At 37.8% G+C, this 57,671-nt stretch carries 49 protein-coding genes, 4 tRNA genes and 1 riboswitch (2 of these 54 cut by a window edge); of the genes, 21 read left to right on the forward strand and 32 right to left on the reverse strand.

All coding sequences use genetic code 11. The features are described from left to right. The 5 genes from ACTJJF_RS11515 to ACTJJF_RS11535 form a co-directional block, all read right to left on the reverse strand. Positions 1-1,540, reverse strand: partial view of an efflux RND transporter permease subunit gene (locus ACTJJF_RS11515; RefSeq protein WP_440699744.1) — the start only. Its footprint begins 1,559 nt before the window's first position; 1,540 of the gene's 3,099 nt are visible here — the first part of the coding sequence; it begins with the start codon at positions 1,538-1,540; its stop codon lies off the left edge, out of view. After that, the gene (locus ACTJJF_RS11520) at positions 1,540-2,655 is read right to left on the reverse strand and encodes an efflux RND transporter periplasmic adaptor subunit (RefSeq protein WP_440699745.1); all 1,116 of its coding nucleotides are present in this window, start codon (positions 2,653-2,655) and stop codon (positions 1,540-1,542) included. Before ACTJJF_RS11520 ends, ACTJJF_RS11515 begins: the two co-directional genes overlap by 1 nt. Before the next feature lie 3 nt (positions 2,656-2,658). Continuing rightward, on the reverse strand, positions 2,659-3,933 hold the full coding sequence (locus ACTJJF_RS11525; RefSeq protein WP_440699746.1) for a TolC family protein: 1,275 nt from the start codon (positions 3,931-3,933) through the stop codon (positions 2,659-2,661). A 295-nt stretch (positions 3,934-4,228) separates the two neighbouring features. Beyond that, positions 4,229-5,590, reverse strand: a complete 1,362-nt coding sequence (locus ACTJJF_RS11530; RefSeq protein WP_440699747.1) for an ATP-binding protein — start codon at positions 5,588-5,590, stop codon at positions 4,229-4,231. A 2-nt stretch (positions 5,591-5,592) separates the two neighbouring features. Then, entirely contained in the window at positions 5,593-6,267 is a 675-nt protein-coding gene (locus ACTJJF_RS11535) for a response regulator transcription factor (RefSeq protein ID WP_312300148.1), read from the reverse strand. Between the two features lie 198 nt (positions 6,268-6,465). Here ACTJJF_RS11535 and rmuC point away from each other — a divergent pair, with 198 nt between their 5' ends. The 5 genes from rmuC to ACTJJF_RS11560 all read left to right on the forward strand — a co-directional run bounded on the left by rmuC (position 6,466) and on the right by ACTJJF_RS11560 (position 10,934). Beyond that, positions 6,466-7,971, forward strand: a complete 1,506-nt coding sequence (rmuC, locus tag ACTJJF_RS11540) for a DNA recombination protein RmuC (protein WP_312300149.1) — start codon at positions 6,466-6,468, stop codon at positions 7,969-7,971. A gap of 4 nt (positions 7,972-7,975) precedes the next feature. Continuing rightward, positions 7,976-8,392, forward strand: a complete 417-nt coding sequence (locus ACTJJF_RS11545; protein WP_440699748.1) for a hypothetical protein — start codon at positions 7,976-7,978, stop codon at positions 8,390-8,392. Between the two features lie 32 nt (positions 8,393-8,424). After that, complete coding sequence (locus ACTJJF_RS11550) at positions 8,425-9,261, forward strand: LytTR family transcriptional regulator DNA-binding domain-containing protein (RefSeq protein WP_440699749.1); 837 nt, start codon at positions 8,425-8,427, stop codon at positions 9,259-9,261. Between the two features lie 93 nt (positions 9,262-9,354). Next, positions 9,355-10,146, forward strand: a complete 792-nt coding sequence (locus ACTJJF_RS11555) for a lysostaphin resistance A-like protein (RefSeq protein ID WP_440699750.1) — start codon at positions 9,355-9,357, stop codon at positions 10,144-10,146. A 20-nt stretch (positions 10,147-10,166) separates the two neighbouring features. Then, positions 10,167-10,934: a TrmH family RNA methyltransferase gene (locus ACTJJF_RS11560; protein ID WP_312300158.1), complete on the forward strand. Its 768-nt coding sequence runs from the start codon at positions 10,167-10,169 to the stop codon at positions 10,932-10,934. A 125-nt stretch (positions 10,935-11,059) separates the two neighbouring features. Here the strand turns inward: ACTJJF_RS11560 and ACTJJF_RS11565 are convergent, their stop codons facing one another. Then, complete coding sequence (locus tag ACTJJF_RS11565) at positions 11,060-11,401, reverse strand: hypothetical protein (RefSeq protein ID WP_276160322.1); 342 nt, start codon at positions 11,399-11,401, stop codon at positions 11,060-11,062. Between the two features lie 183 nt (positions 11,402-11,584). Between ACTJJF_RS11565 and ACTJJF_RS11570 the strand changes: the two genes are divergently transcribed. Both ACTJJF_RS11570 and ACTJJF_RS11575 read left to right on the forward strand, forming a co-directional pair. Further along, on the forward strand, positions 11,585-12,766 hold the full coding sequence (locus ACTJJF_RS11570; protein ID WP_312300161.1) for a hypothetical protein: 1,182 nt from the start codon (positions 11,585-11,587) through the stop codon (positions 12,764-12,766). Continuing rightward, entirely contained in the window at positions 12,750-13,328 is a 579-nt protein-coding gene (locus ACTJJF_RS11575) for a hypothetical protein (protein ID WP_312300164.1), read from the forward strand. Before ACTJJF_RS11570 ends, ACTJJF_RS11575 begins: the two co-directional genes overlap by 17 nt. On the opposite strand, the gene ACTJJF_RS11580 is transcribed toward ACTJJF_RS11575, so the two are convergent. After that, positions 13,277-13,852: a 5-formyltetrahydrofolate cyclo-ligase gene (locus ACTJJF_RS11580; protein WP_440699751.1), complete on the reverse strand. Its 576-nt coding sequence runs from the start codon at positions 13,850-13,852 to the stop codon at positions 13,277-13,279. The two genes, ACTJJF_RS11575 and ACTJJF_RS11580, sit on opposite strands and share 52 nt — an antisense overlap. A 53-nt stretch (positions 13,853-13,905) precedes the next feature. Continuing rightward, entirely contained in the window at positions 13,906-15,258 is a 1,353-nt protein-coding gene (trhO, locus tag ACTJJF_RS11585) for an oxygen-dependent tRNA uridine(34) hydroxylase TrhO (protein ID WP_440699752.1), read from the reverse strand. A gap of 374 nt (positions 15,259-15,632) precedes the next feature. On the opposite strand from trhO, the gene ACTJJF_RS11590 reads away from it, so the two are divergent. Then, the gene (locus tag ACTJJF_RS11590) at positions 15,633-17,162 is read left to right on the forward strand and encodes a trypsin-like peptidase domain-containing protein (RefSeq protein ID WP_312300171.1); all 1,530 of its coding nucleotides are present in this window, start codon (positions 15,633-15,635) and stop codon (positions 17,160-17,162) included. A gap of 72 nt (positions 17,163-17,234) precedes the next feature. On the opposite strand, the gene ACTJJF_RS11595 is transcribed toward ACTJJF_RS11590, so the two are convergent. The 3 genes from ACTJJF_RS11595 to ACTJJF_RS11605 all read right to left on the reverse strand — a co-directional run bounded on the left by ACTJJF_RS11595 (position 17,235) and on the right by ACTJJF_RS11605 (position 20,775). Next, positions 17,235-17,690 carry a hypothetical protein gene (locus tag ACTJJF_RS11595; protein ID WP_440699753.1) on the reverse strand — a complete coding sequence of 152 codons (456 nt, stop codon included), beginning with the start codon at positions 17,688-17,690 and terminating at the stop codon, positions 17,235-17,237. Then, complete coding sequence (locus ACTJJF_RS11600) at positions 17,690-18,070, reverse strand: RidA family protein (protein ID WP_065400276.1); 381 nt, start codon at positions 18,068-18,070, stop codon at positions 17,690-17,692. The genes ACTJJF_RS11595 and ACTJJF_RS11600 overlap by 1 nt, the downstream gene beginning before the upstream one ends. Before the next feature lie 119 nt (positions 18,071-18,189). Continuing rightward, a complete protein-coding gene (locus tag ACTJJF_RS11605; protein ID WP_440699754.1) occupies positions 18,190-20,775 on the reverse strand; it encodes a putative LPS assembly protein LptD in 2,586 nt (861 codons plus the stop codon). Positions 20,776-20,828: 53 nt separating this feature from the next. On the opposite strand from ACTJJF_RS11605, the gene ACTJJF_RS11610 reads away from it, so the two are divergent. Then, positions 20,829-22,115 (forward strand): N-acetylmuramoyl-L-alanine amidase family protein, encoded by a 1,287-nt coding sequence (locus ACTJJF_RS11610; protein WP_440699755.1) that lies wholly within the window; start codon positions 20,829-20,831, stop codon positions 22,113-22,115. Positions 22,116-22,174: 59 nt separating this feature from the next. Then, positions 22,175-22,246, forward strand: a tRNA-Glu gene (locus tag ACTJJF_RS11615). A 295-nt stretch (positions 22,247-22,541) separates the two neighbouring features. Here ACTJJF_RS11615 and ACTJJF_RS11620 read toward each other — a convergent pair. After that, on the reverse strand, positions 22,542-22,889 hold the full coding sequence (locus ACTJJF_RS11620) for a hypothetical protein (RefSeq protein WP_440699756.1): 348 nt from the start codon (positions 22,887-22,889) through the stop codon (positions 22,542-22,544). A 19-nt stretch (positions 22,890-22,908) separates the two neighbouring features. Then, a complete protein-coding gene (locus ACTJJF_RS11625; RefSeq protein WP_440699757.1) occupies positions 22,909-25,083 on the reverse strand; it encodes an EndoU domain-containing protein in 2,175 nt (724 codons plus the stop codon). Positions 25,084-25,559: 476 nt separating this feature from the next. On the opposite strand from ACTJJF_RS11625, the gene ACTJJF_RS11630 reads away from it, so the two are divergent. The 8 genes from ACTJJF_RS11630 to ACTJJF_RS11665 all read left to right on the forward strand — a co-directional run bounded on the left by ACTJJF_RS11630 (position 25,560) and on the right by ACTJJF_RS11665 (position 30,518). Next, entirely contained in the window at positions 25,560-25,880 is a 321-nt protein-coding gene (locus tag ACTJJF_RS11630) for a hypothetical protein (RefSeq protein WP_047380487.1), read from the forward strand. Between the two features lie 66 nt (positions 25,881-25,946). Then, entirely contained in the window at positions 25,947-26,201 is a 255-nt protein-coding gene (gene rpsT, locus ACTJJF_RS11635; RefSeq protein ID WP_002983073.1) for a 30S ribosomal protein S20, read from the forward strand. 10 nt (positions 26,202-26,211) lie between these two features. Beyond that, positions 26,212-26,283: transfer RNA gene (locus tag ACTJJF_RS11640), tRNA-Glu, on the forward strand. A gap of 82 nt (positions 26,284-26,365) precedes the next feature. After that, positions 26,366-26,437 (forward strand) — tRNA-Glu (locus ACTJJF_RS11645). A gap of 64 nt (positions 26,438-26,501) precedes the next feature. After that, a tRNA-Glu gene (locus ACTJJF_RS11650) sits at positions 26,502-26,576 on the forward strand. Between the two features lie 503 nt (positions 26,577-27,079). Continuing rightward, positions 27,080-27,853: a T9SS type A sorting domain-containing protein gene (locus ACTJJF_RS11655; RefSeq protein WP_440699758.1), complete on the forward strand. Its 774-nt coding sequence runs from the start codon at positions 27,080-27,082 to the stop codon at positions 27,851-27,853. Between the two features lie 212 nt (positions 27,854-28,065). After that, positions 28,066-28,854 carry a T9SS type A sorting domain-containing protein gene (locus ACTJJF_RS11660; RefSeq protein ID WP_312300192.1) on the forward strand — a complete coding sequence of 263 codons (789 nt, stop codon included), beginning with the start codon at positions 28,066-28,068 and terminating at the stop codon, positions 28,852-28,854. Between the two features lie 89 nt (positions 28,855-28,943). Continuing rightward, the gene (locus tag ACTJJF_RS11665; RefSeq protein ID WP_440699759.1) at positions 28,944-30,518 is read left to right on the forward strand and encodes a T9SS type A sorting domain-containing protein; all 1,575 of its coding nucleotides are present in this window, start codon (positions 28,944-28,946) and stop codon (positions 30,516-30,518) included. Positions 30,519-30,638: 120 nt separating this feature from the next. On the opposite strand, the gene ACTJJF_RS11670 is transcribed toward ACTJJF_RS11665, so the two are convergent. The 19 genes from ACTJJF_RS11670 to ACTJJF_RS11760 form a co-directional block, all read right to left on the reverse strand. Then, positions 30,639-32,897 carry a DUF5074 domain-containing protein gene (locus tag ACTJJF_RS11670; RefSeq protein WP_440699760.1) on the reverse strand — a complete coding sequence of 753 codons (2,259 nt, stop codon included), beginning with the start codon at positions 32,895-32,897 and terminating at the stop codon, positions 30,639-30,641. Positions 32,898-32,933: 36 nt separating this feature from the next. Continuing rightward, positions 32,934-34,127: a cell surface protein gene (locus ACTJJF_RS11675; RefSeq protein ID WP_440699761.1), complete on the reverse strand. Its 1,194-nt coding sequence runs from the start codon at positions 34,125-34,127 to the stop codon at positions 32,934-32,936. A gap of 14 nt (positions 34,128-34,141) precedes the next feature. Further along, a complete protein-coding gene (locus ACTJJF_RS11680; RefSeq protein ID WP_440699762.1) occupies positions 34,142-35,275 on the reverse strand; it encodes a YncE family protein in 1,134 nt (377 codons plus the stop codon). Next, on the reverse strand, positions 35,272-37,308 hold the full coding sequence (locus tag ACTJJF_RS11685) for a TonB-dependent receptor plug domain-containing protein (protein ID WP_440699763.1): 2,037 nt from the start codon (positions 37,306-37,308) through the stop codon (positions 35,272-35,274). Before ACTJJF_RS11685 ends, ACTJJF_RS11680 begins: the two co-directional genes overlap by 4 nt. A gap of 110 nt (positions 37,309-37,418) precedes the next feature. Further along, positions 37,419-37,603, reverse strand: a riboswitch (cobalamin riboswitch). Positions 37,604-37,909: 306 nt separating this feature from the next. Further along, a complete protein-coding gene (locus ACTJJF_RS11690; RefSeq protein WP_440699764.1) occupies positions 37,910-38,854 on the reverse strand; it encodes a transporter in 945 nt (314 codons plus the stop codon). A 12-nt stretch (positions 38,855-38,866) separates the two neighbouring features. Then, positions 38,867-39,916: a cytochrome-c peroxidase gene (locus tag ACTJJF_RS11695; protein ID WP_312300206.1), complete on the reverse strand. Its 1,050-nt coding sequence runs from the start codon at positions 39,914-39,916 to the stop codon at positions 38,867-38,869. Beyond that, positions 39,909-40,739 carry an MbnP family protein gene (locus ACTJJF_RS11700; RefSeq protein WP_440699765.1) on the reverse strand — a complete coding sequence of 277 codons (831 nt, stop codon included), beginning with the start codon at positions 40,737-40,739 and terminating at the stop codon, positions 39,909-39,911. Before ACTJJF_RS11700 ends, ACTJJF_RS11695 begins: the two co-directional genes overlap by 8 nt. 246 nt (positions 40,740-40,985) lie before the next feature. Further along, positions 40,986-41,354 carry a hypothetical protein gene (locus tag ACTJJF_RS11705; protein WP_440699766.1) on the reverse strand — a complete coding sequence of 123 codons (369 nt, stop codon included), beginning with the start codon at positions 41,352-41,354 and terminating at the stop codon, positions 40,986-40,988. 4 nt (positions 41,355-41,358) lie between these two features. After that, positions 41,359-42,033 (reverse strand): superoxide dismutase, encoded by a 675-nt coding sequence (locus ACTJJF_RS11710; protein WP_312300212.1) that lies wholly within the window; start codon positions 42,031-42,033, stop codon positions 41,359-41,361. 102 nt (positions 42,034-42,135) lie between these two features. Beyond that, complete coding sequence (locus ACTJJF_RS11715) at positions 42,136-42,813, reverse strand: SCO family protein (protein ID WP_440699767.1); 678 nt, start codon at positions 42,811-42,813, stop codon at positions 42,136-42,138. Continuing rightward, the gene (locus tag ACTJJF_RS11720; protein ID WP_440699768.1) at positions 42,800-43,075 is read right to left on the reverse strand and encodes a YHS domain-containing protein; all 276 of its coding nucleotides are present in this window, start codon (positions 43,073-43,075) and stop codon (positions 42,800-42,802) included. The genes ACTJJF_RS11715 and ACTJJF_RS11720 overlap by 14 nt, the downstream gene beginning before the upstream one ends. Before the next feature lie 259 nt (positions 43,076-43,334). Further along, positions 43,335-43,697 (reverse strand): hypothetical protein, encoded by a 363-nt coding sequence (locus ACTJJF_RS11725; protein ID WP_440699769.1) that lies wholly within the window; start codon positions 43,695-43,697, stop codon positions 43,335-43,337. Positions 43,698-44,284: 587 nt separating this feature from the next. Next, positions 44,285-46,267 (reverse strand): heavy metal translocating P-type ATPase, encoded by a 1,983-nt coding sequence (locus tag ACTJJF_RS11730; RefSeq protein WP_440699770.1) that lies wholly within the window; start codon positions 46,265-46,267, stop codon positions 44,285-44,287. Positions 46,268-46,311: 44 nt separating this feature from the next. Beyond that, on the reverse strand, positions 46,312-46,731 hold the full coding sequence (locus ACTJJF_RS11735) for a Fur family transcriptional regulator (protein WP_050020659.1): 420 nt from the start codon (positions 46,729-46,731) through the stop codon (positions 46,312-46,314). Between the two features lie 18 nt (positions 46,732-46,749). Then, the gene (locus ACTJJF_RS11740) at positions 46,750-47,652 is read right to left on the reverse strand and encodes a cation diffusion facilitator family transporter (protein WP_440699771.1); all 903 of its coding nucleotides are present in this window, start codon (positions 47,650-47,652) and stop codon (positions 46,750-46,752) included. Positions 47,653-47,670: 18 nt separating this feature from the next. Continuing rightward, positions 47,671-48,552, reverse strand: coding sequence for a bestrophin family protein (locus tag ACTJJF_RS11745; RefSeq protein WP_440699772.1), 882 nt, complete (start codon positions 48,550-48,552; stop codon positions 47,671-47,673). Between the two features lie 177 nt (positions 48,553-48,729). Beyond that, positions 48,730-49,959 (reverse strand): efflux RND transporter periplasmic adaptor subunit, encoded by a 1,230-nt coding sequence (locus tag ACTJJF_RS11750; RefSeq protein WP_440699773.1) that lies wholly within the window; start codon positions 49,957-49,959, stop codon positions 48,730-48,732. A 73-nt stretch (positions 49,960-50,032) separates the two neighbouring features. After that, positions 50,033-54,394 carry a CusA/CzcA family heavy metal efflux RND transporter gene (locus ACTJJF_RS11755; protein WP_440699774.1) on the reverse strand — a complete coding sequence of 1,454 codons (4,362 nt, stop codon included), beginning with the start codon at positions 54,392-54,394 and terminating at the stop codon, positions 50,033-50,035. A 139-nt stretch (positions 54,395-54,533) separates the two neighbouring features. After that, complete coding sequence (locus ACTJJF_RS11760) at positions 54,534-54,857, reverse strand: DUF6660 family protein (RefSeq protein ID WP_312300232.1); 324 nt, start codon at positions 54,855-54,857, stop codon at positions 54,534-54,536. 393 nt (positions 54,858-55,250) lie between these two features. On the opposite strand from ACTJJF_RS11760, the gene ACTJJF_RS11765 reads away from it, so the two are divergent. The 3 genes in view from ACTJJF_RS11765 to ACTJJF_RS11775 are tightly spaced (at most 6 nt apart) and all read left to right on the forward strand, a layout consistent with a single transcriptional unit that may run on beyond the window. Then, complete coding sequence (locus ACTJJF_RS11765) at positions 55,251-56,216, forward strand: cell wall anchor protein (protein WP_440699775.1); 966 nt, start codon at positions 55,251-55,253, stop codon at positions 56,214-56,216. 6 nt (positions 56,217-56,222) lie between these two features. After that, entirely contained in the window at positions 56,223-57,296 is a 1,074-nt protein-coding gene (locus ACTJJF_RS11770; protein WP_440699776.1) for a hypothetical protein, read from the forward strand. Between the two features lie 6 nt (positions 57,297-57,302). Continuing rightward, positions 57,303-57,671, forward strand: partial view of a hypothetical protein gene (locus tag ACTJJF_RS11775; RefSeq protein ID WP_312300236.1) — the 5' portion only. 105 nt of this gene lie beyond the right edge of the window; only the first 369 of its 474 coding nucleotides appear in the window; the start codon lies at positions 57,303-57,305; its stop codon lies beyond the right edge, outside the window.

The raw sequence follows: 57,671 nt of genomic DNA on the forward strand, positions 1-57,671 counted from the left end.
TTGAAATAAAATTTTCTTTTTCTTCTATATTTTTAGTGAGTAAAAGCTTACACATTGCCGGAACATAGGTAAGGCTCAGAATCAAAGATCCCAATAACGCATATCCTAAAGTGAACGCCAGCGGAGAAAACATCTTCCCTTCAACTTTCTGGAACGAGAAGATCGGCATCAAAGCAACGATAAGAATCAATAAGGCAAAGAAAATATAGCTGGCAACACTTCCGGCACTTTTTTTAATGATTCCCAGTTTTGATATTTTATTAAATCTCCGCAGCCCAATCTTTTTGGCTTTATGTTCGAGAGCGACAAATACGTGTTCTACAATTACCAGTGTTCCTTCCAGCAATAAACCGAAGTCCAGTGCTCCCATCGAAATCAAATTAGCAGGTAATCCTTGAATTTTCAACATAATAATTGCAAAAAGGAAAGCCAGAGGAATCACTGATGCTACAATGAAAGTGGTTCTCCAGTTGTAAAGGAAAATAAATACAATGATGGAAACCAGAATGACTCCTTCAATAAGGTTTTTGGAAACGGTATGAACCGTTGTGTTCACCAGTTCTGTACGGTCAATGATGGGAACAATCTGAACATCTCCCGGCAATTCTCCTCCATTCAGCTGTTCAATCCTGTCTTTCAGCCTTGCAATCACCTCACTCGGGTTTTCACCGCGAAGCATGATTACAATTCCTTCTACCACGTCATTTTCCTTATTATACCCAACCTGTCCCAATCTTGGTTTGGCAGAGACTTTTACTTCAGCCACATGTTTTACCAGAATAGGGGTAGAACCTTTTACTTCAATCTGAATATTCTCAATATCTTCTTTTTTCTCTAAAAGACCGATCCCCCGCACTACATAAGCCTGATCACCTTTTGCCACTACATCGCCACCAACATTGATATTACTCTTCGAAACCGCTTCATACACATCCAGGGGGGAAAGGTCGTAATTGTGTAATTCTGTAGGGTTAATTTTTATTTCATATGTTTTTTCTTCACCTCCAAAGCTTACCACATCTGCTACTCCGGGAACTGCCAGAAGTTCTCTTTCAACTACCCAATCCTGGATAGCCGTCACTTCTTTAATAGGTAATTTACTTTTAATAATGTATCGGTAGATTTCACCGGTAGCCCCGGACGGTGGTTCTATACTGTATTCTGCCCCATTCGGAAGCGTCACATTTCCCAGTTTATTGGAAGCATACTGCTGTGCATAAAAATCATCAACATGATCATCAAAAATTACCGTAACCACAGATAACCCGAATAAGGAAATAGATCTTACCGATGTTTTATTCGGGATGGCATTCATTTCCTTGGAGATCGGAAGGGTCACAAATTTTTCAATTTCTTCAGCACTTCTCCCCGGCCATTGGGTAATGACCCTTACCCTGGTATTGGTAACATCCGGAAAGGCTTCAATGGGGGTATGGATATAGGAATAGATTCCTCCGGCCAGCAAAAGGAAAGTTCCCAGAAGAACGATCAATGAATTTTTCAGAGAGAAGGAAACTATATTCTGTACAAATTTTCGCATTACTTTCTGGAGTTATTTAATTGATTCTTCAGATTTTCATAGATCAGCAGGCCGTTGGAAGCAATTACATTTTCACCTTGTCTCAGATTTCCTTCAACATAAATATACCGGCTGTTGGATGCAATTTCCGTTACCGGTCTTATTTCCAGCTCACAGTCTTTTTTATAGACGACTACATAGCTCTGATTATTGTCAAAGATCAAAGCTTTGGCGGGAATAGCCAGCGCACTTTTATTCTGGGAATTAACAGGTAAAACAACATCTGCTGACATTCCCGGCCTAAGCTTCATTCCATTATTATCCATAATAATTTTGGCTTTAAGCACTCTTTCGTTCTCATTAAATACCTGTGAAATGGTATTGATCTTTCCTGCAAAACTGTCGTCCGGATACGCCAGGGTCTTTACCACAACAGGCTGGTCTACATACACGTGTCTCATGTTGGTAGCATATACATTGGCCATCACCCATACTTTATCCAGATTGGAAATGGTAAAAAGCTGATCTCCTCCTGCCGTAACAGGCATTCCTTTGGAAATATTCTTTGAAATAACATAGCCATCCGCAGGTGCTTTGATCTGAATGGTATTACCTCCCGCCGAGTACAACTGCATATTTTTCTGCGTTTTGGAAATATTCGACTGTAAGATGGACACTTCCGCCCTTGCTTCCTGAAGGTCTTTCTGAGAAGCGATATCATCTTTATACATTGCTTCTACAGAAGACAGCTTTCTTTTAGCTACCGCCAGCTGGGTGTGCAAAGTCTGGGTATCATCCTGCATTTCGTTGACAGCCGTACTTTTTACACTGGCCAACGTCTGCCCTTTTTTCACATAATCTCCTAAAGAGAAATAAGTATCTATGACCACTCCATCCACAAGACTTACAAAGGGTACGGTTTTATCTGAATTACTTTCCACTTCGCCGGTAAGTGTAATGCTCTCCTCTATGGGAAGCATCTCTGCCGGTACCAGTTTGAGATCTTTCTTAAGTTCTTTGCTGATGCAATACGTTTTATCTGTTTCTTTATTTTCTTTTTTTCCGGCACAAGCTGTAAGGGCTACCAGAGCAGACAGATAAATTGCGGCAATGTATCGGGTAGTATTTTTGTTCATATTTTATAAATCTTGCCCTACAACATACTGCAGGTTTTCATAGTATTGATTAAGTTCTTTTTTGGTATCCAGAATAATCATCTTATTGCCAATATAGGTATCGAGGAAATCCATATACTCAAGCATGCTGATATTTCTTAACCTGAAATTTTTCTCGTGGCTGACCAGAAGTCCGTCTAATGTAGATTCGTAATTTTCATCTATTTCTGTGGAAACCTCTTGTGTTCTGATATAGTTTCTGAAAACCGAAACAATTTCATTTTCAGATTTCAGCATATTTTTCCGGGTTTCAATTTTAGTTTTTTCGATCTCAAGCTTAGCTTCCTGGATATTTCCTTTATTACGGTCGAAAATGGGAAGATCGAATGATACTCCAAGACCGATGAAATCCTTCATAATATTTCCGCCACGGTCGTATCCTATGGAAACAGCTACGTCAGGAATCTTCATTGCATTCTGGATCTCAAGATTTTTAGCGGCGTGCTTTTCTTTATTTTTTAAAATCAGGATATCCGGACGGTTTTCTTTTGCTTTTTCCATCCATTGTGTCAATTCTACCTCTGACAGCTGTTTTTCAGGCATTACAAATGAGTCCGAAATAATAAGATAAGATTGAGAAGGAATCATCAGCAAGGCCTTCAGCTCTACCTGCTGTTCTTCAATTTCCTGTTTTAATGAAACCAGCTTTTTCTTAAATTCAATTTCCTGGGCTTTTAAACGAACATATTCTGCCTTACTGATATTCCCGAGGTTTAATTGATTGTTATAGGATTTTGTCAGTTTCTCAATGGAAGAAATCTGTCCCTGATAGATTTTCTGCTGTTCCTGATTATACAGGATCTCAGTCATTGTATTTCGTAAAGTTTTTTTAAGTTCTCTGAGTACTTCCTGCAATTCATATTTCTCTCCTTCCACTTCTATTTTTTGCAGTTCAATATTCTTTCTTCTTTTACCGGCAGTCTGAATCACCTGTTCTATCTCTGCTGAAATCTGGGTATTCTTCCCCCAGTTCCCGATAAGTGCAGGCTGTTCTTCAATATCATAGGTTCTCCACAGGTTGACCTCACTGATACTCAATTTGGGATTGGGCCAGTATTTTGCCTGAACAGCACGGGCCTCTGCCTGAGAAATTTCAAGCTTCTGGGCAATCATATCCAGATTCCTGGTAAGAAAAACTGCTTCAGCCTCCTGCCTGCTGATTTTCAGTGTATCGGAAATCTGTGCAGATAAGAAGCTAAAGCAATGAATATAAAATAGTGTAAAAAAAATCTTTTTCAAGGTCTCTTATTTAAGACCACAAAACTATTTGTCTAATATTAGAGGGAATTGTAAAGAAAATTAAAATTCGGTTAGTTCAACATTAGAGTTTGATTAGAACTTTTTAATTGCTATGTTTTGGCTAAAGCCTAAGGATTTTGATTGTACTTGTAAGCGGGTTAAAACCCGCTTATATTAAATATTTTTACTCTCTTGCAGATAACGGACTTCATTATTATGAATATGCTTTTAATAAGATTTTAAATTAATCTAAGATCATGAATCTGCTCAATCAACAAAATCTGAGAGAGAAAAATCAGGAATGGGCAGGAAATTCAAGAAGAACACTGGTCCCAACATTCACAACCGAATCTATTTTCATCACAATATGATGATGATCAAAAATACTTTTTGAAAGGGATAAGCCAATTCCACTGCCTTTCACAGTATCTACATTTTTTCCCCTGTAAAAAGTCTCAGATATCTTCATAAGATCATCAGCCGGAACTCCTCTTCCTTCATCCCTGACCTCAATATATAACTGATTGCCCTTTTCTGATAATGTAATCACAACAGGTTTATCAAAAGAATATTTGATCGCATTTTCTACAATATTGTACAATGCAAGATATAACAACGTTTCATTTCCGGGAATCTCCAGTAAAGAAGATTTTGTAACCTGAAGCTGTATTTTAATAGATGAGTTCTTTTCTTTTGCCCTGGATTCCAGTTTTTCATAAATTTTCCAGATCAGCTCGTCTATTCTTACCTGCTTATGGGAGGTTTCAAGCTTGGTCATTCCCGACATCAGTAGAAGATTATTAAGGATATTTTCAATCTCATAGACGTTATCCAGGGATTCTTTTGCCACCTTCCGGTACTCTTCAGGAGTTCGGTCTTTTTGGGCAAAAACTTCGAGGTTTCCGGAAATAGCAGCCAATGGTGTTTTAAATTCGTGGGAAACATAATTGATGAAATTCTGCTGTAAGAGGACATTTTCAGAAATCCTTCCCAGCAGCTTATTGTAAGATTTGATCAGCTCATCAATTTCATCATTGGTATTGGTTGAAGTAATCGCAGTAGAAATATTATTGTATTCCGCTTTATTAATTCTTTCCACCACATTGGAGACAGGCTTGTATACAACTTTTGAAAGGTACCTACTCAGAAAATAAATCGCCAGCAGTCCCATCACCAGTACAGAAAGCATAATAATGGCAAGTCTCAGGATCTGTGACTGAAAAGAATCATTCGGAGATTTTACAAAAACGACAAAATCACCCTGATTGTCAGGATAGAAAATCCCATAATAAAACTGGTTGTCAGACATAAACTGTATGCCTTTATTATTTCTTACAGCCTGTAAGTGAGCAGGTTTTATATTCTTATCCTTCAGGTTATGTCCGAAGGTCACCTCATTGTTCCGGTTATAAACGGCAACCCTGTTATTTTGAATAAGATGATTATATTCTTTTTTGATCTGTGCGTGTCTGTCTTTCGGGAGCTCATCTTTTTCAAGGTAATAAATAGCAGAGATAAGGGCCGTATTTCTCAGTTTTTCAAAGTAGAAAATCTTGGTACTGTCATAATAGGCAAAAAATATCACCGCCGATGTGATGATAGAAACAATGCCGAATGATAGGCTCGAAATAAGGGTAAACCTGTTTCTGAGAGTCATTGTCAGTCTTTAATTAAATACCCTGTTCCTTTTACTGTATGAATAAACTTATGTTCAGTTTCATCTATTTTATTGCGGACATAGGAAATATAAACATCCACCACATTGGTGCTGTTATCAAAATCAATTCCCCAGACCTTATGTAAAATCTGTGTTCTGCTCAATACCTTATTCTTATTCTCCATCAGGAATGTGAAAAGTTTGTATTCTGTAGGAGAAAATTCAATCTCTTTGTCATTTTGAGTCACTTTATGAAGATCGGTATCAACAGTAATATTTCCGCATGACAGGTAATGATCTTCTTTTTGGTAGCTCAGTTTATTCCTCCTGGTCAAAGCTTTAATCCTTGAGATCAGCTCTTCAAAGTGAAAAGGTTTTGATAAATAATCATCGGCTCCGAGATCCAGCATTTTAATTTTATCATCAGGACTGTTTAAAGCGCTTAAAACCAGTATCGGCGTATAATTTCCTTTGAAACGGATAATCTGGGTAAGCTGCATTCCATCCAGTCCCGGAAGCATAATATCCATCAGAATAATATCAAAATCATAGGTATGAATAAGTTCCCGTGCCTTTTCTCCAGAATCAGCCAGCGTCATATTGTATCCGGCTTCGGAAAGCCCTTTTATCAGGAAGTTGCTGATTCTCTGATCATCTTCTACCAACAAAATATTCATATACTTCGGAAATTTCCTATAAATATAGGGATTCTAATTAAGAAAGGAAGTCTCAGCGGGGAGCAGCATGTTTTAAAAAAGACCACTGGAATTTCACATTCTTCATTCTGACACTTTTTATTGATCAGCCTGATTGTATGTTTCTAACCATTGTACGGGCATATTTTTTCACATGGCTTTTTTTCATAATTTTGAAAGATGGAGATGATATATTTAATTATTGGATTTATTGCCGGCGGGATACTGGGAGCAATTATTTTATATTTTGCACTGAAATCCTCAATGGTTTCAAGAAGTTCTTTTGATGAGCTCAATACCCTGTTTATCAGAAACAAATCTGATCTTGAAAATTCCAATCTGAAAATTCAGGAACTCCATCAGCAGATCAGCCAGGAGAAAGAACAGAATATGCTACAGCAGGACTTGCTGAACGATCTGAAAAGCGAATTCTCAAAAATCTCTGCTGAACATTCTTCTCTTACCCTCCAGTTTCAGGAATTAAAACAGATCAATCTGAAGCAGACTTCCCAGATAGACACCCATATCATTGAGAAACAGGATCTTTTTGCCAAAAATTCAGAATTGTCGGCAAAGAACGAGAGCCTTCAGCAGTCTTTAAACAACCAGAAAGAGGAGATCATTAAAATACAGGAAGAATCAAAACTTCAGTTTGAAAATCTGGCTAATAAAATTCTCGAGGAAAAAACAGAAAAGTTTACCGCTTTAAATCAAAATAATTTAAAAACCATCCTCGACCCGTTCCAGGAAAAAATAGCGGACTTAAAAAATAAAGTCAATGAAGCCTATGAAAAAGAGAATAAAGAACGTTTTTCTCTGGCTGAAAAAGTAAAAGAACTTGCCGAGCTCAACCAACAGATCTCCGATGATGCTAAAAAACTGACCCGGGCATTAAAAGGCGAAAGCAAAACCCAGGGAAACTGGGGAGAAATGATCCTTGAAAGCATCCTTGAAAAATCAGGACTTGTAAAAGGAAGAGAATATTTTCTGGAACATGAACTGCGTGATGAGGACAACAATGCTCTATTTTCTGAATTTTCCGGTAAAAAAATGCGTCCGGATGCTGTGGTAAAATATCCGGATGAAAGAAATGTCATCATCGATTCCAAAGTATCCCTGACAGCCTTCACAGATCTTGTTGACGAAAACGATCCTGATGTATATGCCATAAAACTGAGCCAGCATCTTGGATCCATCAAAAACCACATCACCCAGCTGAGCCAGAAGGCTTATGACGATTATGGTAAATCTTTGGATTTTGTCATGATGTTCATTCCAAGCGAGCCGGCTTATATTGCTGCTATGCAGGCAGACCAGAATCTCTGGAACTATGCTTATGAGAGAAGAATCCTATTGCTGAATCCCAGCAACCTGATTACTTCACTTAAACTGATTGCCGACCTGTGGAAAAGAGAATATCAGAACAGAAATTCAATGGAAATAGCAGAGCGGGGAGCCAAGCTCTATGATAAGTTTGTAGGCTTTGTTGAAAATCTTGAAAAAGTGGGGAGAAACCTTGATCAGGCTAAAAATGTATTTAATGACGCTTACAAGCAGCTCCATACCGGAAATGACAACCTGGTGATCCAGACTCAAAAATTAAAATCTTTGGGGATAAAAAACAAAAAAGACCTTCCGCCAAGCCTTATAGACAACAGTAATTTAATTGAACCATCAGAAAATTAAACCTATGAAAAAAACATACACTATTGTTATTATAAGCATTCTCATTTTCTTTATCTCGTTACCTTTTGAGGCTGTTTATACCAAAGACCATAATGTAACCGGATTATTCTGTTTTCTTTTAGGATGGGCAGAAATGCAGGGCGGCGGCATCGCATGGATGGCCAATCCTCTTCTTGTTACAGCCGCTTTTCTTCTTTTGATGAAAAAACCGAAAGTTTCAGCTGTAATCAGTTTTCTGGCACTGGCGCTCACTTTCTGTTTTTTATCTGTAGGAGAAATAACGGTGGATGAAGCAGGACACCAATACCCTATCACAGGCTATGGCCCCGCTTATTATCTATGGATAGCGAGCTGCGTTTCACTCTTCGTCGGAAGTATTATTCTTTTAAAATCCCCGGAACAATCTTCTGTTTCCCGGTAAACTGAGAGTCGTATCCTGTAAAAAAAGAGCCTATGTTTTCTTTTGCATTATACCCTTATCCGAAGTCCGAATCTTTCAGAGAAATTTTCATCTCTTCACTGGGGGCAGGAATTTCTGTCTATTTGTTTCTGATCATTTTCCAGCCCTTTGGTACGGAAAATTTTCAACATCCCTATAAGTTTTTATTACTTTTTCCCTATTGCATTATTTTTGGAACTGCATTTTTTATTACCAGTCTTATGACTTTCCGTTTCAGCAACTGGAATATGGGTTCAGAGCTTTTAAAAATAATTTCCATCCTATTCCTGAGCTCTGTTGTGTCTTATTTTTACAATTCATTATTCTTAAGTCATATAGCCCTGGATCTTGGCAATTATTTCTATATGTTCCTGTATTGTCTTGCGGTAGGGGTTCCAGTTTCTGCCATATACATTTTATCACGGTATATCTATTTAAAGAACATCCATGAAAAAACAGCGCAGAATATTTCCCAGCACCTCACGGCTTCCATGCCCAAGCTACAGGAGAACCTGTTAAAAATAACGGCACAGAATACAGAGCTTACCATCAAAGAGCATGATTTTTTATGTGTCCGCTCCATGGAAAATTATTGTACATTCTATTTTTTAGAGAATAGCAGCTTAAAAAAGGTACTGATAAGGATAAGTTTATCCAATGCTTTACATCAAATTGAAACAGGTTCTGTCAAAAAATGTCACCGCTCTTATATTGTGAATCTTGGAAAGGTAACAAATCTCAAAGGAAATGCCCAGGGATACAGATTGATTCTTCCGGAGATTGACTTTGAAATTCCTGTTTCCAGAAGTTTTATTGCTTCAATTATTCCCCAGCTCCAACAGCAGAATTGATATTTTTTGTCATTCGTCACTATTCTTTGTCATTCATCACATTCATTTGAAAGCATTGGTTTAAAGCTACATTTTTGCTCAAAATTAACAGACATGAGTAAAAACATCCGCTTCTTTTTCATCTTTATCTTAGGTTTTACAATCTATTATTTCCTCGATTTCTTTTATTTTAAAACGATCCAGACTTTTTCAAAAAGCATCTTTCACAGCAAAGCCATAGCCCATGTGGCTGCTTATACAATAACATTAATCCCATTGATCGTTACTTTAAAAGTTCTATTCCCCAAAAGAAATATTCCGGATCTGTTTTCATTAAACAAACCCATGATCCAGGGATTCACTTTGGCCCTTACCGGTACTCTTCCTATGCTTATCGGCTATCTGATCCATTTTAAAATAATTCCTACAATACATTTTGAGCCCCTGTTTATCAACACCCTTTCATCAGCCTTTTTTGAAGAAATTATTTTCCGGGCTTTTCTTATTGGAATATTATACAGATTTACCAGACTTGGCTTTTTATCATCGGTATTATCAGGATCTTTACTTTTTGCACAGGTACATCTATATCAAAGCCAGGATCTTGTAGAGCTTACTGAAATATTCGCCATTACATTTCTGGGATCCATATTTTTTGCATGGGCCTATATTGAATCAAAATATAACTTATGGACTGCCATATTCCTTCATTTCTTTATGAACCTGTACTGGGAAATCTTTAATGTATCAGAAAATGTTTCCGGAAATTTCTATGGAAATCTCTATAAATTTCTATCGATTGCCGTTCTGACTGTAGTTATCATCTATTGTAAAAGAAAGAATAAATCCCCGTTTGAGATCACGGGTAAAAGCCTTTTTATCAAAATCAAAGAAATTCAATCATAAATTTTGCATAATTTTGCGGAATGTTGATAGAAAGTTTCCAAAACGATAAGATAAAAAATGTCACTAAGCTTCTTACTGACAACCGTTTCCGTAAAAAATCAAAAGTTTTTGTAGTTGAAGGACAGCAGGAAAATGAAAGGGCCATTCAGTACAATTTCGAGCCTGTGGAGTTCTTTGTCTGTGAAAACATCTTTAAAGGAACGCTTCCTGAAGGAAAAATCCATTATGTAAGTGAAAAAGTATATGAAAAGATTGCTTACAGAGGAAGTTCTGAAGGAATCATTGGAGTGTACACGGCAAAAGAAACACCCCTTTCTTCATTTATTCCGAAAGATAACTCTACGGTCATCATTGTTGAAGGCGTTGAAAAACCCGGAAATCTTGGAGCTATTTTAAGAAGCTGCGAAGCTTTCGGGGTGGATGCTCTTATAGTGGCAGACGGAAAAACAGACTTTTACAATCCTAATGTCATCAGATCCAGTGTAGGCTGCCTTTTCGGAATGGAAGTCTATCAGGCTGAGAATACAGAAACCCTTGAATTTCTTCAGAAAAATAAATTCAACATTTATACAACCCTGATGGATGAAAGTGCTGAAGATCTTTATAAAAGAGATTTCACACAACGTTCAGCAGTATTATTCGGGACTGAACATTCAGGTTTAAGTGATTTTTGGATCGGCAAAGGGAAAAACACACTGATTCCGATGGCCGGTAGTATTGATTCTCTGAATCTGAGTAATGCGGTAGCTATTACATGCTATGAATCACTGAGGCAAAAGAAAGGATAAAGGCTAAAAACAGATTGCTTCTATCTTCGGTTCGCAATGACATTAGAAGAGAGTTGGCTATAAAGCACAAAAAAAACCGTTTCACTGGGTGAAACGGTTCTTTTATTGTTAAGCTTATGCTAAAATTATTTCTTAGCAGCGTCTTTTGCAGCATCTTTAGCAGCATCAGCAGCACCTTTAGCAGCATCAGCAGCACCTTTAGCAGCGTCAGCAGCACCAGCAGCAGCATCTTTAGCAACTTCAGCACCAGCAGCAGTTGTAGCAGCAGCAGCATCTTTAGTAGCACCTACAGCAGCAGTTGCAGCAGAATCAACAACTTTAGCAGCAGAATCAGTAACTACAGCAGCAGAATCAGCTACTTGAGCAGCAGCAGAATCAGTAGCTCCTTCAGTAGAAGTAGCTTCAGTTTTTTTACAAGCAACTAGAGAGATTGCAGCGATAGCAGCTACGAATAATGACTTTTTCATAATAAATTAAATTTAATTTTGTTAATATTGTTTTATAAAATTTTCTTCTGTTCTGTTATTTGAACAAGACAAAGGTAGAGCAGTTAGAAAATTTGTTTATGAAAAATAATTGTAATACCTTTGTAAAATAGTTTTACAAAAAAACATAACTGATAATCAACAATTTAATTATTTTTTGAAAAATTGACAGATTTAGATCTATTACACTTTGAACAGCTAAAAAAGGATGTTCAGAGTCAATACTTAAAAGAATATACCCCTTCACAGGATGATATTTCCAAGTGGAAGGGTATAGATATCATATATTTCCAGGAAGACCTTCGCAAAAAAGCGAAAGGAAACATCAGTGAAAAGTCTTTTTACACCTATTTTAAAAATTCACCCGTCACCAAATTACCAAGAATAGATATGCTCAATTTATTGAGTATTTATGCAGGTTATGACTCGTGGTACGAATTTAAGAAACAGCATCTTTTTGCCGGAGAATTGCTCCAGGAAAATGAAGACCTTGAGGAAGAAGAAATCAGTGAACTGGAAAAAACAGTTTCTTCAGTGCCCGATCTACCAAAAACTGAAATCCGGCCTGGAAAAGTTGAAATTCAACCAGTTGAAAACACTGATTTACAAAAAACAAATACTGAAAATCAAACAGTTAAGGTAAATCAAAATATTCAAAGAGATGTTGAAATTTTGGCTACACCATCCAGGAAAAATTTCTTCAAAAAGAATGCATGGGCACTTGTTACTTCGGTTTTGATTGCCATTACCGGAATTTTAGGATTTAAAGATGTACTTTTTTCAAAAACCTACAAGTATTGTTTTATAGACAAGGACCGAGGAGTTTCTGTGATCAACACCTTAGAAATAATGGTGATCAAAGAAAACGAATCACCTTTGATGTATAAAATAAAACCTGGAGAATGTTTTTATTATTCTACGAAAGATAAAAACCTGAAAATGCGGATCAACGCTCCTTTTTATGAACCTCTGGAAGTCAACAGGAACCTTGAAAATGCCCCTGAAGAAGAGAAAATAGAACTGAAACCGGATGATTATAAAATGGCAGCCTATTATTTCTCTATCAAAGACATCAAAGGCGGCAATAATGAAGAACAGGTAGCCCTGATCAAACAAAAAAGAAATCAGCTGGAAAATCTGATCAGCAATAATGCAGTCATCTATCAGGTGTATGACAATAACACCTATGGTATTGAAAGCCTTAATAAACAAAAATATATTACGCTTGTAACCACTCCTACTACATCATTAAAAAATCTGAATGTAATAGAAATGAAAAAGGACACGAAGGGCAAAATCATTTCCATTAAATTTAAAATTACCTCCACAGATGAAAAGAATAAATAACTTTTTAATTTTCACCATTCTTCTGGTTTTATTAGCTGCCTGTAATAAAAAAACAGAAGTAAGCGATCTTGACAAACTGCGAAACAGCAATAATGAGAAAAGCTATCCTGCTGTACAAATGGACAGCATGCAGGCCATCAATTCGATTACCAAACAGAAGGTTCAGGAACTTCTTGATCTTTCCACCCTATATCTTTCCGGAAACAGAAATACGGAAATAGACACTGTCATTTACTCACAAATGGAAAGTTATTTCCATAAGCCTGATTCTTTGACATTTAAAAGACTTATCAAGGAACTGGACAGTCTGAAAGTGAGATCTGTAAAGGTAAACAGCCTGAACGTCTATAAAGAATTCTATAAAAAGGATACGCTGGACTACGCCAAATTCAATGTGGAATACTTTGACAATAAGAATAAGTCTTTGGGAAGCTTCGAAAAGAATGCCCAGTATATCCTGCTGTCTACATCAAAGCTCAAAAAAGAATTTAAATTTTACTTCCTTGATTTTTATTCTAAGCCGCTAAAAAAAGACAGCACTTCCGTAGGAGTAACCAAATAGTCTAAAGGAATATCATTTTCCCAGACATCATCAATATATTCATCGGGGTCAAAATAATTGACTCCGATTTTTTTGGTATCAGGTGAGATACTTTGAAAAAGAGCGTCATAAAAACCTTTTCCGTAACCTACCCTATTTCCTTTCCTGTCACAGTACAATAAAGGAGTAATCACATAATGGAAATAGATTTCCCCGGAATCTTCGTTGGAAGCAGGTTCTGAAATCCCCCAGCTGTTGGTTTCAAACACAGTATCTTGAAAAATTTCAATATTGATAAGTTTGTCCGCTACGATCTTAGGTACATATACCCGGATATGCTGTGCTAAAAAATATCGGATGAAGATTTGCGTATCAACCTCATTAAACTTGTCGATCGGGATGAAAACATGCATCTTCTGCCCTGCTTCAGGTTTAAAATAAGAAACGAAATGTTGAAAAATCTTTTCAGATAACAAGAAAGCCTCATCATGAGACAAGGCTTTTCTTTTTTGCATATATTTTTTTCTAAGCTCAGCTTTTAGCATAATGACTAAATTATTTAAAGGCAGCTTTTATTATTTTAAAACTTCCTTACAGCTTATATAATTTTATATAATTTGTCAGACAGACGAACTCTGAACGGCAGTTCAAAAGTGATCTGATCTCCTGCTTTTGCCGTTTCACATGGGCCTCCGTTTGCATAGATTTCTGTAATTGTAACCTCCTGCTCACCGGTTGTAGGGCCAGAAATCAAAACTTTATCTCCTACTGCAAGCTCACCATTCTCAATCAGGAATTGTGCAATTTTTGATTTTGAATAATAATGCTCAGCCTTTCCCAGTAATACTTTCTTAACCGCTATTTTCTGTCGGATATTTTTTGTTTCAGCTTTTGCCAAAGGTGCTTTAGGGAGATCACCTGAGTTTTTAAACTTCAATGCATCAGATTTTCCTTTTCTGAATACTTTATTTCCCACCTGAAGACCTTTTCTCAGTTTCACCTGTTCATCCCAAGGTAAATGAATGGTTTCAAGACATTCTGTAGAGCATGTATTTTCCATGGCAGCTTTACACTCATCACACTGGATGAATAAAAGATGACAGGCGTCATTGGCACAATTGGTATGATTATCACACGGCTTTCCACACTGGTGGCATTGTGCAATAATGTCATCCGTAATCCTTTCCCCTAATCTGTGGTCAAATACGAAATTTTTACCTATGAATTTGCTTTCTATTCCTTCTTCTTTGATCTGGCGGGTATATTCAATGATTCCGCCTTCCAATTGGAAAACATTTTTGAACCCCTGATGTTTAAAATACGCACTGGCTTTCTCACAACGGATTCCCCCCGTACAATACATCAAAAGGTTTTTATCTTCTTTAAAATCCTGAAGCTGTTCGTTGATAATCGGTAAGCTTTCTCTGAAGTTTTCCACATCAGGAGTAATAGCTCCTTCAAAGTGTCCTACTTCACTTTCATAATGATTTCTGAAGTCAACAACGATGGTATTCGGGTCTTCAAGCATATTGTTGAATTCCTGTGCTCCTAAATGAATTCCTTTATTGGTTACATCAAAAGTTTCGTCATTCAGACCATCAGCTACAATTTTGTTTCTGACTTTAATGGTCAGTTTTAAAAAGGAATGATTATCCTGCTCCACCGCTACATTCAAACGGATTCCTTTCATAAAGTCATACACTTCAAGCGTATTCCGGAATGCCTCAAACTGATCTGCCGGAACACTCATCTGAGCATTAATTCCTTCGTGAGCCACATAAATACGGCCAAGAGCATCAAGAGCATTCCAGGCTATAAATAAGTCGTCACGAAATTTTTTGGGATCTTCAATTTTGGCATACGCATAGAAAGACAATGTAAGGCGTTCCTTACCAGCTTCATCAATAAGTAGAGCTCTTTCTTCTGCGCTTAAGGTGTTATACAGTTGCATGCTATAAACGTTTTAAGTGAGAAAAATATTTTTGCAAAGATAAGAATTTTAAATTAAGTATATTTATTGGCCTTAATGATAAAGGAATGAACGAGCGGAAATGAAGAGTGCAGAATTCGTAAATTGATGATTAAAATGAACAATATTTATAGATTTGGCAGACTGTATTATCTAGCGTAAATTCTTTAATATTTTTTTAAGTTTTGTTAACTGTGACATTAACAATTATGACATAATGTATAAAATGACATAATAGCAGTTAAATTTTAGTTAAAATTGAAACATAGCATACTAATTGCTTACTTATTTAACATTAAATTTGTTTACTCAAAAACATAAAAAAGAAATTAATTAATAAACAAGAAAGATATACAATGAAGAGTACTTTAAAAAAACTATTACCATTTGCAGTAGTTGGAGTTGTCTCAGGAGCTACTACCGTTGGAGCTATACAATATTTCGGACACGGCTCCAATAATGGAGATCAGTCTTATTTCACAACATCAGCACCTACAGCATCATTTGTAGGAATGAATACAGGAGCGGTAGGCGATGATTTTGTAAAGGCAGCCAAAACGACCGTTCCGGCTGTAGTGACCATCAAAAATTACCAAAGCAGAACATCCAGCAGAGCTTCAGAGCAGGATCTGTTTGACTTTTTCTTCGGAGATCCTTTCGGAGGAAGAGGCCAGCAGAGACAGAAGCAGCAACAGGCTCCGGATAATATGCCTTCAGGAATGGGTTCAGGGGTAATCATCTCTCCGGATGGTTATATTATCTCCAACAATCACGTTGTGGCAGGTGCCAATAAGCTTGAGGTTGTATTGAGCAACAAAAAATCATATATCGCTACTTTGGTGGGAACCGATCCTAACACGGATATTTCTTTACTGAAAATTGAGGAAAAAGGTCTTCCTTACCTGAATTTTGCGAACTCAGACAATATTGAAGTTGGGCAATGGGTACTGGCGGTAGGAAACCCGCTTGGGCTTAATTCTACCGTAACGGCAGGTATTGTGTCTGCAAAAGGAAGAGGAATCGGCATTCTGGGAAGTCAGGGTAAAGCAGCCAATCCTATTGAAAGCTTTATTCAGACTGATGCTGCGATCAACCCGGGTAACTCTGGAGGAGCATTGGTAAATACAAACGGTGATCTTATCGGGATCAACTCTGCCATTCAGTCTACTACAGGATACTATCAGGGATATGGGTTTGCTGTTCCGGCTAACCTGGCAAGAAAAATTGTTGAAGACATCAAGAAATTCGGAATTGTACAGCGAGGTTTCTTAGGTGTTCAGTCATTAGATCTTTCCAATGATCAGCTGGTGGCAGGATACAACAGACAATTTAAAACCAACCTTAAAGTAGGTTCCGGAATCTATATTACAGGATTCGGTGAGAAAAGTGGTGCTGAAGATGCAGGTCTGAAAAAAGGAGACATCATCACCAAAGTTGACAATTATGCAGTGACTGATTTCGCTGATCTGTCTATGTCTATCGGAAGCAAACGCCCCGGAGACAAAGTTGCTGTAACTTATTTAAGAGACGGCAAAGAAAATACAACTACCGTAACGCTGAAAGACCAGAAAGGAGGAACTTCTACAAAAACCAAAGCTGATCTTACCGTAACTGAAAAGATCGGATCAGAATTTGAGCCTCTTACCGAGCGATTCAAAACAGAATACGGACTGAACAGCGGTGTAGTTGCCAAAAATGTTTCTGAGGGCAGCGAAATGGCTAAAATCGGAATTGTAGACAATTATATCATTATTGAAATTAACGGAAAACCGGTCAACTCACAGAAAGATGTAGAAAAGATCCTGGATAAGTATCAGGGAAATGTACAGGTGAAATTTGTAGATGACTACGGAAGAATTTATACAAAAGGATTTAAGATGCCTTAATCAGGAGCTGAACAACAGTTGGCCTGTCAATAAAAAAACGCTGCAGATATCTGCAGCGTTTTTTTATTCTTTTTATTTAGGTCTGTTCATTTTTTCAGCGATCATTTTCTTCTTGTTTCTTTCGTAGATCACTTCTACGATCTTACCTCCGATCCACGAAAACGGGAAGAAAGTAAGGAAGATGGAAATCTTATAAAATGTAGGATGATAAGGAAAAATAATAACATCCAACATCGCAATGAAAAGCATGATAAAGCCAATCAGAATAGCATAGGCTACTTTGGCATATTTAACGATAATGGCTGTTGCCACCCCTCCTATTGTTGTTCCCAATCCGGAAATAAACAACAGGAAACCGAAAAATGCCTTATCATCTTTCATACTGAAAAGAAACCTTTGCCAATGCTCAAAAGGAGCAAAAGCTTCAAAAGTTACCCATTGCGGAAAAGCCCTTATACCAAGAGTAATGATAAGCCCGGCTATCCCAAGGCCTACAAGCACCGCAACTGTATTTCTTATAAAATTCATTAATCCTGATGTGCGATCATAGAGATTTCGATATCCACATTTTTAGGTAAGCAAGACACCTGTACCGTTTCACGTGCAGGATAGCTTTCCGCATCTAAATAAGACGCATAAATATCATTCATTACAGCAAAATCATCCATACTTTTAAGAAAGATCGTAGCCTTTACAACGTTTTTAAAAGTCATTCCGGCTTCTGTAAGAATTGCTTCAAGGTTTTTCATTACCTGGTGTGTTTCTTTTTCAATTCCTTCTACCAGTTTACCAGTTGCAGGATCTACAGGAATCTGTCCGGAGATATACAATACTCCGTTTGCCATATTAGCTTGTGAATAAGGCCCGATTGCTGCAGGAGCGTTCACTGTGTTGATTACTTGTTTCATAGCGGATATTTATTTTTTTTGATCTTATACAATCACCATCTACTTTCTAAACGGTAATTTAGTTAGAATTTATTTTGGTTGCAAATATAAAATTTATATTCTCAAATGCCAATCTGATATTAGAAAGGTGCATTCGGCTGTGTAAAGCTTCTGTCTTTGTATTTCAATGCATCACTTAAGATATTGGCTTTGATTCCGATAAAGAAGTCATATACCTTATACTGCCCGAAGGGAACCCAGTTGAAATTGATGGTAAAACTTCGCTGATCTCTTGCAAAACCGATTCTTGTATAAGCCAGCTGCTTGGTGACAAGGTCATAGTGTGTACTTCCATTGATATTCCAGAAAGGGGTAAGCTTGATACTTCCGTCAAGACCTACGGATGCAATTTTATTTCCAAATCTGTTCAGTCCTTTTGAGTAGGCATAATTGGCATTAATATTCAAAGTCCAGGCCTGATCAAAATGGGCATAATTATCATCGTCGAAATAATAGTTCTCATTCCGGACTTCTCCTTTTTTGGAATACTTTTTAGCATATTCTGTTTTCTCGCCAAAAATTTCGCTGCTCAGAGGATAAGACATCTGTACGTTGAATCCCTGTACGCTGAAAGCTCCGAATTTTTCTGTTCTGATTCCTGTGTCCTGTCCCGGAATAAATTCAATTTTATAAGGATCAAGAGAAAGACTGGTATTGACCGTCAATTTACCGTTAAGGAATGAGGACTGCCCGTTGATGGTAATAATAGACCATGGGTGATCTTTAGCTGCAAAGTTATAGTTCCCTGAAAGGTTTAAAGATTCGAAGATTTTAACCTTTTTTACGCCTGTAGAATCACTTTTAGATCTAACCTTCATTTCTACGTTGTTTCCGATATTGAAACCTAAAGCTCCTACCATTCCGCTTTGCGGACTTCCTACAATTCCTTTTTCAAAAATGGAGTAAGGAGTAAGAGCTCCGTTCGCATTATAATAGTTTTTATAATATCCGAAATTAGGACTTGAGAAATCCGGAGAATAGGTAAATCCGATACTCGGAGTCACCATATGTCTGATTGCTTCAATAGCAGATCCTTTTTTAAAATCCATCTGTCCGTAAAGGGTAGTCTGGATACTTGCCGTAGTAGAGAATGTAGAATATCCGGCAAACTTTTTATTGATTTCATCTACTGTAACTGCTTTTACAGGATCATAATATCTGTTCAGCGTTTTGGTAGTAAGTGCATTATCGATATTGGCACTTAAACTGAAAGTGAAATATTTCGCCAATGTGGTATTGGTTGCAATGGCTATATTATTTTTAAGGCCGGTCTGCATTTTATCCCACATTTCTTTTTTAAACAGCTCATTTTCCTGAGTATTGACAAAATTGGTCAGGTTGAACCCTGTATTCACGGTAATATTTTCAAGAAGTCCTGATCTCACCCCTGTTTTTGATTTGAACAGGTAAAACTGATTCACGGCTACGTTCATCTGCGGAAGACGAAGGTCTGCCAATCCGGTGGCAAAGTTCTGAGAATAAGAGGCTGTTCCGGTGATCGTGACCGGAAGTTTCAGGAATCTCTTGGTAAGTGTTACTGTTGAGTTCTGCTGGGTATTCAATACATTCTGATTGAAAATATAATTGTTGTTCAGCGGATTATTGTAAAATTTCGTACTTACAATGTCTACGGAAGCACTGAACGTAAGGAATGGATTTGCTTTTGCATCCTGTGAATGCGTCCAGTTGATTCTGTATGTACTGTTTCTTGTATAATCTTCCAATCCTTTGATTCCTCTCACCATGGTTCCGATATCTGCATTGAAGCTTCCCGAATAACGGTATTTCTTCTGATAATTCATCTGCGGACGCAGGTTCCAGCTTCCTTTGGTGTAAATATCAGCCAGGACTTTGAGATCAAAATGTTCCCCGATCGGCTGATAATATCCAATTCCGTTCAGGAAGAAACCTACATCTTCCCTTTCCCCGAAACTTGGAATAAGGATACCGGCTGCTCTTTTATCTGAAAACGGTAAGATGGCAAATGGAAGATAAAGAGGTGTAGGCACCTGTTCTATAAACATCTGAATGGGCCCGGTAACGATCTGGGATTTGGTTTTGGTTTTAAGAAGCTTGATGTTGTAAGCTCTCATAAAGTAATCCGCAGCCGTATCTTTTTTCTTGATAAAATAATCGTCTGTAGTATAATCTGCTTTTACCATTGCAAAAACAGAGTCGTTATATTTTTTTGTTTTCTGGGCAATGATCACCCCTTCACTTTCTTCAGTTCTTGCATTGAAGGCAATAGCCTGTTTAGTCTTTGTATTATAACTGAATTCGTTGGTTTCGTATTTTTTCCCTGCCTGGGTTGTAATTACAGGCTCAATGATCTTTCCTAAAGAATCCTGTTTCCCTCTGGCGTAGATCAGGTTTTTATTGTCATCAATGGAGATATAATCTGCATCAATCTGCATATCCTGATATTTTACCTGGGCATTTTTATTCAGGAATGTCATCTTTTTAGGGATGTCTCTGCGCTGGTCATCCGCTTTTGTACGGAGAACATCATCCAGCGTTTCTTTTTTTACAACTATGGTATCCTTTTTGGAAATAGTATCATTAACCGCATTTTTAGGCAATTTTTCAGGAATTTTCTGTGCTAAAAAATTGTTAAAAATTAGGATAATTAAAATTTGTAATATATTTTTGAGGACGGTTTTGGCCAATTTTATTCTATATAATTAAGGCCCAAAATTAATATAATTTTTATAACTGTAAGATGCACAAACAAAATTTTAAAATAATTTTATCATTTCTCCTTATCCTTATCGGCAACTTTATTTTCTCTCAGAAGAAGTTTACCCTTGTTTTGGATGCAGGACACGGAGGAAGTGATCACGGGGCCAACAGGACCTATTCAGACATAGGAAGAATAGCAGAAAAAGATATTACGCTTGCCATTACCTTAAAGGTGGGAGCTATGCTGGAAAAAAACAGAGATTTTAAGGTGATATACACCCGTAAAATTGATGAATACCCTTCCCTGTCTGACAGAACCAACCTGGCCAACAGAAGTAAAGCAGACCTGTTCATCTCTATTCACTGTAATTCTTCAGCAAGACCTACAGCCTACGGAACGGAAACTTATGTACAAGGCCCCAACCAGAACAATGAGAACCTTGAGGTGGCCAAAAGAGAAAATGACGTGATTTTTCTGGATGAAAAAGATAAGCAGATCTTCGGATCTTATAATCCGGACTCCCCGGAATCTTTAATTGCACTGAAACTTCAGCAGAGCAAATACCTGGAATCAAGTCTTCTTTTGGGAGGATTGGTTGAGGATAACTTCGTAAATAAAGATAAAAGATTCTCCAGAGGAGTTTTCCAGAAGAACCTTCACGTTCTCCGTATGAATGCCATGCCTTCTGTGCTTATAGAAACAGGATTCATCAACCATCCGGAAGAAAGCCACTATATTGCTTCCGAAAAAGGTCAGAATGAAATTGCAGAAAGTATCTACAATGCCATTATTGATTATAAGAAAGCCATTGATAGAAAGACCGGAGGATCTATCGCTATCAAAAAGCAGGAACCGGAGAAACCGGCAGAAGTTCCACTGAAAAATGATTTCAGAATTCTACTGATGAGTTCTCCTACGAAATATAACGAAAATGATCCTGCCCTTAAAGGATTGAGCTATATTCTAACCATCAAAGAGAACGGACAGTATAAATATTACTATGCGGTCACCAATATGGCTTCTATAAAAGACATCAATCTTAAAACAGCCAAAGATGCCGGATTCAGAAATGCCTTTGCCGTAGGTTTCATGCCTAACCAGCGAATCAGCATGGGATATTATACCATAGAAGTTTATGCAGGTGATAAACTGAACGGAAATTCTTACATCGTTCAGAATCTGAAAGACGTGGAAAGGAATAAAGAGAATGGAGTGTTTTACTATACTTATGGAAAAGTGTATACTTTAGAAGATGCTGTAAAACTTCAAAAAGAACTTGAAGGTAAGGGAATCAAAAACACAGTAATACAGAAAATATATAAATAATTTAAAAAAATAATTTTGAAGTTTAAAAGTTAATTTCTACTTTTGCAACCTCAAAATTTGGCCTATTCGTCTAGTGGTCAGGACTCAAGATTTTCATTCTTGCAACAGGGGTTCGATTCCCCTATAGGCTACTAAACTACATGACTCAATCCCTGATCAATACAAGGTTCAGGGATTTTTTTATCCCAAAAGTCAACGAAATTTCCACGAAAATTTAAAAGAACTCTCATACACCTTTTGTACAAGGCGAATTTCGAAAATCTTTTTTGTTCGTTAAAATTTTTCTTTCCTTTCTTTAACTTTTGTTTTTTACAACTTGACAGTTTCAATATTTATAAATTTTGGAAACCAAAAAGAGACTGTCTTTGATTAAGACAGTCTCTTTATGTTAAGAGTAAACTAAAAATTACTTGTTATTACTCAAATTTATAAATTATTTTCTTCAACAAATTTTTTAAAATCCTGCAAAAATTTAATGAACTCATCATGATTCAAATCTAAATCCTGTTTTTTAGACTTTTCTCCTGCTCTTTGCTTCATTAGATCTACAAAGAAAACCCCATATTTATTGCTTCGGAAGAAAACATCCTCATTTTGCCAGTCAAAGGATTCATCAGAATCTTTGTTTTTGCTTTGTTCCACGCCATCAATTAAACTTTGAATTTTTTGTGGTGTCCAATTCCAACTACCAAAGTGGTTTATAGTACTTTCTTCACTCTGAATAGAGTGTAAGATAGTGTCTCCCCACATATCTTTTTTAAATGTATATTTCATTTTGTATAATATTTTTATTTTACAGCAGTGGATATGCATTCATAATATTTCCTGCATCATCAACCTCAATTAATATGTCAAACCTACCTGAAGAGTCTTTGAACTTATATTGTTTAAATTTTTTGCCCAATGAGGCTGGATTTATTCCTTGTCCTTTAACTACAGTATTTTCATATACATATGCTATTTCCTCTTGTATTCTTTTAAGATCCCAATTTTTGGGAAACATGGATGATTCAGCATTTTTCACCAAATAACCATCTTTGTATTTAATACTGATTTTAGCCTTAAAAGGAACATCATCTGCCAATTGTGCCATAGAATAAATTCCTTCAGGGTCTATTATTTTCTCTACGTCTATTGCTCCGTTGAAGATTCCCGATCCTCTGTGCCCTCCTTGGGAAACTAAAATTTCATCTGTATATTTAAAACCCGAAGGCAGGTTTTTTATAAAAAGTTCAGTATTAAACTCTCCTTCAAGATGATTGAAAAAACCTTTGTCAAATTTACTGAGCCATCTTCCAAAAGCCAATTTACGCAAACCCTCCACATCATCTGTTAATTCATAGAATTTTTTCTTCAAATAATGAACTAAATTCCCACTTTTTACTGCTTCTACTAACTCTAAAAATTCCTTTTTTAGCCATTTCCACAGATCTGCCAATGAATTACCAATTTTCTCACCTATGTTTTTAGAAAAATTTATCGCTTTTCCTAATTTTGCTGATTTTTGAGATACTCTACTAATTTTACCTGCTGCCTGTGCTATCTTCTCAGAGATTTTTCCAGCAAGAGATGCGCCTCCTGTAAAATAGGCGATGATAGCATCAAAAATAAGCTCAAAAGCAATAGCGCCTACAAAATATGCCCAAAAATAGTCATTAAGTTCTGAAAATTTCTTTTTTAGCATATCAGTAAATTGTGAAATTTCTTTCCAAATTTTACCTTCGCTAAAAATATTTTTAATTCCACTAAGAAACTCTTTTGAGTTTACAGCAAATAAATCTACAAAATCTTCTATGAATTCTAATTTCTCTTGATGTTTTGCCAACTCTAACGGACTCATTTTTTCCATCTCCAAAAACGGAATTTTTTCCGTAACCATTGCTAACAGCATAATAACGGTTTGTGCTAAAGAAATTAAGCCGTTGAGAAGACCGCATAAAAAAGCGTTAATTTTTGCAACTTCTCGATCGACTTTCTCCACGATAACAGCACCAATACCTGAAAAAACCTCCAATATTTCATTAAAAAAAACTTTGAGCTTGTTATAGACGTTTTTTATACTTTCAGGGATATTATCTTCAATGAAATTTTTTAAATAGAAAACAACAGCTAAGAAAATATCATCCGTAATAGTAGGTGTTGCCTTTACTACGGTTGTGACTATTGCCAAAGAAACCTCTTCAAAATAGTTGGCAAACTCTTTAAATCTGCTAAATCCTGCTGCTGCGATTTCAGAAGCGTTTTGCATGGTTTTATATTCTTGGGAAGCAATGGGAACAGGAATAATCGGCTTATATTTCACTTCCTGTTTTGAAAAACCACTTGTTCCTATTTTGTTTTGATAAGTGCTGTACATCGGGTTTACATAATATTTGATGTAATCGTAATTTTCCTCTGTAAACTTCCATTTATCAATTGTTTCTATGCCTCCTCTCATCCAGTCTGCCAACTGATTGTTTAATAAGAATACCTTTTTATAGACTTCATTTAGTTTACTTTGTTCAGCAATTTCCAGATAGATTGCACCCTTTAAAAGAGTTTCGTTTATCTTTGTATCATCCGCAAGCTCTCTAATAAGATTGTCAAACCCATTTACTGTTATTGATTCTGTTGGAGTTACATAAGTGGTATTTTGATTATTATTATAGATTCTGTTAAAGAAGTCTTTGGCATATTTTCCCATTTTTACCCGACAGGCAGTACCAAAAAAATTGCTTTTTTCAGGATTGTCTTCTTCATAGAGTACTTTAAATTGTTTCTCTTCTACCCCTTCTTTTTCGTATCTATCAAACACTTCAACACCACTCTTACATAGTATAAAAGTATATTTTATGCGATCTGTTTCTTTAGTTTCGGGGATTTTATCAAAATCTTCGGGAGGAACAACGAATGTTTCAAAAAATACACTGTTTTTTCCGTAAGGACTGTCAAGATTCCTACTCAGAACGTAATCTAATCTTTGTATCATATCATTTGAATTTATTATGAGCCAAATGTAGATACAGGTAGCGACAGAACGTGACGTTTACAATTTAATTTGTTTCAATTTGGTTTTCCCAACTTCAAACCGATCAACCTGATTGATTTATCTAAATAATCAGAATCTAGTTATTTTTTTTGGGAACAGGAAATTAGAGGATAATTGCCAGCACTAAAATGTATAAAAAAATTAAGACCTCTCAAGGTTCATGATGACTCAAAAATGACAAATAGCTATATATTAATTATAGCATCCTGAAAATATGGCAATTACTCCCTATTATGATAAAAATCGACTTATTTTTGTTGTAAAAATCTATTCCCATTACATTATATATGACAAAAGCATTATATTTGCAAAAAATTTTTAGCCATAATTGGTTACCCGAATATGGCAACACTGATGAAAAACATTATTGATAAATCATTGTTTGTAGTTTACTACAGGCTACCAAATTTTATATCATGCCGGATTTAAAGATACAAGAAGCGAAATTGCTTTTTAAGAAAATCCACTCTAACCCAAAAAGTTATGATTTACAAATCAATGAAGACGGGATTACAGGCAGAGATGATAAAATCAGTTTCCGACTTTACAGGACTGGAGAAAGGGTTGCTTTTGAAGTAACAATTGACGGACTTACTTTCACCAATACCACTGGAGAATGGAACAATGCACTGATCATGCTGGGAAATACGATCAAAAAATTAGAAAAAGAACAAGAAAATTTAAAAATAGAACAGGCAATAAATAAACTCAGAAAGTACCTATCAGAAGAAAATTAAATTTTTTAAAAATAAATTTGGTAGTTTAAAAAAAAGTTTATAGTTTTGCACTCACATTTGAACGATATGGCAAATCATAAATCAGCACTAAAGAGAATCAGACAAAACGAAACTAGAAGACTTCGTAACAGATATTATCACAAGACTGCTAGAACAGCATTGAAAGCTCTAAGAAATGAAGAGAACAAAGCTGCTGCTACAGAACAACTGCCGAAGGTTATCGCTTTATTGGATAAATTAGCTAAGAAAAATATTATCCACAAGAACAAAGCTGCTAACTTGAAAAGCAAATTGACAAAACACGTTAATAAATTAGCGTAAAAGCATAGCGGGCCCGTTCGTCTATCGGTTAGGACCTCAGATTTTCATTCTGGTAAGAGGGGTTCGATTCCCCTACGGGCTACTTATATCTTAAAAAGCCACTGTATACAATCAGTGGTTTTTTAAAGACAAAGTAGAAAAGCTATACTTAAAACAATCTAACCGGCCCGTTCGTCTATCGGTTAGGACCTCAGATTTTCATTCTGGTAAGAGGGGTTCGATTCCCCTACGGGCTACAAACTAAGAGTTGTACTTATAAAAACAAAAGCTAACACATTGCTTCGGTAATGGAAGATAGAGGGCCCGTTCGTCTATCGGTTAGGACCTCAGATTTTCATTCTGGTAAGAGGGGTTCGATTCCCCTACGGGCTACCAAAAAGGACTTTTTCGAAAGTCCTTTTTTCGTTTATAATCATTCCATCAATTTTACAAAAATAGCAGAAAGGGAGAGCTACAGTCAAAAAACGGGGAAATATCTGAACAATGTACATTCAATAAACTCAGAAACAATATTATCCTTAATCAAACAGTATCTTTTAACTGCGGAATAATACGGTTTTTACAACTCCTTATACTTCAGACCAAACATTCAAGCTCCAAATCAGGGATCAATCCTAAAAGTAGTAGGCTAGGCAAAAGTTGAGTATGGATTCAGTCGTCACTTCCTGGAATAAAACCTGAAAGAACATCAATTTTCCACCTTATCAATATTATATACATCAATTAAATAATATTAAAAAATTTCAACTGATAATCAGCTCAATATTGCATAAATATTAATAAAATAAAAATATTCACCAAAAATGGAAATATTATTTTTTACTTTTATCTTTAATCCTTAAATTTGAGTAAAACTATTCATTCAAATATATAATAACATGAAATTAAATTTACTTTTGGGAAATCAACGCTCATTTAAAGCGCTGTTTATTGCTTTGTTTCTGGTATCGACAAGCACTTTATCATTCGCTCAAAACAGAATCTATTCACATGCTCAAAGTTCGGGCGTATTTGGAGTAGCATGTTTAGGTTGCCGTGTAGACAATCCACTCAATGCAATCGGGAACAATGAGGATGATTACTCAACAATGGTATTGGGAACTGCATTGTTGGGAGGTATCCAGCAAACCTTAATCTTTCCGGATCTTAGATCAGATACGAGACTGGTAGTAGGTATCGGGACAGACAATATTCCTTTATCCGTACAATTATTAAGTGGAGTAACGCTTGAAACCATGAATGGCGGGGCTTCCAATGAAGACCGCAGAACAATTGACGTAAGTCTTCTTAAGCTGGGAGCAACTCCAAACAGGGGTACAGTGGAATTCAAACCTGAAAAACCATATGACGGAATAAGAATAGGCTTAACAGGCGGAGTACTGAGTCTTGGAGGAGGATTCAGAATTTATTACGCTTATCAGGATCCATTAGTCAACATCGCAGCTCACAGTCAGGCCGGCCAGATTACTATTGATGCTAATATTCCGCTGGAAGGTGCTGAAGTAGCTCTTACCAATCTTTCCGGAAAAGAAGTATACCGTACAAAGCTGGGATCAAAAACATTTGACACCAGACAGCAGGAAGGTATTTACTTCATGACTATTCAGACAAAAGAAGGAAAAACATACTCTAAAAAAATTATTGTTAAATAAATGATATTCCATAGCCGGCAGATTGAAAGTCTGCCGGCTTTTTTTATATAGTTATTTATAAAATCAAAAAACAAAACAGCTATTAAGTAAAAATCAACAAATACATATTATATAATACAAATATTTAAATATCACCAAAAATTGAAATAAAGTAACTAACATAATTATTTTATGTTTAATTTTACAAAAACTAAATTTTAAAATTTTACCCTATGAAAAACAATTTATTAGTGAGACAGCGTGCAATCAAAGCAGCTTTATCTGCCTCTTTCCTGTTCCTGATGAGTGCTATGTCTTCAGCACAGATTACCAAAATTTATGCAAATAACCAAATCAGCCAGGTGTACGGAATCTGTATCGGCTGTGGTGTATTGAATCCTCTGAATGCGATAGGAAGTAACGAAAATGACTATTCTACGCTACAGGTTTCAATAGGATTACTGGCAAGAACGGAACAGACACTGATTTTTCCTGCCAGCAATATCAATAATAACACGAATAAGCTTGTGATTGGAATCGGTTCAAACGGTACTCCACTGACTGCCCAGGTTCTGGGAGGGGTGTCAATTGAAACATTCAATGGGGATGTTTCCAATAATGACTATACCAACCTCAACAATAGCATTCTTAAGCTTAATGCGGGAGATCCAAGCAAAGGTGAGATTGAACTTACAATGAATATTCCATTTGACCGTATTAAAATCAATGCCAACGCAGGATTACTGAGCCTGGGTGGTGAGCTTAGGGTTTATTACGGATATCAGTACAAAGATCCTTTTATCAACTTTACAGCACATCATGAGGGCGGACAAATCACTCTTGATAAAAATATTCCCGCAGAAGGTTCGGAAGTTACTTTAACCAATACTTCAGGAAAAGAGGTATACCGTACCAAACTTAAATCAAATACATTTGAGACGAGACAGCCGGATGGTGTTTACATAATGAATCTTCATACGAAAGAAGGTAAAACCTACTCCAGAAAAATTATTATTAAATAAATGAGAGACCTGAACCGGCAGACTTTGAAGTCTGCCGATTTTATTTAGTACTTATCCCTAAAAGAACAACTGACCTCAAATTTCAAAATATGAAAACAAATCTACTACAAGCCCAATGTCTGATAAAGCAATCTCTTTCAATCTTAGTACTGCTCCTAATGAATATGTGGCCTTCCGCACAGAATAAAAAATATGCAGGCAGTGAGACCCATCAGATCTCAGGGGTCTGTTTAGGATGCAGTGTTGAAAATCCTCAGCATGCGGCCGGAAATAATGAGAATGATTATTCAACCCTAAAGATGGGCATCGGAGTTCTCGGCAAGATTGAACAAACTTTAATTTTCCCACAATCTGTTAGCAAAAAACTGATCATTGGTATCGGCTCAGACCATATTCCTTTATCTGTTTCTTTGCTGAATGGAGTGACTGTTGAAACGATGAACGGAGCTACTTCCAATAATGATTCCAGGATCATAGACGGCAATATTCTTAAAATCGGTACCCAAACTAACAAAGCAACGATTGAATTCAGTCCTGCAAAGGTTTATGACCGTATCAAAATAACCATGAATGGCGGATTGCTTAATTTGAGCGGCGGGCTCAGAATCTATTATGCCTATTATGAGGATCAGTGCACGATCCCTTTTATGCCTATCCATCATTATTCATTCAATGGAAATACATTGGATATGCCCGGCGGAAATATTAATCTGGTTCGTGAGGGTTCTCATGAAGAAACATATTCAGATGATACGATCTGCGGCCAGGGGCTTAGGTATTCTTCTCCGGATTCAACCTATGTATTCAAGGGAAATTATTTTTTAGATGTTCCATCGCCGAGGAACCCCAGAACAGTTTGTTTCTGGGCACGTATTGAGCAGGGAGGCTCTATGGACCTGACATTATATGGAGAGAAAATAAAAATCACTCCGGACAGTATTATCATTAGACCCGTTAACGAGAATCACAATTTTGATAAAAGATATTTCGGAAGGATGTTCAGGAAAAATCCTGCTACTGCAGGGCAATTCAATTTCTATGTTATTAATTTTAACAATGATCCTACTCCTCCTTACAAAACACAAAGCAGTTTTTATAAACCGAATAATGAAACTTTCCCTCCTTACTACCCTGTAGATCTTAAAGTTTCTGTTAATAGCCAACCGTTACCCGGACCATTTAATTTGTTCCCAGCCGGAAATTTTCAGAATGATTATCCTACAACCATCTACACCACTCATTGGGCACCCTATTACACACAGGGAGCAGATCTCACCAACAATAAATTTATCATTTCATTCAAAGCTTCGCAGATTGACGAATTCTTAATTTTTGACAGAAAGCTTTATCCTGAGGAGCTGTTAAATGCTTACTCACCGGCTCCTGTCAATAATTTTAAAGCCCAAAAAACGCTTACAAATATAAATGAAGTATTCACCGTTTTACCTAATCCCACAGCCGGACAGATTACTCTTGACGGAAATATATCTATGAATGGTTCTGAGATCTCTATCAGAAATGCATCAGGTATAGAGGTTTATCGCTCTCCTTTCAGGTATAAAACATTTGATCTACCGGCTTATTTACCGCATGGAATTTATATACTGACGCTAAAGACAAAAGATAAAAAAATTCATACCCGTAAAATTATCCTTACGAGATAGTATCTCTTACTATTCTATAAAAACCGCCTTTATTGAAAGAGTCCGTTTTATATATTCTGAAAAAGCCCCGGCCAATAAATTGGCCGGGGCTAAATGAAAGAAAATAAGTGGTGTTTGTAATTATTTTTTTATCAGTTTTTCCTGATATACAGCTTTATCTGTTACCGCTTTCAGGATATATACTCCTTTTGGAAGCATACTCATATTAACCTGTCCGTTATTCAGCGGTGCATTGACTGTTCTGCCTGAAGCATCATAAAGAGAAATATTCTGTATTTTTTCCTGTGTTTTGATATAAAGTATGTCAGTAACCGGGTTCGGATAAATACTGAATTCAAGTTTTTTAACCTCAGCAGTAGCTAAAGTAGATGCCGTACTGTTCACGGTAAGCATTTTTTCCAAAAGTTTACCATTTGAATTAAAACTTAGTACAATATCAGACGTTCCTGAGGCTAGTGGTGACAGAACCAGTTCATCATTCGTATTAATCGTAGCAGAAACTACTGCAGGATTGCTGTTTGATTTGATAGATTTTACGACTGATACTTCCATATTATCTGCATCTGAAACTATGGATTTTAAATCAATGGTTGTAGTCCCTCCGGCTGTAACCTGCGAAGGCAGAGTATTGCTTACAACAGGAACTGAATTGTTGGTAAACACTGCTATGGAAGGGAACCAATAATAATCATCCAGAACTTTGGTATTGATAAGGGTTCCGGCCATATTATAGGTATGGATCCAGTTTTTCTGAAAGTGAGCACCGTATCCGCTTTCCGTCGTATTCAAAACAAGTTCTCCGGTAACAGGGTTTACACGAAGTGCCGCACCGTAAGGAATTTGCTTAAATTGACCTGTCTGACCCGGAATAGCAGCAAAGTTTTCGTTAAATGTTTTAGCTGTAACGTCAAATCTTACAATCTGGGCTCCTGAAGCCCATGCGCTTATTGAATTGATCCAGTATAAAGCATTTTCTTTGTTACTTGCTGTAAATCTGCCTGCATTCCATGCTCCCCAATCTCCGATATATTTGGTCGTAGGAATATTATAATCCTGCGTTGCAAAAGTAGTGGGATTGATATTGACCAGCTTCTGTTCCTGAATTCCCCAAATACTTCCATCTTTAGCCTGAACAACAGAATAGAAACCTCCGGCAATAGTGCTCACCACAGTATCTGTATTAGGATTAATCACCAAAATTCCTGCATTTTGTTTTACAGCAAATACATATTGTGAGGTACGGATCATGTTTCCTATCTGCCCGTTGCCTCCTGTTCCGGCAATCAGAGTACCTACCTGCATATTGTCGATATTAAAGAGTACGATTCCGGTAGAAGTACCGATATATCCTTTATGTTCATTTACTCCTACAAATGATCTTCCGTCACCTCCTCCAATATTGTTGAATCCTGCAATTTTCTGCATGGTCTGTGCATTAGCTACAACCAATCTTCCACCGGGAGTATATTGGGTATCTCCCCCATCAGCAGCCTGTTTGGATACAAAATAGAATTTATCTCCGTAGATCGTTCCATATTGTGTAGTTGCTCCGAAAGCCTGGTTATTGTTTACATTGCTGTATACACGGTAGTTGATCTGCCCATTATTGTCGATGAAGTTTACAGAACCGTTGGTATGCCCGAACCACTCTTCATTCACCAGAAAATATCCGTTGGTAAAGTTAGTGGAAGAAACATATGGGGAAACCGGAGTAAGTGTTGATGAAACCGGAGTTTCATTGAATCCTACGTTAAAGTTCCATACATCCCATGAGCCATTTTCCAAAGCACGAGAAGAGGCTCCTACGTTAGAATATCCAAAATCTGCATCGGCAGGATTTTTCACCCAGTAAGACCAGTATCCGTTAACAGTCCATCCGGATTGCCAGTGATCATTCGCAGCATCCATAATCGTATAGCTGTCAAAATCATATGCTGTTGTATTCACAAAACCATTCACCGGATATAAAGGATAAATGGTATTACCGCTTTTGATCAGTGCATTGGTATTTTGCCCGTTCAGGTCAAACCCTATTCCTCCAACTGCTGATCCGAATTGTGTTCCCTGATAAAGCAGTGTAAATAATCTATGATCTGCTTTGGCAATAGCTTTCAGCATATCTTCTCCTGTAGCATTCCCATCCCATTTGAATCCCCAGACTAGAGCGTCAGGATTTTTACTGTCATTCCATTGTACTACAAAAGCAGCCTGATTTGATCCGGAACCTACCCAATACTGAATATCAGAAAAACTGATCGTAGTGGTATTAAGCTTGCTGATCCCGGAAATATCATTTCGGGGTACACCCTGAACTTTTATCTGTGCATTTGATAAACATGCAAACAGAAAAAGCATCATAAAAACGTAAAACTTTTTCATTTTCTATTGAATTAAATAAATTGTATTGTTGAATAATTATTTGAGATGTAAATCATACGCTCCCGCCACTTCTGTGGAAACCTCACCCAGCCAGCCGGCTTCCTGGTTTACCCCAGTGTATATTTTCATAAAATCGACACCCGGAAGTTTCACATACCTTCCACTGCTGTCCACAGCCCAGGAAATATCGATATTGGAAGCTTCATCATTATTCGGTGCATTATCTGCATATCCGAATTCATAGGATTTTCCTACCCAGTAGGATCCGTCACCATTCTGATCATAAAAATTGTTTGCCAGCCTGGTCCCTGAAAAGCCGTAAGAAGGATCTGCAAACCATAAAGGATAATAGCTTTGTGCGTGAAATGTATTTTTTGTTTTAAAGCCCTTATTCCCGAGGTTGTCGTTCCATTTTATATACTCCACATCGGCCTGCCAGAATTCACTTCCGGGTACCGGAGGTTTGTTTTCATCGGGCTTATAATAGGTAATGCTGTAATTTTTTACGGTTGTATTTTTGAAATATTCACTGCCTGCAATTTCGTACCATTCGTCATTATCGGGTTTACCGTTTTTGTTTCTGTCGTAGGCCACCATAATGATTCCCGGTTCACAGGATCCTGAACGCAGATCACTGGCATCATTTCCAAAGAATGCATTTCCAAGAATTTTAAAGTCTCTTCCATTCAGATTCGGAATAGTATGATCAAATCCGAAAACAACATATCCGCCATATCCTCCCAAACTGATCATGGTAGAATTTCCCCCTACCAAAGACTCGTTAGCTTTCTGAAGTATATTGGCAGCCGTATTTCCGGGAGTATATTCAGGGATCTCATTCATAAACTGTCCTACAGCAGGTCGAAATTCCAATACTTTGGCAATATATTTACTGTATGGTACTTTTTCTTTGGTAACGATTATTTTAGAATGGTAAACCTGTTCGTTTCCTTTATTATTGATTTTTAAAGTCAGAGGATAGGCGTTTGCCTTCGGGCTGATAAACTCAAGGGCTGAACTCTGGGAGATAACAGAATCATTGATACTCCATGTGACCGATCCCGAAGCATTGGTAGGAATAGTCAGAACTTTTAACCGCTCAATGGAATAAGAATCATCGAGACCGCTAAATGTAAACTCATCCTCATCATTATGTTTACAGGCTATCACTCCTACAAGGAAACATGATAAAAACCCGATTTTTAAATAAGTAAAGGTATTTCTTCTCATTTCTTAAATTTTGATTATTTGTATAAAAAAGCGAAGTGGGCAGGAATATTTCCTCCTTCTGTCTTCCATTTGAAATGTCCGTTTTTATCAAAGCAGTATACAAAGCCCATAGACACGTAATTTCTGGCATCTGTTATATAGATATCTTCTGTGATTGGGTTGACTGCAATTCCGTAAGGTGTTTTAATTAGATTCTCGTATTCCTGGTCAAAAATGTGGTTGGCGATAATCTCTTCGGTTTTTACATCTATGATCCCGAAGGTTTTTTTATAGCTGTGGGTATTGTAATTGAATTCATTTCCGTAGAAATAAAGTTTATCGTTCACAATGGTCATTTCACTTACTGCGATGTGAAAGTCTTTCTTCACCATACCTGTTGTGGCATCTACCAGATATAAACTGGAAGGAACCGTATAGTAATCACCTCTTGAGCTTACATACAAATCCCCGTAATTGTCTTTTTTAATGTGATGAAGATTAATGGCTACATCTATCTTCCGGATTTCCGTAAAACTGTTTAGATCTATTACAGAAACGGTATTATCATAATTGGGAGCTTTATAGCCCCCGGAATTGGCAACAAATAATTGATTTCCTACAATTTCCATATCTTCAGGCTGATATCCCACGACAACTTCACGTTGAATGGAAAGAGAGGTGGTATCTATTTCCACTACTTTTCCTTTTGGTGCTTTAGGATTGATCGCTACAGGTCCTGCATAGCTGCTGGCATAGGCTTTTCCATCTTTGAAGGCTAAATATCTGCAGTTCTGCAATGGAATGGAAGTAATCCGCTTAGCCGTTCTGGCATCCAATACTTCAATTTTATTGGAAACATTGACTACAATATACAGTTTACTGCCGTAGACTTTGATATCATTTCCCACATCCCCCAGCTCTTTCACTACATTGGGGTTGATTTCCGCATAGATATTCCGGTAATAGGTTCCTTTGGTATAATCGAAAAAATCGAGGGTGCATTTATTACTTCCCATATTCCCCTCATTCAGCATGTAGAATCCTTTTATCACTGTATTTTCCGAAGGAAGTCCTTCTACCACTTCCTGACGGACAATAATGTCATCGGTACGGCACGAAGTAAGAAAAGCCAATACAAGAAATAAAAAATAAAAGTTTAGTTTTCTCATAGGGTGAAGTTTAGAATAAGTTTAAAATTTCTTCCAGGCATCGGATAGTTGATCACTACATCATAGTATTGATTGAAGATATTATTCATCTCAAGGCTTACTTTAAACTGATGATTCGCCCAGCTGAATTTTTTCTGAACAGAAAGATCATGCGTATACCAGGGCTGTACATAATTGTACTGAATGTTATCCTGGTTCACATCATACCGCTTCCCCACATAGATGGCACTGTAATTGAAACTCCAGTCTTTATAGTCTGCCATAAGGCTGAATGCCCCGTTATGCCATGGTGTATAAGGAATCTGATTGCGATAGAATGTATCTTCCGGGTCACTCATATCTCTCGCACTTTGATATGTATAGGAAAGCAAGGGTCTCAATCTTACTTTTCCGAGCTGCATTTCAGTCTGCACATTCACATCTGTTCCTATAATTTCAACCAGTCCCAGATTCATCATCAGCCAACGGAACATACTTCCGTTTGGTGCCGCTACAATTTTATCCTGTACTTTATTGTAGTAACCATCTGCTTTAACATAAAAGAATTTAAAGAAACTGTTGCTGTTAAAATTCTTTCTATAAGTAAATCCTACATCATACTGATTAGTAAATTCCGGCTTCAGGTACGTATTTCCGATATTGGTATAATAGAGATCATTAAAGGTAGGCAGTCTGAAGATTTTCTTGTAAAAAGCCCTGAGGGTAAGCTCAGGAATGATCTCAGGCTGATAGCTCATAAATACAGCCGGCGTCCATTCTCTTCTGTCTCCCGGTCTTTTGTTCTTTTCTACTTCTTCGAAAGTGAATGTTCCCAAAAGGCTTCCCAGAATTTTAAACCTGTTCCACTGATATGTGGTTGCCAAAGCCACTAATGTAGTATAACGGGTAGGATAAGAGAAATTGTCCAGATTGGCATCCAGGTTATTGTACTGGAAATCTCCGTTCAGGCTGACGTCCCAATTCGGGGTGATAGAATAGATATTGGAAGAAGAAAGATATACTTCCCTTTGAATATAGACATTATCTGTATAAATGATAGATTGCGAACGAACGGTATCCATGAAATGGGTATAATCATAAGCAAATTTTGCTTTCAGCTGGGTTTCAAATTTAGGGAAGAGCTTTTTTCTCAGATGGGCCTGTACGAAATAATTTTCATCTGAAAGTCTTGCTCCCCTGCCCCCAAAGCGGCCATTAACAATAGGCGCAGGCATTCCCCGGTCTGAAATATATCCGTACCCCCTTACATTCCAGCTTCCGTTATTGAATATTCCGTTGACGGATGTTTCAAAACGTTTTGCTTTAATATCCGAATCCTGTCTTCTGGCAATGGTATCATAAGCCTGCTGCCCGTCCGGGTATTTTTTGGCGTAACGAAATCTGTAAATTCCGTCACTCTGCATAAATTCTCCGCTGAAGCTTGAGGAAACTCTGTCTGAAATTTTCTGTTCCAACCGGAATGAAGGGTTGAAAAGATCTATGGAAGCACTTTTTGCTCTTATGACCAGATTCATTTTCCTGTTTCCTTTAAACACAGGTGTTTTAGGCTGGAGATAGATGGATCCTGATGAACCGAAATCTTTTGCAGGTTGAAAGATTTCACTTTTCTGCCCGTTATACAGCGATATTTCTTCCAGGTCATCCAGTGAATATCTTCCCAGGTCAACAAGTCCATTTTGTGCATTTCCCAGTTGGATGCCATCGTAGAAAACGCCTACATGCTGGCTTCCCATACTGCGGATATTAATTGTTTTTAAACCTCCGATACCTCCATAGTCTTTGATCTGGACTCCTGAAAAATACCGCAGAGCATCTGCTACAGAGTGACTATTAAGCCTTTCAAGCTCTTCTCCCTGTATGATTTGTGCAGGAATAATTTCTTTGAAATTCTTTTTGTAAAGGCTGATAACCTTAATGGTCTCTGTTTCTAAGCTGTCTTTTTTCTTTGTTTGGGAAAACAAAAAGTGAGAGGTCAACACCAAAGCGGTGAAAACAATTTTATGAAATTGAGATGTAATCAGTTTTGCCACCATTAGCTCATTCAGGGTAATGATGACGCTAATGGATATAAGAACGCAACGACAAAGCACAGCTGCCACTGCACAGAATCATTGTTGTTCTAAGCTTTATTCCACGAAAGCGTCAAACGTTTAATTTTCTGGCAGGTCTTCTGACTTACTCCATTTTTGAAATCCTTCCCATTAAAAAACAGTGGATATATTCTTCAAAAACTTTGGTGCGGAGCTTACAGCAGCGGGTCTGTCCCGGATTTTCACCGGATTCCCTTTTAAGAGCTTTTTACGGCTCACCAAACTTCGGCAAAGATAGAAAATTATTGCTATATCTTGTTATCAACAAAATGATTTACAATATTATATATCCGGAGGCTTTAAAAATACTTTTAAATAAAGAAATAATTTTAGGTCAACAGAATAAAAATGACAGCTGGCACCACTTATTACATTCAATGTAAGCTCCTAATATTTTATCAAAATCAGAAAGAAGGCTATTCCAATAATGAAATAGCCTCTCTTTATTAACCAAGAATGTACAAATTCTTTTATTCTTTATTTGGGACAGAAAAACATTTCATAAAAAATATCTGTATCTATAAAATGTTTATTACATGATCCGTCATATTCCAATATTCAGGAATATACTGAACCTTGATTTTGCTTCAATATCACCACCGGCAAGATGGGTATACACCGGAAGCATCACTTCACTTCCCAGGCTGAACCTTTTATAGGAGGCTTCAAATCCCAGTTTTCCATATAATGCACTTCCGGCAGTATTGGGCAAACCCTCACCAAATTGTTTATTCTGTGCATACACTTCACCCTGAATTCCGGTTTTAGCAGAAAATATGGTTTTTTCATTTGCCGAGATCTGATAAAATCCGGTCGCTGCATAATTCCATTGGTTTCCGAAGCGGTAATGTTTTTTGTTTTCAGTTTTAATGGTATAATCTGTATTGATCAATACGGCTATTTTATTTTTTTGAAATTTATAGTTCAAAGCAGCCTGATAATCCCAGCTTCCGGTTCCCAGTTGAAAGCTCGGATTGACACCGGATATCCCTTTTTCATCAAATTTACCCAAGGGGACTTTCACTCCAAGACCTCCGCTCAATTGGTGAAAGTTATCACCCGACTTCATCAGCCTGTAAATTCCCATCAGATTAAGATCACCGATTCCATTGATTCTGATATCGCCCTGCATGGTCTTTTTTTCGTGAAAGTGAAATGGCAGACTGGCATATACACTTAACTTTTCTGTCACAGGAATTTTACCCCAGATCTGAAGTGTATTGAAATACTGATCCTGAGTGAGGTCTTTTATAAATAAATTCTCTTTGGCCTTATAATGCTGTGCAAAATATTTGATTCCTATAAATTGTGGATTCAGCAAAGATTCAAAACCGGATGATCCGTTTCCTGCAGCACAGCCACAGGCATCACAATCATCATAAAAACTGATCCCGTTATAGCCTTCAGGAGCAACATAAACACTGTCTCCGGTATTTGCCTGATTCAGATTGAATAAGACCAGGCCTATTATCAATATTATCTTCTTCATGTTTTCTCTCATTTATTCTGCAAATTTTGGATTGGATATAAAACTTTTATCGGACAGTGTTTTCAGGAAAGCTATGATCTGCTGTTTTTCCTGGCTATTCATCGCAATTCCCGTACGTCCGTTTGGTTTCAGCTGCGGATCAAGGTTCGGATTATCTTCCACATGGTCCGAATAGAAATTGAGGACTGCTTCCAGGGTATAAAATCTTCCGTCATGCATATAAGGCTTTGTATATTCTATATTCCTCAGGCTTGGAACCCGGAATTTCATCCAATCGGCCTGATCAAGGGTGACCCGGTAGCGGCCTGCATCTTTAAACTCAGTATTGTAATACATTCCCGTATTTCTGAAGCTTTCATCTGTAAACAGCTCTCCACTATGGCAGGATGCGCATTTCTGATTAAACAATGCCATACCCTGGGATTCTTCCGAGGTAAACTGCTCCCTTCCCTGTCTGTACCTGTCATATTTTGAATCTGCAGAAACCAGTGTGGCCATAAACTGTGAGAGTGCTTTTAAAATCCTTTCTCCTGTAATGGTTTCATCTCCATAAGCTTCCCTGAAAAGCTTTTTATATTTCTGATCATTTTTGAGCTTTGAGATGGCTTCAGGTATGGAGCTGTCCATTTCATTTTCGTCTGTAATAGGGCTGATTGCCTGTTCGTTCAGATTATGGATCACCCCGTCCCACATGTATTTTTTCAAAAAAGCCATATTCTGTATAGGGGGTGCATTCCTGATCCCGATCCTGTCATCCACACCATGGCTTACCGTATGGCCATGATGGGTAAAAGCATTTTCCTGAATATGACAGAACCCACATGAAATAGTATTGTTTCTGGAAAGCCTCCCTTCATAGAATAATTTTCTTCCTAACTCTACCCCGTTTTTGGTCACAGGATTTGAAGACTGGTCAAAAGACATTTCCGGAAAGTAAGAGGGAAACTGTAAACGGTAAGCTTCATCTTTCTCCAGCGGCTGTATGACCTCATCAGAACAGGAGATACAACCTAGAAGAAACACTAGCAGAACCAGTATCGTTTTAATTGAAAAATTAATCATTGTGAACGTGATCTACTTTAAACATTTTGGTAAGGTTATTGGTAACATCCACAAGGTGCTGGCTGGATCCCATCATCATATCATTAGCTGATGTGAGGGCAAGTGCTTTATCACCACTTAAAAACTGATTCAGGTCTGCTAAAATATGGATGGAAGGCCTGATGTTTCCGGTAACTCTTACAGTAACCGGCAGATTCAACGTAATCTCACGGTATAGATCCGGGGTGTTATTGGCTGTTGTATTTCCCATGTTTCCGGTGTGATTCATGAATTCTTTAGTAGCAGAATCAGCACCGTATTTTCCTTCAAGTTTTACAAACACATACCCTGCAGCCCATGACCATGACATTCCTTTCTGTTTGGCTTTGGTCCAGAATTCTGCTTGACCGTCCTGTCCCAGCAAATATGCTTTCTGACTGATTCCCAATCCGAATCTGATCTTCTTATAATTATTTTTCGGAATCCCGGCTAAATTCAGATACACCACGCCGGCTACCGCATCTGCCTGATCTACGATAAATGCTCCTTTATCCGGATTGTTTTCATTGTATTTAAATTCATTTCCGCCTTCATCGATCAGGGTGATATTACTTATGACATATTTTAAGGAAGAAAAATTATGCTTTTGCCCCTGTGATGAGGTTTGCACCGTCTGGTTTAAAACAATATTTCCCAGATTATTAAACCCGTTTTCAAATTTGATCTGAATATTTCCCGGCGTGGTATCCTGCGGGTTATCATCATCTCTGCTGCTATCACAGGATGATACAGTGAATAAAGTAAAGGCGATAAAGAATAGTGATAAAAATTTATAAATTTTCATTGTTGATTTTTTAAGTTGGATTAATTTTGAATTGCTGTAACAGCGTTGTTTTTAACCACAAAAGGCACCAAAATTTTAGCACTTAAGTTATTTAAGTGAAATGCTGTATGGATAAAGAGCACTTAAGTTTTTAAAAATCTTATTTTAATGTATACCAGTGCCCTGTCAAAGGTCATAATCTTAAAACTATTGATGTAATAAGAAAATGCACTGTGACTTTTGTGGTTGAATAATAATATGAATACCTTAAAAAACCGGTGGTTTGAAAATGTATTTCAGAAACAGAAAAGAATAAGCTGTTTCATCAATGAATATGAAATGGAAAAACGGAAAATTTTCCATAGCAGAGATTTCTGCAATTTCAGGAAGAATGTAGATATCCAGGATTTTCTGTCCTGAATTTTTTGTTTTTTGTAAAGGTGAAGATTCTGAATCGCCGGTCTTTGCCAGCTGTTTGCTGAGGTAACATTTTCCGTTGCAGTGAATCTCAGGTTTACTTTTATTTACACAGAGGGTGTTGACGATGTAATTATAATTTACGGCATACTCCGCCAGCGGTATCAGAGGTCTGAACACCATATAAAAGGTAAAGAGCATGCCGTAAAGAAGTTTCATCAGCTTATTTTTTGCTTAATGCGTCATCATATCTTTTGCTGACTTCTTTCCAGTTCAGCACATTCCATATGGCAGAAAGATAATCTGCTCTTTTATTCTGGTATTTCAGATAATAAGCATGTTCCCACACATCAATTCCGAGGATGGGAGTTCCCTTTTCATCTGCAATATCCATCAAAGGGTTATCCTGATTCGGTGTTGAAGAAACGAATAATTTCCCGGTTTTATCCACAGATAACCACGCCCATCCTGAACCGAAACGATCTGCTCCCGCTTTACTCATTTTTTCTTTGAAAGCATCCATACTTCCGAAAGTTTCATTAATCGCCTTTGCTAATTTTGCAGAGGGCTGTGTATTTTTTTCAGGCGTAAGAATAGTCCAGAACAATTCATGGTTGTAGTGACCACCTGCATTATTTCGCACTGCAGGGCTCAGCTTGGAAGTTTCACCAAGGATCTGGATCAGGGTTTGTTTTTCCTGTGGGGTTCCTGCAATGGCTTTATTCAAATTAGCGGCATACGCTGCTCCATGTTTTGAATAGTGAATTTCCATTGTCTGGGCATCGATGGAGCCTTCCAATGCATTATAAGCATATGGCAGAGGTGTCTGCTTAAACTGAGCCAGTGTGAACTGGGCCGCAAAAACTGCACTTACAGCAGCTATTTTCAAAATCTTCATAACGTTTTGTTTTATGGTTGAACAATGTTTTTTATTAGGCTGGAAGATGGAAGATCGAGGCTGGGAGTACTTCCTGCCTCCAGCTTCATTCTTCCAGCTTCTCTATTTCAATAATTTCTTAATATCCTCAATCAGAATTTCCCTGTCCGGATGATATTTCCCATTCAGGCGGGGAGTTTTACCTTCCGGATCATCATAATTCAACCCTGAATAATACAGAATCGGCATATTATCTTTATTGTATCTGCAGCGGATGTTTCCTTCCTGATCTACCAGAGCAATCATACCGCTGTGGTTCAGGCTTTCTGCGTCGTCTTCCTTATCTCCTACGTAGATATTAAACTGATCTGCAAGCTTTCCGATATATCCTCTGTCACCAGTTAAAAAATGCCAGTCAGGAGATTTTGCCCCTATCTTTTGAGCATGTTCTTTCAGGGCTTCAGGGGTATCATTTCCCGGATCTATGCTGATGGAGATAATTCCGAAATCAGGATCGTTGACCTGGTTTTGTATAGCCTTCATATTGGTATTCATCACAGGGCAGATGGTGGGACATTTACTGAAGAAAAATTCCACGAGATATACTTTTCCCAGCATATCTTTATTGGTAATTTTCTTATTATTCTGATCCGTAAGTTCAAAATCCGGAACCTTCATCACCGTATAAAGGTTCTTTTTGAAGTAACTCATTCCTATGCCTATTCCCAGAAAAAGCAAAGCAATCACCGCAATCGGCATAATTACTTTTCTCTTGTTATTCGTCTTATTATTTTTGGGCATATTTTTCAGGATTTTGTTTGAATTCTTCTTTACAGTAAGAGCTGCAAAAACCATACGTTTTATTTTTGTACACTGCAGTATCTTTCAGAAATTCTGCAGTTTTCATATGACAGACAGGATCTTCTTCATTGACAACCTGTATATTTCTGATATTTTCTTTTGAAGAGCTCATATTGCTCTTATGCTTTACCTGAGGGGTTTCTTTGGTACATGAAAGTAATGATATTGACAGCAGAGCCGTCAAGATAACCAGAGATTTCATATTGATGTTAAATTTTAATTAATATTGTTAAATAGAGATTACGGCGTCAAACTCCAACGGAGATTAATCCATAATATGATAGTTTAATTTAAATATTCCGAACATTTTCAGAAGCCGGTATGAAATTCATATATCAAAGCAACCATTGTATTTTGAAAAGCAATTATTTTACTTATACACGTAAGCTATTCCAATGACGCTCCGACAAGGTCTGAAATGTATTCAAAATAAAAACTAAAAATATAGTTTAAAATTGAAGTTAAACTAAAGGAGGGTGAAATACCCTGGAAAAGTATTCTGAAGAATGAGAATTGATATGATCTGAGCCAGGATTGTTTACAGATTTTTCTATATTCAGTTGATGTGAAAAGGAAAGTATGTCATAAGAAATGAAGACATCTAATCCGGCAATTTTTATGGTCTGAGAACTGTTGGATTGTTTTTCCGTTTTGGCCAGTTCTTTTTTCACATAGCATTTTCCTTTACACGTTGATTGGGGTATATCTCTCTTTTCACAAAGATTTTTAACGATATAATCATAGTTCACCGCATAATTTACCAGTGGCAATACAGGGCGTACTGCAACAGTAAAAATAATGAATATGGAAATGATTAGCTTCAACAATTTTGTTCTCTGCTACAAATATACTACTTCAAAATTGTTTTATGGTTCATTTATGATGAATGTCATTGATCGTTTCCAGGCTTTCACGATAGGCTTTGATCCAATACATGAATACACTCAACTGTTACCTATAAAATTAACAAAACTGTATCTGTTATCATTGAGGTATTATTCCGAACTTTGACTTTATACTTAAGGTCACATGTCATGACTGAAAATTCCCAATAAAAATTTAGTTCTTTATATAAAATTTAATCTTGTTCATAAAGCTTTGCCGATTCTGGTGGAGCTTTTTTTATACAATAGAATTGAATGTATAGTTATTCTATCGCTCGCTGATTTTGCTGATTACGCAGATTTTTATGAAGGATCTGTGTATCAATCGGATCTGTGTGAGAAAAATAATCGCACCGAATACAAAAATTAATTATTTAGTTAATAAGCTGAAAATCCAGACCTTTGCTTTAAAACATCCATAATTTGAGATAAATTCTTATGTCTTGTGTATTCCAGCAAAACAAAAGCTTCACTGGAATCAGCGAAGCCCTTATTGAATATAATTTAGTTTGTGTTTATGATTTCTTTTAAAATTTCATCCTCTGAATTCTCACTGCATTTAAAATTGCGAGGAGAGCGACTCCTACATCGGCAAATACTGCTTCCCACATCGTTGCCAAACCTCCTGCTCCGAGAATGAGCACAACAGCTTTTACGGCAAAAGCTAAGATGATATTCTGCCAAACGATTTTTTTCGTCTGTTTACCGATATTAATTGCCATCGGGATCTTACTGGGTTTATCATCCTGAATCACCACGTCTGCCGTTTCAATGGTAGCATCACTTCCCAGACCTCCCATTGCAATTCCTACGTCACTCAAGGCAACTACAGGGGCATCATTCACTCCGTCACCAACGAAGGCCACGGTTTGGTTTCCGGCTTTAATTTCTTTGACCTTATTCACTTTGTCCTCAGGTAACAGATCTCCGAATGCATTGTCTATACCCAGCTGATCAGCAACATATTTCACAACAGTACTTTTATCTCCGCTCAGCATGGTGGCTTTTACCTTCATTTTATGCAGATTGTCTACTGTGGCTTTGGCATCTTCTTTTATGCTGTCTGCAATGGTGATATACCCTGCAAATTTTTGATCATAAGCTACAGCAATAAGGGTGTAGACAATATTGGAATGGTTGAGGTCATAACGGATATTAAATTTATCCATCAGCTTAAAGTTCCCCACCAGAAGTTCTTTACCGTTCACTGTTGCTTTCAGCCCGTGTCCTGCAATTTCTTCTACGTTTTCCAATGAAACAGCGTAATTGATATCGCCTACGTAATTGTGAATCGCTGTAGCTACCGGGTGGGTACTTTTGCTTTCAAGAACGTTTACCAGCTGAAGGATCTCATCTTTATTAAATTCAGGACTGATGCTTACTTCCTGAACTTTGAAGACTCCTTCCGTCATGGTTCCGGTTTTATCCATTACCACATTCTGGATTTCTGCAATACTGTCCAGGAAATTACTCCCCTTAAACAGGATTCCATTACGGCTTGCCGCGCCTATTCCACCGAAATATCCTAACGGAATAGAGATGACCAGGGCACAAGGGCAAGAGATCACAAGGAAGATCAATGCTCTGTACAGCCAATCCCTGAACTGATAATCGCTGACAAAGAAATAAGGAAGTAAACAGATTGCTATTGCCAGGGCTACAACAATTGGTGTATACACTTTGGCAAATTTTCTGATGAACAGTTCCGTAGGGGCTTTCTGTGCTGTAGCATTCTGTACCAGTTCCAGTATTTTGCTCAGTTTGCTGTCTTCATAGGCAGTGGTCACCTTTACAAGAGCAATACTGTTCATATTGATCATTCCTGCCAGTACTGCTTCACCTTTATTTTTAGTATCGGGTTTACTTTCCCCTGTCAGCGCTGCCGTATTGAACGACGCTGAATCTGAAATCAGTTCACCATCCAGCGCCAGTTTTTCACCAGGCTTCAGCTGAATAACGTCTCCTACTTTCGCTTCTTTTGCTTTAATTGCTTTTGGCTGATTATTTTCCATGATGGTCACCTCATCAGGACGCTGGTCCAGTAAAGCTTTTATGTTTCCTTTTGCCCTGGTGACTGCCATAGACTGAAATACTTCACCTACAGCATAAAACAGCATTACAGCTACTCCTTCAGGATATTCTCCAATGGCAAACGCACCAATGGTTGCAATGCTCATCAGGAAGAATTCAGAAAACACATCTCCTTTGGTGATACTTTTAAAGGCATCCTTCAACACAGGAAATCCGACAGGGATGTAGGCTGCCAGGAACCATACCAACCGTACCCAGCCAGTAAACCATGCCGGTTTTATATAGTTATCAAAAGCGATTCCTAATAGGAGGATGGCAAAGGATATAATCGCCGGGAGAAACATCTGGAAGATGGTCTGATCGCCGGTATCATGGGAGTGATCATGCCCGTCATGGTCATGTCCGTCTCCTTCTGAATGATTGTGTGTGTGTTCTTTTGTATCTGGTTTTTCCGGGGTTGTACTACAGCATTTTTCCATAACTGATATTTTTATACAAATTTAGGGTTGAGACTGATGCAATGCTATTGCAAACTTTCAAGACAGTTTTCGCAGATTCCTTTTGCAAAGAGTCTTATTTCATCAATCCTGAAATTGGTCTGTATATTTTCAGGGAAGGAAATATCTTCTTTACAGGTGGTCTGCTTACATATTTTACAATAGAAGTGCAGGTGCCAGTCTTTATGTGTTTTTTCATCACAATCATCCTCGCATAGCTTATACTTTGTAGTTGTATTTTCCTGTATGCTGTGAACAATTCCTTTTTCTTCAAAGGTTTTTAAGGTTCTGTAGATCGTAATGCGGTCTGCATTGTCAAAATGATTTTCTATTTCAGAAAGAGACAGGGCTGCTTCCTGGGAGCTTAAAAAATCATATACCAGAATTCTCATACTGGTAGGTTTGGTATTTTTATCAATGAGCTTGTTTTCTATGTCTTTTTTCATGTTTTCACAATTTGAATATTACAGATGGGATTCATTCTCTTCGTAGCCTTCATCTTCTATCTGAAAAGTTGTGTGACTGATCTTAAATGTATTCACTGTTTCCTCCGTCAAAATTTTCAACAGCTGATTTTGTGAAGTTCCGACTTCTTTCACAACATGGGCACTCATGGCATTTACCCCTGAAGTAAGGGACCATACGTGAAGATCATGAATATTTTTTACTCCCGGAATCTTCTCCAATGATTTGCGCAGCACATAGATATCCACATCTTTCGGGGTTCCTTCCAGTAATACATTGACGGCTTCTTTTAAAAGTCTCCATGTTCTTGGAAAGATTAATAGTCCGATTGCTGCTGAGATCAAAGAATCGGCATAATACCAGCCGGTTGTCAACATGATAATTCCTGCAATCATAACGCCAACTGATGTTAACATGTCTGAAAGAACCTCAAAGTAAGCTCCTTTCATATTCAGGCTGCCTTCTGAATCTTTCCTCAGAATCATCATTCCTGCAATGTTTACGATCAATCCGATCCCCGCTACAATCAGCATCGATTTGCTCTGTACTTCCGGTGGATTCTGAAAACGCTGATAGGCTTCAAATAAAACATATAAAGAAATTCCTAATAATACGACTGCATTGATGACTGCAGCTAATATTTCAGTACGGTAATAACCATATGTTCTGGAAGGTTCAGCTTTTCTCTCTCCTATTTTAATGGCAATGAATGCCAGCAATAATCCTACAACATCAGTGAGCATATGGGCTGCATCTGCCAGCAGTGCAAGACTGTTGGTCACTATTCCCCCTATGACCTCAGCAATGAGATAGGTACCGCTCAGGCAGAGTACAATCAGGAGGTTCTTTTTATGTCTGCCTGCAGCAGAGGGAGTCTGTATTTGTGTTGGGGTGGTTTCCATATTATTTCTATGGTTTAATTACATTTCATAGTAAGATGTATTTTCTTTTTTTAAAGGAACGTTCTGCTCCCCAATCATCTGCCGGATATTGATTTCAATGGTTTGTGCCAAAGAGGTCACCGGAGTGTCTACGGGTCTGTTTTCAAACGGATCCTGCATAATGATCGATGTTTTCTCTATTGCAATAAATACAATCGGGATCAGGAATGTGACGAGCATTTCAACGGCCAGCTGTGAATCATCAAGCCCAAAAGGAAGGATCACTGCAAACACATAGATCAGGATATGTACCAATACACTGTAAGATCTTGGAAAGACTGTATTCTTCAGCCTTTCACATTTTCCCATACTGTCACAGAGTCTGGTGATGATGTCATTCAGCTGCATTTGCTGGAAATCAGTCAGTCCTTTGGAAACCGCAATATCTCTCAGCTGTTTGGAATGGGCATCGAGAAGTGCATTGGGAATGTTTATAGCCTTGATCTGATGCTGTTCCATGTACTGCTGTACCTTTTGAGAAAATGGCAGTTTTCTGAGCGATTCACCAAGGGCATAGGTCCAGATGATCTGTCTTTCTGCAAAATTTTTTACCGTTTTTTCATCTCCTGCAGGCATAAACTGTATAATAAGCCTTACAAAGGTTCTGGAATCATTGACAATAGCTCCCCACACCGTTCTTGCTTCCCACCATCTTTCATAGGACTGGGAAGTACGGAAAGCCAACAACAGCGATACTGCCGTTCCTAAAAGTGCCGGAATATTCAGGGGAAGGGATATTTTCCGAAACCATGGCAGCATATCCAAAAGGCCAATGACCACAGCAAATATTCCAATGAACAGAATTTGGGATTTTATTTCACGGATGAAATACCAGACTGATATTTTTTTGTTTAATAGCATAAAAGGTCATGTATTAAATATTATAAAAACATTATTTTTTAAAACCATCTTAGTCTCTTATCAGATAAAAGGTTCAGATGTTTCGTAAGATCATCTTTACTTTCTTCCGGCCGGTTTTTATAATAAGTCCGTAAACAGTTCTAATTTACGCATAAAAATCGACATTGAGCGGATTCATTAATGTTCATGCTCCCCGGAATTCACCAGTTTGGCGTTCACAAAAAAGGCTCCTTTCACCACAATTTCAGCATTATCCGGAATGTTACCTACGGGTGTGATCGCTGTATATCCCATATCTGAAGTTCCTTTTACCACTTCAATTTTCTCGAAGTTTAAGGTTTTCGGATGAGGTTTTCCTTTTTCGTCATGTTCTTCCTCTACTTTTTTATCTGTCTGAATAAAAACATAATATTTACCGTCTGCTTCCACAATGGCCTCGGTAGGTACAGCGGGTGTGGTGCTTTTATCAAGGCTTACAATACCTGTGATATTCATTCCGTCGATCAGTCCGGACTTGTTTCCTATCACTTCACAGTGCATAGAGATGGTCTTGCTTTCATTTTCAAAAGAAGAACCTATGCTGTAAATTTTGGCGTCGTATTCTGTTTCGGGGTTATTCGTCAGTTTAAAATGAACAATCTGCCCTACTTTCATTTTGGGAAGGTCTTTTTCAAATACCTGAAGATCCAGGTGAATGGAACCGTTATCTATGACCGTAGCGACGGGTGAAGAAATATCCACATAACTTCCTATCTGCGCTGTAATACTACTGATGGTCCCACTGATCGGCGAAGTGATCACCAATCCTGATTTCATATTTCCGTTACTGACTTTTCCGGGGCTTATTCCCATCATCTGAAGCTGCTTCAGGAGAGATGCTCTTTTGGTTCTTAATGTTTTCAGTTCCGCATCTGCGCTCTGAAGATTTTTCTTGGCCCCGGCATCGTTATCAAAAAGTTCTCTCTGCCTTCTGTATTCCTGTTCGGCATAGGTAATCCGGCTATTGGTTGTCAGATAATCTTCCTGAAGCTGAATGTATTCCGGATTGGCAATTGTTGCGATGACCTGTCCTTTTTTTACAATGCTTCCTACCTGGATATTGATGGTTTTTATGATTCCTCCGTACAGGGAAGTAATAGTGGCTTTATTACTGTTGGGAACGCTCAGCAATCCGTTGGCTTTGATTGTTGAGGTCAATTCTTTCATCTCTACCTTCCCCAAAGCAACTCCTACAGACTTCATCTGTTCTTCCGTCAATGAAGCAATGGTTTCAGGACCTTCTTCATGAGCTTGTTCTTTCTGCTCTATTTTTTCAGGGTCCTTTTCTGCCGCAGCTTCTTTTTTTCCACAGCTTATGACCAGCAGAGCCATGAGCATCAGGGGTATGATATTATATTTGAGTTTCATATTCGAATATTTATTTTTTATAAGACCATCTTTTCTCTTTTTTCCTGTGTTTTCTGTTGACATTGATCTCATATTATTTATTAATGATTGAATTGATAGTCACCACAGATTGGTTGACCTGTTGGATTGATTCCAGATATTTTAACTGAATGCTGGTGGCAGTCTGTAATGCAAAAAGATATTCTACATAGGAAATTTCCCCTGTTTTATAGCCTAACTGAGCTGCCTTTACAATTTTTTCTGCATTCGGCAGTGCCTGAGTGGTATAATACTCATATTGCTGTATATCCTGCCGGTATTGGCTGAACGCATTTTCCAGCTGTGCAGTAAGCTGCTTCTGCTGCATTCTTGCATTGGTTTCTGCTACCTGCTTTTCATATTCCAGCGCCTGGATCCTTGCCTTTGTTGCCCCAAATGTAAGCGGAATAGCCACGCCGACTGTTGCCGACTGAAAACGTTTTCCGGAGTTATAATAATTTTCCTGCCCGTTGATGGTATGAAAACCGATCAGTGACTGGTTGGTATAGCTTAAACTGAAGTCCGGCAATCCCATTGATTTTTCCACTTTCTTATTCTTCTCTGCAATTTCCATTTCCTGATAGAAGGCCTTTACGGAAGGATTATTGGCAACGACACTGCTGTCCAGGACATTTTCTGCTTTCAAAGGTTCATATTCTTTATTGAATGGTACTTCAAGATCTTCAGAAGTGTTTAAAAGTGTTTTTAAATTTTTATAGGCATTGTTCAGGTAGACCTCATTCTGTCTCAGAAGAAGATCTATTTCTCCTTTCTGGGTTTCTGCTGTACTGATCTCAATCTTTTTGATATCTCCTGCTTTAAATCTTACGGTGGCAATTCTGATAAACTCCGCATAGAAGCCATCCAGGCTCGTCAGCTGTGCTTTGTTATACTGCAGGTATTCAATCTGATAATAGTAGGTACGGACCTGTTTTACAAGCTCATTGGCTGTGACCTCTCTGTCAATCTGCCTGCTTTTGATATTTTCATTGATGAGTTCCTTTCTTGCCTTGAATAATGTTGGAAAAGGAATGCTTTGGGATATGGCAAACGACTGATCAAATTTCGGGCTGTTGTACTGCCCAAGCTGAGCTTCAACACTTAGTTTGGGAAGTTCTTTGGAGGTTGGCCTTAATGCTTCGGCAGATTTAATGCTTAGATCTTTCGATTGTAAGGTTAAATTATTATTCATTGCCATTTCCACCGCCTGCTCAACAGATATGGGTCTGGACTGGGCTTTAAAAGTCTGCCCCAGCATCATCAATCCTGCAATAAGAACAATGGTAAATGTTCTTGGTTTGTTATTTTTTCTTTTCAAAATCTTTGTGTTAAAAATAATATACAGCATCGGCAGGACGAACAGGGTAAGGAATGTAGCTGTTATAAGACCTCCGATCACTACTGTTGCCAAAGGCTTCTGTACTTCTGCCCCCGCCCCGGTGGAAATCGCCATTGGTAAAAATCCTAATGATGCTACAGTTGCGGTCATCAGAACCGGTCTCAGTCTGGTTTTCGTTCCTTCCAATACTCTTTTCATAATATCCGTTTCACCTTCTTTTTCCAATTGGTTGAAAGTCCCTATCAGAACGATTCCGTTGAGTACAGCTACCCCGAAAAGGGCAATAAATCCGATTCCGGCACTGATACTGAATGGCATATCTCTGACGAGAAGTGCAAATACACCTCCGATAGCACTCATAGGAATTGCCGTAAAGATAAGGGCCGCCTGTTTGAAGGAGTGGAAGGTAAAATACAGTAACATAAAGATCAAAAGCAATGATACGGGAACAGCAATCATCAGACGTTTGCTGGCTTCCTGAAGGTTTTCAAACTGTCCGCCGTAAGTAAAATAGTATCCGGATGGCAACTTCACTTTCTCCAGTTTTGCCTGAATGTCTTTCACCACACTTTCCACATCACGGTCTTTCACATTGAATCCTATTACAATTCTACGTTTTCCCTGCTCACGGCTGATCTGCGCAGGTCCTAATTTATAGCTTACATTCGCCACCTGAGACAGAGGGATCTGTGCTCCCGTAGCAGAGGTGATCATTAAGTTATTAACATCTGAAATATCTGTCCTGTGAAGACTGTCAAGACGTACAACAAGGTCAAAACGTCTTTCATTTTCAAAGACCTGGCCGGCAGCTTTTCCTGCAAAAGCAGTACTTACCGCATTATTGACGTCTTCAATATTTAACCCATAATTCGCAATTCTCGTCCTGTCATATTGTACATTGATCTGCGGAAGACCGCTTACTCTCTCGATCTGTGGGGCCGTAGCGCCATCAACGGTCTGGATCACCTTTCCTACTTTATCGGCATACACTACCAGAGAATCCAGGTTTTCCCCGAATATTTTTACTGCAACATCCTGCCTGATCCCCGTCATCAGCTCGTTGAAGCGCATCTGAATAGGCTGGTTCTTTTCAAAGAATACCCCTGGAATATTTTCCAGTTTTTCACTGATCTCATCGGCCAGCTGATCATAGGACTTTTTGGTTTTCCATTCACTCTGAGGTTTTAGTACAATGATCATATCAGTAGCTTCCGGAGGCATCGGGTCTGTAGGCACCTCAGCGGATCCGGTTTTCCCCACCACCATTTTTACCTCATCAAACTGCTTGATAATTCTTGAAGCCTGCATGGAGGTTTCTATACTCTGACTCAGCGAACTTCCCTGTGGCAGAATACAATGGAACGCAAAATCTCCTTCCTGCAGCTGCGGAATAAATTCTCCCCCCATATTTTTAAAGATAAAGGCCGAAATAAGGAAAACCACAGCTGTTGCGGAAACGATGACATATTTTATTTTGATAGCTTTCTGTAATAATGGCTGATAAACCTTCTGAAGGCGGTTCATCATTTTATCTGAAAAGGTTTCTTTATGTGATATTTTTTTAGACAAAAACAAAGCACTCATCATGGGAATATAGGTCAGTGATAAGATCAAGGCTCCTAAGATGGCGAATCCTACTGTTTTAGCCATAGGGGTAAACATTTTACCTTCTACTCCGGCCAATGTAAGAATCGGAATATATACGATAAGGATGATAATTTCACCAAAAGCAGCACTGCTTCTGATCTTGGATGCTGAAAGGAAAACTTCTTCATCCATCTCAGACTGGGTCAATGCCCGTGTTGATTTCCTTATGCCGAGATGATGCAGGGTTGCCTCTACTATAATAACGGCTCCATCCACGATCAATCCGAAATCTATAGCCCCCAGACTCATCAGATTAGCGCTGACTCCAAAAACATTCATCATTCCCAAGGCAAAAAGTAAGGAAAGCGGAATTGCTGAGGCTACAATAAGCCCTGCTCTTAAGTTTCCAAGGAAAATAACCAGCACGAAAATAACGATCAGAGCTCCTTCAATGAGGTTTTTCTCAACGGTACTGATGGCTCTGTCTACCAGGTCCGTCCTGTCTAAGAATGGCTCTATCACCACATCATCCGGAAGTGATTTCTGAATGGTTGGAATTTTTGCCTTGATATTATTTACAACTTCATTACTGTTTGCTCCTTTTAACATCATGACTACACCTCCCACAGCATCTACTTTTCCGTCATAGGTCAATGCACCATAACGGACTGCGCTTCCCAAACGGACATCTGCCACATCCTTGATGAAAATCGGAACGCTACCAGTTTCATTTTTAACGGCAATATTCCTGATATCTTCCAATGAAGTTACCAGCCCGATTCCACGGATGAAATAAGCATTCGGTTTTTTATCAATATAGGCACCTCCCGTATTTTGGTTATTTTTTTCAAGGGCTGTGAATATTTCGGTAATACTTGTGCCCATTGCCTTCAACCGGTTGGGATCAATAGCAACTTCGTACTGTTTCAACTCACCACCGAAGCTGTTGATTTCAGCTACTCCCGGTGTTCCGTTGAGCTGCCGGCGTACGATCCAATCCTGCATGGTACGGAGCTCTTTAGCATTATATTTCTTTTCACTGCCTTTTTTAGGGTGAAGAATATACTGATAAACCTCTCCAAGACCTGTACTTACCGGAGCAAGCTCAGGGGTTCCGACTCCTTTGGGAATTTCTTCCACAGCATTTTTCAGCTGCTCACTGATAAGCTGTCTTGCAAAGTAAACATTGACATCTTCTTTGAAAACGACTGTAATGACAGAGAGCCCGAATCTTGAAATACTTCTGGTCTCCTGAATATCCGGAACATTGGCAATACTCTGCTCAATGGGAAAAGTTACTAATTGCTCTACTTCCTGCCCTGCCAGCGTAGGGCATACGGTAATGATCTGCACCTGATTATTGGTAATATCCGGTACAGCATCTATCGGTAATCTGGTAGCACTCCATGTCCCCCAGATAATCAGCACCAAAGTCATCAAACCAATGATCACTTTGTTTCTGATACTGAATCTTATGATTTTATCTAACACGATTTGTATTTAATTTTTATTGAAAACAGATGCACACAGCATACAATGCTGCAGCAAAAATATCGTGAAAACCTCTGCAATGGTATTGCAAAGTTCTCAACACGTTCAGAAAGCATAACTTTCTAAAGATCAGTAGAAATTAAATTTTAGGAGGCTGCCAGATAGGATCATAAACCTGGTAAGCAAAATCGTTTTTGTGAAATAAGATTTTCTTTGAAAAATAAGCAGGAATCTGCTCAGGAATTTCCAGTAAAGGATCCATCCTGAATGCTGAAACGGTAATCTGACAACAGCTGCATGCACAAAGCGGTGAACAGACATCTCCTTTTTCAGTTGAATGGGAGTCCTGGATACTTAATGATATTTTTTTATTTCCTGAATCCAGCGGATGAGACACGTCTTCACATGGCATTAATGATAACGCCATGAAATAAATTGCCAGTATCCATCTTAACAGGTTCATTGTGACAAAGGTAAAGATTTTTTATAAAATGAGTAAATCTCTAAAGTTTTAAATATATGACAAAAATCAAAACAATTAATGATTTCATCTATTTTTCAAAAACTATTTTTTTCACTGGATCGTTATTTATTATTCAAAAGAAATGCCATTCTCATCAGGTATTTTCTACCATAAAACAAAAACCCGCAAATACGTTCAAATCACCGATAAACAAAGGATTTCCAATTAAAAAAGCAACACCTTTTGTATCTTTGTAAAAAATTAATAATCACTTCTAAACAGATCTTCAATCTGCTATTACTCAAAAGAAGTCCTAAACCAATTCTCAAAAAAATTGAAAAAAATATTTTTTCAGCAACCTGATATTACCCTTAACTAATTTATATACAATATATGAAACGTACTTTACTGATTGCCACAATGGCGGTCTCAGGTCTTATTTATGCACAAAATGCTGCAGGAATAACCATCCATGACACCAGAAATATCAATGGGCTACCCGCTGCCTATAGCCATGAGGTTAAGGCAGAGTTTAAACTTAGAGATGTAGTCGGAGTTCCGGGGACAGGGAATTACTCAGGAATGTTAACGATTGCACCCTGGTTTGATAATTCCGGAAATAAACGCCATCAGCTTAATTTTAATGATGGAGGAATATTTTACAGAAATGGTTTATCAACCGATCCTCAATGGGGAAACTGGAGCAAGCTTTTGCTCCAATCTAATGAAGGGAAAGTCCGAATTGGTTCTTCTAACGACCCGGATTCTAACTCAGCTTCTTTATTAAGAGTATATGATACTCATGATGTGATGATGGAAGTTACCAATTCCTATGGAACATTTCAGATTGCGAAATCAGGTTGCAACGGTTGCTATGGAGGTACGCCCGGTGACACTGTTTTAAGAAACCTGGGAAGTTCTCACAACATTATCATCGCTCAGCCTAATGATAATAATGATGGTAAAACGTTTGTCGGATTTCAGGATGCTACCCGTGGAATCTGGATCAAGTTCCTGAATAACGGAATCGCAAAATTCGATGGAAAAATTCATGCCAAGGAAATTGAAGTAAAAGCGAATGTTTGGGCTGATTATGTATTTAAAAAAGATTATCAACTGAAATCTTTGGAAGAAGTAGCAAAACACATTGAGAATAAAGGGCATCTTCCCAATATTCCTTCAGCTGAAGAAGTATTGAAAAACGGAATTAATGTTGCTGAAATGGATGCCAAACTTTTGGAAAAAATTGAAGAACTGACGCTTTATTCTATTGAGCAAAACAAGCAATTAAAAGTGCAGTCTGAAGAGATCAAAGAATTAAAAGCGCAAGTACAGCAACTTCTTTCCACAAAAAAGTAAATACGTATGAAAGTAAAATTATTATCGATCGTCTTATTTACTTCATTTTTGACTTCCGCACAATTGTATACGCCATCCGGTACGGTACAGGCCTCATCTAATAATCATATTGGTATCGGGACGAATACCCCTGCGGGAATCCTTGATATCAATGCCAACGGCAATATTCCTATCATCAGAGGTAACGGAGGTTACATTCCAACCGGGCTAAGGTTTATTGATGACTCCTACACACAATCCGGTCAGGTAAAGGAATGGAGCATCTGGAAAGGAAATACCTGGGCAAAAGGATTGGCCTTTATGAGATATGATGCCATCAGCCCATGCAGTACAGGTATTTGTGATGTTCCTTTATTTTTAGCAGATAATGGTAATGTAGGGATCAATACCAATTCTCCTCAGGAAAAACTTTCTATTCACGGAAAACACGTAGGGACTTCTATTTTATTACATGCTGACAATGGCAGCAATGCTCCTGCAGATTTAATGCTTTGGGCTTCTGAACCAGGATTAACTTATTCCGGTGTTGGTATTGGAAACAATATAAGGAATTATGTAGGTGGAGGAGCAAGCATGGAAAGAATCAATGCTTCAAAAGGAGGTTCATATATCCGGTTACTGGATAATGAGATCAATTTTAATCTGGTATCCAACACCGGAACCAAACATCAATCTCTGACTTTACATTCTAATGGGAATGCATCGTTACAAGGTAAATTTGAGGTCAAAGAAATTAAAGTAACCTCAACGCCTACAGCTGATTTTGTTTTTGATGAGAACTATGACCTTCCGAAGTTAGAGGAAGTAGAGCAACACATCAGGGAGAAAAAACATCTTCCGGAAATTGCATCTGCACATGTAATGGAAAAAGAAGGAGTAAATATAGGTGAGTTTCAGATTAAACTTTTACAAAAAGTGGAAGAGCTCACTCTTTATTCGATCGAACAAAATAAGCAGCTGAAATCTCAGTCTGAAAAGATCCAGCAACTTCAGAAAGAAAATAAAGCTTTGAAGCTGCAATCTGAAGAGATTAACGAATTAAAAAAAATAGTACAACAACTTTTAACGGAAAAAAAATAAATCATCATGAAAAGAAAATTACTTTCTGTATTTTCTCTGTTGATCGGGTTTTTCGGGTTTTCACAAACCGAAGTTTATTTCAAATATGATGAAGCAGGAAACCAGCGATACAGAGGAACCAATGCGGCAGCCAAGAAAGCCGATGAACTTGTCCCTAAAGAGATGAAATTACAGGAACAGGCTAAAACACAGCAAGCTCCTACCATGGATGAAAAAGCTTTCTGGAAACAAATCAGGCTTTATCCGGTTCCGGTAAATGACTACCTTACCATTGACTGGACTGAAGAGGTAGACGGGCTCATTGAATCTGTTTCACTTTATCAGCATAGTACGGTTCATTGGAAGTTCCAGCAACAGAACATTCCGGGTCTGAAC

The sequence above is a fragment of the Chryseobacterium sp. 22458 genome (genome assembly GCF_052044975.1).
Taxonomy (GTDB): Bacteria; Bacteroidota; Bacteroidia; order Flavobacteriales; family Weeksellaceae; genus Chryseobacterium.

What these genes read in the sequence shown, in the direction of transcription:
- ACTJJF_RS11705 (WP_440699766.1), bottom strand. Translation starts at nt 41,354, where the DNA reads ATGAAACTTCTTTACGGCATGCTCTTTACCTTTTATATGGTGTTCAGA.
- rpsT (WP_002983073.1), top strand. Translation starts at nt 25,947, where the DNA reads ATGGCAAATCATAAATCAGCACTAAAGAGAATCAGACAAAACGAAACT.
- ACTJJF_RS11680 (WP_440699762.1), bottom strand. Translation starts at nt 35,275, where the DNA reads ATGAGAAAACTAAACTTTTATTTTTTATTTCTTGTATTGGCTTTTCTT.
- ACTJJF_RS11745 (WP_440699772.1), bottom strand. Translation starts at nt 48,552, where the DNA reads ATGCTATTAAACAAAAAAATATCAGTCTGGTATTTCATCCGTGAAATA.
- ACTJJF_RS11740 (WP_440699771.1), bottom strand. Translation starts at nt 47,652, where the DNA reads ATGGAAACCACCCCAACACAAATACAGACTCCCTCTGCTGCAGGCAGA.
- ACTJJF_RS11715 (WP_440699767.1), bottom strand. Translation starts at nt 42,813, where the DNA reads ATGCCCAAAAATAATAAGACGAATAACAAGAGAAAAGTAATTATGCCG.
- ACTJJF_RS11670 (WP_440699760.1), bottom strand. Translation starts at nt 32,897, where the DNA reads ATGAAAAAGTTTTACGTTTTTATGATGCTTTTTCTGTTTGCATGTTTA.
- ACTJJF_RS11655 (WP_440699758.1), top strand. Translation starts at nt 27,080, where the DNA reads ATGAAATTAAATTTACTTTTGGGAAATCAACGCTCATTTAAAGCGCTG.
- rmuC (WP_312300149.1), top strand. Translation starts at nt 6,466, where the DNA reads ATGGAGATGATATATTTAATTATTGGATTTATTGCCGGCGGGATACTG.
- ACTJJF_RS11560 (WP_312300158.1), top strand. Translation starts at nt 10,167, where the DNA reads ATGTTGATAGAAAGTTTCCAAAACGATAAGATAAAAAATGTCACTAAG.
- ACTJJF_RS11760 (WP_312300232.1), bottom strand. Translation starts at nt 54,857, where the DNA reads ATGAACCTGTTAAGATGGATACTGGCAATTTATTTCATGGCGTTATCA.
- ACTJJF_RS11610 (WP_440699755.1), top strand. Translation starts at nt 20,829, where the DNA reads ATGCACAAACAAAATTTTAAAATAATTTTATCATTTCTCCTTATCCTT.
- ACTJJF_RS11720 (WP_440699768.1), bottom strand. Translation starts at nt 43,075, where the DNA reads ATGAAATCTCTGGTTATCTTGACGGCTCTGCTGTCAATATCATTACTT.
- trhO (WP_440699752.1), bottom strand. Translation starts at nt 15,258, where the DNA reads ATGCAACTGTATAACACCTTAAGCGCAGAAGAAAGAGCTCTACTTATT.
- ACTJJF_RS11580 (WP_440699751.1), bottom strand. Translation starts at nt 13,852, where the DNA reads ATGCTAAAAGCTGAGCTTAGAAAAAAATATATGCAAAAAAGAAAAGCC.
- ACTJJF_RS11520 (WP_440699745.1), bottom strand. Translation starts at nt 2,655, where the DNA reads ATGAACAAAAATACTACCCGATACATTGCCGCAATTTATCTGTCTGCT.
- ACTJJF_RS11630 (WP_047380487.1), top strand. Translation starts at nt 25,560, where the DNA reads ATGCCGGATTTAAAGATACAAGAAGCGAAATTGCTTTTTAAGAAAATC.
- ACTJJF_RS11595 (WP_440699753.1), bottom strand. Translation starts at nt 17,690, where the DNA reads ATGAATTTTATAAGAAATACAGTTGCGGTGCTTGTAGGCCTTGGGATA.
- ACTJJF_RS11675 (WP_440699761.1), bottom strand. Translation starts at nt 34,127, where the DNA reads ATGAGAAGAAATACCTTTACTTATTTAAAAATCGGGTTTTTATCATGT.
- ACTJJF_RS11750 (WP_440699773.1), bottom strand. Translation starts at nt 49,959, where the DNA reads ATGAAACTCAAATATAATATCATACCCCTGATGCTCATGGCTCTGCTG.
- ACTJJF_RS11575 (WP_312300164.1), top strand. Translation starts at nt 12,750, where the DNA reads ATGAAAAGAATAAATAACTTTTTAATTTTCACCATTCTTCTGGTTTTA.
- ACTJJF_RS11710 (WP_312300212.1), bottom strand. Translation starts at nt 42,033, where the DNA reads ATGAAGATTTTGAAAATAGCTGCTGTAAGTGCAGTTTTTGCGGCCCAG.
- ACTJJF_RS11765 (WP_440699775.1), top strand. Translation starts at nt 55,251, where the DNA reads ATGAAACGTACTTTACTGATTGCCACAATGGCGGTCTCAGGTCTTATT.
- ACTJJF_RS11565 (WP_276160322.1), bottom strand. Translation starts at nt 11,401, where the DNA reads ATGAAAAAGTCATTATTCGTAGCTGCTATCGCTGCAATCTCTCTAGTT.
- ACTJJF_RS11555 (WP_440699750.1), top strand. Translation starts at nt 9,355, where the DNA reads ATGAGTAAAAACATCCGCTTCTTTTTCATCTTTATCTTAGGTTTTACA.
- ACTJJF_RS11530 (WP_440699747.1), bottom strand. Translation starts at nt 5,590, where the DNA reads ATGACTCTCAGAAACAGGTTTACCCTTATTTCGAGCCTATCATTCGGC.
- ACTJJF_RS11660 (WP_312300192.1), top strand. Translation starts at nt 28,066, where the DNA reads ATGAAAAACAATTTATTAGTGAGACAGCGTGCAATCAAAGCAGCTTTA.
- ACTJJF_RS11600 (WP_065400276.1), bottom strand. Translation starts at nt 18,070, where the DNA reads ATGAAACAAGTAATCAACACAGTGAACGCTCCTGCAGCAATCGGGCCT.
- ACTJJF_RS11590 (WP_312300171.1), top strand. Translation starts at nt 15,633, where the DNA reads ATGAAGAGTACTTTAAAAAAACTATTACCATTTGCAGTAGTTGGAGTT.
- ACTJJF_RS11665 (WP_440699759.1), top strand. Translation starts at nt 28,944, where the DNA reads ATGAAAACAAATCTACTACAAGCCCAATGTCTGATAAAGCAATCTCTT.
- ACTJJF_RS11685 (WP_440699763.1), bottom strand. Translation starts at nt 37,308, where the DNA reads ATGGTGGCAAAACTGATTACATCTCAATTTCATAAAATTGTTTTCACC.
- ACTJJF_RS11690 (WP_440699764.1), bottom strand. Translation starts at nt 38,854, where the DNA reads ATGAAGAAGATAATATTGATAATAGGCCTGGTCTTATTCAATCTGAAT.
- ACTJJF_RS11695 (WP_312300206.1), bottom strand. Translation starts at nt 39,916, where the DNA reads ATGATTAATTTTTCAATTAAAACGATACTGGTTCTGCTAGTGTTTCTT.
- ACTJJF_RS11545 (WP_440699748.1), top strand. Translation starts at nt 7,976, where the DNA reads ATGAAAAAAACATACACTATTGTTATTATAAGCATTCTCATTTTCTTT.
- ACTJJF_RS11625 (WP_440699757.1), bottom strand. Translation starts at nt 25,083, where the DNA reads ATGATACAAAGATTAGATTACGTTCTGAGTAGGAATCTTGACAGTCCT.
- ACTJJF_RS11770 (WP_440699776.1), top strand. Translation starts at nt 56,223, where the DNA reads ATGAAAGTAAAATTATTATCGATCGTCTTATTTACTTCATTTTTGACT.
- ACTJJF_RS11535 (WP_312300148.1), bottom strand. Translation starts at nt 6,267, where the DNA reads ATGAATATTTTGTTGGTAGAAGATGATCAGAGAATCAGCAACTTCCTG.
- ACTJJF_RS11620 (WP_440699756.1), bottom strand. Translation starts at nt 22,889, where the DNA reads ATGAAATATACATTTAAAAAAGATATGTGGGGAGACACTATCTTACAC.
- ACTJJF_RS11735 (WP_050020659.1), bottom strand. Translation starts at nt 46,731, where the DNA reads ATGAAAAAAGACATAGAAAACAAGCTCATTGATAAAAATACCAAACCT.
- ACTJJF_RS11730 (WP_440699770.1), bottom strand. Translation starts at nt 46,267, where the DNA reads ATGGAAAAATGCTGTAGTACAACCCCGGAAAAACCAGATACAAAAGAA.
- ACTJJF_RS11550 (WP_440699749.1), top strand. Translation starts at nt 8,425, where the DNA reads ATGTTTTCTTTTGCATTATACCCTTATCCGAAGTCCGAATCTTTCAGA.
- ACTJJF_RS11700 (WP_440699765.1), bottom strand. Translation starts at nt 40,739, where the DNA reads ATGAAAATTTATAAATTTTTATCACTATTCTTTATCGCCTTTACTTTA.